Raw genomic sequence first — 57250 nt, forward strand, 5'->3', positions numbered from 1 at the left:
CGGCTGAACTGCGGGAGCCTGCTGTGCAGGTGCAGCTGTCTGAGCCTGTGTTCCTTCAGGAGCCTGAGGTGTCTGCTGTGATTGCGGAGCCTGCTGAGCAGGAGCAGCTGCCTGCTGCTGTACCTGCTGGTCATTATTATTGGCAGGAGCCTGCTGTGTATCGGCTGCCTGAGCGTTATTGTTGTCGGGAGCGTTTGTCGGGGGTGAGACAGACCAGTTTGCAGAGCGCGGAGTTGTACTTTCATAGGTTTCAAGAGTACAAGACGCTAAGGAACTGCATACCAATCCTGAAATAAGCACTGCGGTAAAAATGTGTTTTTTCATGGTGGATTCCCTCTTTTTTAACGGTAAGTATTTATAGTTTTCCTTTAAGTAATATTATGATACATATTTTTTGCGTTTTTTTCAAGAGTAAATTTCAACGAAGTTTCGGAAATGAGCAGCTTATTTTAGTATATATAGCTGTGAAAATGTGTGAAAAGCAAGGTTTTCGGCGTATTTTTATTGATATAAAGCAATGCTGCCACCTGTATCTGCCTGTTTTGTGAGTCTGAGCCTATGTGAAAAGGCGTATCCGAAAAACTGAAAATAGATACAACAAAAACTCGCCTGTGTCTGAAAACAGGCGAGTTTTATTATGAAATAGGAAGGGTCATGAAGATATCAGAGTTATTTGCTCACTTTTTAACATTGAATGCACCCATACCAGGATAGCAGGCAGAAGCACCAAGCTGTTCCTCAATGCGGAGGAGCTGATTGTACTTTGCAACACGCTCGGAACGTGAAGGAGCACCTGTCTTGATCTGGCAGGTATTGAGTGCAACTGCAAGGTCTGCGATAGTTGTATCGGCAGTTTCACCTGAACGGTGAGAAGAAATAGCAGTATATCCAGCCTTGTGAGCCATTTTTATTGCTTCGAGAGTCTCAGAGACAGAGCCTATCTGATTGAGCTTGATGAGTATAGAGTTGCCTGCGCCCAGTGAGATGCCCTTTGCAAGACGCTCTGTATTTGTAACGAAAAGGTCGTCGCCGACGAGCTGTACCTTGTGACCGATCTTAGCAGTCATCTTCTGCCAGCCTTCCCAGTCCTCCTCGTCGAGACCGTCCTCGATAGAGATTATTGGGTACTTGTCAACAAGAGCCTCCCAGTGAGCGATAAGCTCGTCGGAAGTGAATTCCTTGCCGCTCTTTGGCTGCTTATAGAAGCCCTTGCCCTTTTCGCTCTTCCATTCAGATGAAGCAGCGTCCATAGCTATCATAAAGTCCTTGCCGGGCTCAAATCCGGCAGCCTTTACAGCTTCGAGTATCTTCTCGATAGCCTCCTCGTCAGAAGTGAGCTTATTGGGAGCAAATCCGCCCTCGTCACCTACAGCGGTTACGTCGCCCATGTCCTTGATGAGCTTTTTCAGTGTATGGAAAACCTCAGCACACCAGCGGAGAGCCTCGCTGAATGAAGGAGCTCCAACAGGCATTATCATAAATTCCTGAGTATCAACTGCACTGTCGGCATGAGCTCCGCCGTTGAGAATATTCATCATAGGTACAGGGAGCTTAGTGCCCTGAATACCGCCGAGGAAGCGATAAAGCGGAATATCGAGTGAAGTTGCAGCAGCTCTTGCACAGGCAATAGAAACTGCAAGGATAGCGTTTGCGCCCAGATTGGATTTGTCCTTTGTGCCGTCAGCCTTTATCATAGCTGCGTCAACAGCGTAGATATCGGAAGCGTCCATACCTGTGATAGTTTCTGCAATGACAGTATTGATGTTATTTACAGCCTTTGTTACGCCCTTTCCAAGATAGCGTTCACCGCCGTCACGAAGCTCAAGTGCTTCAAATTCGCCTGTTGATGCGCCGCTTGGAGCTGTACCTCTTGCAACTGTGCCGTCTGCGAGAGTTATCTCAGCTTCAACTGTCGGGTTTCCGCGTGAGTCGAGTATCTCACGTCCTACAACTTTTTCAATTTCTAAATAGTCCATAGTTTTCTCCTGTTATAATATATTTAATGTGACAGTTCACATTATTGGCGTGAGCAGGCTCAAATATGCGGGGAATTCGCACATTTCCCCATAAATACGGAAGGAGCCTGCTATAATGATTTATCCATTGTTAGATTTATCTAACACTTTTGATTATATCACCGTTGCAATTGTATGTCAATTCACAAAAACAACATTTGTATATACTAACAAATATTTTGCTTTTAAAAATGTTAGATGTAGATAACTATACAGAAATCCCGCTTTTGTCTTGACACATATTCGCTAAAGTGATACTATTATTTTGTTATAAAATACTAACAAAGTATTGGCGGTGAGAGTGTGGCAGAATTCAGGATATTTCCCGATATAAGACTTATAGTCGGAAAAGCCGACAATATCGGCTTGGAAAACGGGATAGAGATAAGCTTTTGCAAAAGCGGCATCTGCGAATATGCTGTGGGAAACGAATACTACTATCTGACTGCTGAAAACTGCATTATTCTCAGACGCGGAGCAGACAGAGAAAGCCGTATTTCTTATTCGTCGGATTACTGCGGTATCAGTCTGCTGATAGACTCATGCTATAACGGCAAGGCGTTTGAAGAGCTTCTGGATATGTCCGATATACTGAGGAATATGCAGAGCTGTGAACAGTGCATATTCAGTGCGGACGATAATATAAAAAGGCTGTCCTCGGAGATATATGATACTTTCAGCACTTCCATGCTGAGAATAAAGGTGCTGGAGCTCCTTATGATAATGGGGGAGAAAAGGTGTACAGCAGGCGAAAAAAGCGAACGCATAAGAAAGATAGGCAGCTTTGTCTGCAAAAACCTGTGTGAGCATTACACTATCGCCAAGCTTTCGGAGATTTTTGCAATTGATCGGACTACGCTGAAGATACTTTTCAGACAGACCTTCGGCTGTCCTGTTTATACCTACGCGAAAAACAGGAAAATGTTTCGTGCAGCGGAGCTTCTCAGGGATACAGAGATGAAGATAATAGATATCGCCGAGGAAGTAGGCTACTGCAATGCAAGCAAGTTTTCCGGTGCGTTCCGTGATGTAATGGGGATAGCTCCGAAGACTTTCCAAATGGAGCGTAAAAATACAAGAAAATATAAAAACCGCACTATATCGGCGAAATTTGCTTATTAGTACGGTATACCAACTTTCAGCCTTTCGGAGCGGAAAGAGCTTGTTCTGTATGGTATTATTATTATAACGAAACCAAGTATTTCGACATTTTTACTGAGGTGATCTTATGAAATTCAATGATATCCCATGGAAAAAAGTAGGTCTGTTCGCAGGAGGAGTTCTTTTCGGCACAGCAGGTATCAGAGTACTTTCAAGCAAGGACGCTAAGAAGTGCTATACACACGCTACTGCTGCTGTTCTTCGTGCAAAGGAAAATGTCATGGAGACAGTAACTACAGTCCGTGAGAACTGCGATGATATCCTTTCCGACGCAAAGGAGATAAACGAGCAGAGAGCAGCCGAAGAAGAAGCTGCTGTTATCGCAGATCAGTGCGAGGAAATTGCAGACGCAAGTGAAGAATAAAACCGAAACAGACTGCTTTGAGGGTCTGTTAGCAGGGGGCGATGCCCACATCGCCCCACAGCTTTATGTTAAATTGACAGTCTATCAGGTCGCAGCGGCGACCTGTTTTTATAGGAGGACAAAATATGAAATGTAAGATAATGCATGAATCTAAAGGGCGTATGCGAGTACGCTTCTGCATAGACCGCATGACGCTGAAACAGGCTGATACTGCGGAGTATGCGCTGTCCGCAGTGGTCGGCGTGACGAGAGTGCAGGTATTTGACCGCACCTGCGATATCATTATTGCCTATACCTGTCCGAGAGAGAAAATAATCAGGAAGCTTTCTGCTTTTTCCTTTGATGACGAAAGAAACACAGCTCTTGTTCCCGAGCATACAGGCAGGGTGCTGAACAAGCAGTATGAGGAAAAGCTTGCGGCGGTAGTTATCAGGAGAGCCGTAAACAAGCTTATCCTGCCCATGCCTCTCCGCAGGATAATGGCTGTGGTAAAAGCCGCAAAGTACATATTTCGCGGGCTGAAATGCCTTTTGAAAGGCAGGCTCGAAGTATCTGTGCTTGATGCTACGGCAATAGGAGTATCGCTTCTCCGCAATGATTTCAAGACCGCCGGCTCTGTAATGTTCCTGCTGAATGTGGGTGATATACTCGATGAGTGGACTCATAGAAAGTCCATAGATGACCTTGCAAGGACTATGTCCCTCGGAGTTGAACAGGTATGGACGAAAACTGACGACGGACAGGAAGTCCTTATGCCTGTTAACGAGGTGCGCAGGGGCGATATGGTAGTTGTGAGAACGGGCTCGATGATACCTCTTGACGGCAAGGTGATTTCAGGCGATGCAATGGTCAATCAGGCTTCAATGACGGGCGAATCCGTGCCTGTACACAAGTCCGTGGGTGCGTATGTTTACGCAGGAACTGTTGTTGAGGACGGAGAGTGTACAATTAGTGTTGAAAATACCGCAGGCGGAGGCCGCTATGATCGTATCGTGAAGATGATAGAGGAGTCAGAGAAGATGAAATCTGCCGCAGAGGACAAGGCTTCTCACCTTGCGGATAAGCTTGTACCGTGGAGCTTGGGCGGAACACTCCTCACATGGCTGCTTATGAGAAACGTAACAAAGGCACTGTCTATACTTATGGTGGATTTCTCCTGTGCGCTGAAGCTTGCAATGCCGATATCGGTGCTGTCGGCGATGCGTGATTGCAGCCGTGCAGGCATCACCGTCAAGGGCGGACGCTTTATGGAAGCCATAGCCGAGGCTGACACCATAGTTTTTGACAAGACGGGAACACTGACACATTCTGCTCCGAAGGTTGCAAAGGTAATAACCTTTGACGGACGTGATGAGGACGAAATGCTGCGGCTTGCAGCCTGCCTTGAGGAGCATTATCCGCATTCGATAGCCAATGCGGTAGTTGCCGAGGCTGAAAAGCGCAGACTTGTTCACGAGGAATTCCATTCAAAGGTGGAATATGTTGTAGCACACGGTATTTCCAGTATGGTCGAAGGTGAGCGTGTACTTATCGGAAGTCATCATTTCATCATTGAAGACGAGCATTGCACCGAACCCGACGACGAGAGCTACAGAAAGCTCCCTGCGGAGTATTCTCACCTGTATCTTGCCATTGGCGGCGAGGTAGCGGCTGTTATATGCATTGAAGATCCTCTGCGTGAGGAGGCAGCCGACGTTATTGAAAAGCTGCACGAATACGGTATATCACGAGTAGTTATGATGACGGGTGACAACGAACGTACAGCACGGGCTGTTGCGGAAAAAGTTGGAGTTGACGAGTATCATGCCGAGGTACTCCCCGAGGATAAGGCAGCTTTCATACGCGCCGAGCATGAAGCAGGCAGAAAAGTGGTAATGATAGGCGACGGCGTCAACGATTCGCCTGCTCTCAGTGAAGCCGATGCAGGCATAGCTATCAGCACGGGAGCTGCTATTGCCCGAGAGATAGCGGATATTACCATATCTGCCGATGATCTGTATGTTCTTGTAGAGCTGAAACGTCTGAGCAACGCGCTTATGTCACGTATCGGCTGGAATTATCGCACTATCATTGGATTTAACGGCGGACTTATCGGCCTCGGAGTCCTTGGCGTATTACCGCTTGCTACCTCCGCGCTTATGCATAATGCTTCTACGCTGGCAATAGGTCTGAAGAGCATGACAGCTCTTTAAAAATATCGTATCATTCTTTATGACATAAAATGCCCTCCTCAGAGGATTCACACCTTTGCAGTGTGTTGCTCTAAGGGGGGCATTTATCATAAATTATCTTTCTGAGCCGTTATTCTTATCTTATGTTTTCTGTGCCGCCGTTTACGCTGAATGAGCTTGCCTTCCACAGTCCGCCGTCATTTACAGCCTTTACTGTAAGGTCGGAGATTCCGCCGTAATCGTCAAATTTTACTGTGATAGTGAATGAATTATCGGTAACATCTGTGACAACAGGCTCGCCGATGAATGAAAATCCTGCGCCTCTCGGTCTTCTGTTGAAATAGAGCACACCGTCAAATTCTTTGAAGAAAGGCTCCTGACCCTCATAAAGGTAGTTGTATCTGTTAAGAAGAGTACCGCAGATATTGTCTGTTACGTACTTCTTTACATCGTCTACCTTTGTGAAGCGGCTGTCGGTAACTTTCTCGTAAAATGTAGTGCCTTCTTCCTTTATATCGGTTGAGTCTGTTTCAAGGCTTCCGCCGCCTCCGCCGATAAGGTCGATATCGTTCAGAGCATTGAGGATAGCAGAAGCATCTGTGAGATGCTCGTTTGATGCGTCAGCATTGCTGCTTGCAGCTGTTGTTGCAGCAGCCTCTGTAGCATCAGCAGCGGCTTCTGTAGTAGTTGTTTCAGCTTCCTTAGCCTCGGTTGCAGTAGTAGTTTCTGTCTCGTCAGCAGCTGTTGTAGTTGCAGTTGTAACTGCTGTTGTAGTCTTTGACTCAGACTTGCTGTCAGATGGATCGCTCTTTCCGCATGAAGCAAATGTGCCGCATATCATTGCGGAAGCGATGATACACATAATGATCTTCTTTTTCATATTGTTTCCTCTTTCAATTTTATAAATCTTAATTGCTATATGTAATATGATATACATTTTTCGCGGATAATTCAAGGCTTAAAATCAACAAACTTTGGCTTATAATAAAAAGTTTTTAGTGTAATTAGCGAATAATTCGGCTTGCTATTGGTATATAAAATTAATATATATATATCAATTATATTCAGGAGCGTATTGATTTCAGGTCGGTGAAATGTTATGATAGAGGTGAGAGAAACGGAATGGGAGCGAAAAAAGTTTTTTCGCAAAAAGGGTGAGACAAATCCCGAAAAATTACGACTAAATAATAAGGAATGGAATTTTTCTGATGAAAAGGAGATGATCTTATGAAAAAGAGGATATTAGCGGCTGTAATTGCGGCTATGTGCATGACAAGCGTTGCCCCTGGGTATGCTTTTGCTGAAACTGCTCCTGCGGCAGATGTTGTATCGGCGGAAGAAAAGTACACATTTGAAATGGTGCAGAATATGACCGAGGACGAAATAAAGGCACTGTTTGCCGAGAAAGGCATGACAGAGAAAAAGGGCTATTCTGTATGGACTAAGAAAAAGGTCGCTGAGGTCGGCGATGAGCAGAAGATAGTTATTCTTCTGAAGCCCGATGCAAAATTCGTTACCGCTGACGGCAGGGAAATAGTCAACGAGTCCACAGAGATCATGGACATAGTAAAAAGTGACGATGATTTCCGTGAGCAGATGACTTATCTCACAGATGCTGTGGGACTGCCTAAGGATAAGGTGTATCTGGCAGGGGAATACGGCGAGATACACACCGAAGGAAATGATGAGGACGGTCGGGTGCGCAGAAGGTATTACAGGTTCCATATCAGCTATCTTTTTACTGAAAATGAAGAATTAGAGAATTCAGATATCAGAAACAAGATAACCGCAGACGCCTTGAATTATGTACAGCTCAGCTCATATTTTAACAGCATAGTTATCGAAAATCCTATATCATATAGTTCTGGTGACCCAACTGAGCTTAAAGGCACAAAGCAGATGACGCTTGCCGATGTAAAGGAGCTTGCCAAGAAGGGCGATGCACTTGACTGGTCAGACTTTGAGGAGTTCAAGGGCAGGGACGTTGGCTCGGGACTCTATATATGGCAGTTTGAACTGGAAAAAGGCTTTTTTATAAAAGTCGGCGGTGTGACTGATAAAAAGCCTGATTATATTGAGCTTTCACGTAAATACGGAAAGGGTATTGATATCCGCACAGAGGATATTGATGCATATTTAAAAGCACAAGAAGCTTATTATTTAACAGTCACGGTCTTAGGTGAAGTTAAACTTTTTACTACAGATTATACTTGTTGGTTAGTAAGAGATGATAACTCACTTTATCGTGAGTATAAGTTCTTGTCTCCGAATGATATCGGCAGTGATATTAATGTTGTTCCGGGAATGAAGCTTAAGGTTAATTATTCCGGAATTCTTGAAACTTTCCCCGGACAATTTGAAGACGTATATGAAGTTAATGTAGTTTCGGAAGATGCAGGATTGATAAAAGGCGATTCTAACTGCGATGGACAGGTGGATATGGCAGATGTTGTATTCATTATGCAGGCTCTTGCAAATCCCGACAGATACGGCGAAAAAGCAGAGGAATACACGGGTATCACTGAATTGGGCAAGCTTAACGGCGATATGAACGGCGACGGTCTGACTGTTGGTGATGCACTGGCGATACAGAAGAAGCTCCTCGGACTTGACGAAACTGAAACATTACTTGATATAACAAGAAAGAAGATATCGGATTTCATTGACGAAAGCAAGATAAATTTTACGGTAATTCCAAAGGAAAGAATACCTGAAAAATATGCCGATAAGTACGTATTCATAAACAAAAACTACTGCACTTCCAAAGAAAGGGATACATTTGATAAGTTCATACTGCAAAATGAGATAGACAAGGGGCTTATTAAATACATTACTTATGACCTTGATGACGACCATAAGGTCAATAAGATAGTGGAAAAGCTGTACTGGTACATTCTCGATAATGATATCAATGCATCTGTAAGCAGGTTTGCAGGCAGCAATGACCCGAAATTCGAGGATAAGGTGGTTATTTCGTACAATTGGCGCGAAGAAGATGTTAAGGAAAAGATAGATGCCTTCCTTGAAGAAAACAATGTTGACCCTGAGCTTGTAATAAGCGGTGGTCTTGAATAATTCTCAATAAAAAAGCTCCGCAAACGCGGAGCTTTTCCTTATGTAGGGGCTGATGCCCACATCAGCCTGTTAGTTTTATTGCGCTTGCGGGACGCCGAGGACGAGGCTGATGGCAAAAGGCTAACGGCTAAAAAAGGACTGCAAAAGCAGTCCTTTTTTATAATCAGCCCTCGATCTTAGGAAGATTTGCAATTGACTTTGCAATTTCCTCGTCAGTTGGGATATAGTCGCTCATTTTACCGTCATTGTATGCGCCGTAAGCGTACATATCAAAGTAGCCTGTACCTGTGAGACCAAAGAGGATAGTCTTTTCTTCGCCTGTCTCCTTGCACTTGAGTGCTTCGTCGATAGCAACGCGGATAGCGTGGCTGCTCTCAGGAGCAGGGAGGATACCCTCCACTCTTGCGAACATTTCAGCAGCCTCAAATACAGCTGTCTGCTCAACGGAAGTAGCCTCCATGAGACCCTGATCGTAGAGCTCTGAGAGTGTAGCGCTCATGCCGTGGTAACGGAGACCGCCTGCGTGGTTAGGTGAAGGCATGAAGCCGCTGCCGAGAGTATACATCTTCTGGAGTGGGCAAACCTTACCTGTGTCGCAGAAGTCGTAAGCGTAAGTACCTCTTGTAAGGCTCGGGCATGAAGCAGGCTCAACAGCGATGAAGCGGTAATCAGCTTCGCCGCGGAGCTTTTCGCCCATGAATGGTGAGATAAGTCCGCCGAGATTAGAACCGCCGCCTGCACAGCCGATGATGATATCAGGCTTGATGTTGTACTTGTCCATAGCAGCCTTAGCTTCGAGACCGATGATAGACTGGTGGAGGAGTACCTGTGCAAGAACGCTTCCGAGAACGTAGCGGTAGCCTTCCTTTGTTGTAGCAGCTTCAACAGCCTCAGAGATAGCACAGCCGAGGCTTCCGTTTGTGCCCGGGAATTCTTCGAGTATCTTCTTGCCAATCTCTGTGGTTGTGGAAGGCGAAGGAGTTACGTTTGCGCCGTATGTACGCATAACCTCGCGGCGGAAAGGCTTCTGCTCGTAGCTTACCTTTACCATGTATACGTTACAGTCAAGATCGAAGTATGCACAAGCCATAGAAAGAGCAGTACCCCACTGACCTGCACCTGTTTCTGTTGTAACGCCCTTGAGGCCCTGCTTCTTAGCGTAGTAAGCCTGAGCGATAGCGGAATTGAGCTTGTGGCTTCCGCTGGTGTTGTTACCTTCGAACTTGTAGTAGATCTTAGCAGGTGTCCCCAGCTTCTTTTCGAGGAAGTAAGCTCTTACGAGAGGAGATGGACGGAACATCTTGTAGAAGTCCTGTATCTCCTGCGGGATATCTACATAAGGTGTATTTTCGTCAAGCTCCTGCTTAGCGAGCTCTGTACAGAAAACGTGGCTGAGGTCCTCTAAAGTACATGGCTTGCCTGTTGCGGGATTGAGGAGGGGAGCAGGCTTCTTCTTCATATCAGCGCGTACATTGTACCACTGCTTTGGAAGCTCGTTTTCCTCCAGATAGATCTTATAAGGTATTTTTTCGTTTGACATAGCAATTCTCCTTTTCATTTTTTCAGATGTGACGTACTATGCCGAGACTTGAAATACAAAAAGCTCCTGTCCCAGCATTTGAATAATGCGGGGACAGAAGCGGTAATTCTTCTGCGGTGCCACCCTGCTTGACGCTAAGCGTCCACTCTGCACGTACATTGATACGTCGGTTTTGTTAACGCAGTCCCTCTGCGTCTTGCCTACACGGTACAGCAAAGCTGTACTTTCAGTTTGCCCTCGGAAGTCCATTCATACCGTATCCCCTGCCTGCTTTCACCTGCCGCAGACTCTCTGAAAGGTTCTCACGGAACTACTACTCTTCTTCATCGGTTTTATAACACAGTATGTTACTTATTAATCAAGATTATATCACAGCTTAAAGGCTTTGTCAAGTGGACTTGCAAAAATCCATTATAAAATTGCCATAATTACTGATAACATGACAAATATTGTCTGCTCATTGGCGTTTGTGCCTATATTGCGTGTAAAAAGCTGCCCGAAGGGAGAAGGTTCCGTCATAGGCGCAAATGCGCCCACAGGGTCTTAGCAGTCAGCTTATACGGGTTGACGCAGGCTAATTTTTGAAAAAGGTCTTTTCATTGCGGCAAAAAAATGGTATAATAAAATGTACGATCACTTTATATCGCTTCGGTACTTTGCACGGGTACGCGATATACTCTCCTCGCTTCGCTTGATGAGGTTGAGGAGCGATGACGAATACTGGGCATAATCCTTTTGCAGAGTTGCGGTGGTAACATAAAGGGTATCGAAATTGTCTACACAGTCGTTGCCGTCAAGGGCGATACCGCTGGACGCGGCTTTGATATTAGCTTCACTCATGGATACGATTGCATTTGCGCTGTCGTTTGCGATGACCTTGGGGATACGGAAAAGCTTCTGGTCGTTATGGGGGTTAGCGTTGTAAACGATACGGAAAAGCTTGTAGACAGAGAGCATAAGGTAGGAGGATACCTCCTTGATAAGGGTTATGCTGTTAGCCTTCTGAGCGAGGCTGAAGAGCAGACTGATAGAGTTGTTGATGATCCTTCTGTTGAAGTTGATGATCTCGGGTGAAGGCATCTTCATGCTGTTGTTTCCGTCATCATCGGGGATATCCTCGATAGTGATAGTTTTTCCCTCAGGCTCGGGAGTTCTTCCAAGAAGATAGTCACATGATACATTGTAATAATCAGCTATTTTTACAAGGAAATTGAGTCCGCATTCACGTATGCCCTTTTCATAGTGAGAGAGCAGTGCCTGTGATATACCGAGATCGGTAGCAGCCTGCTTCTGGCTTATATGTCTTTCCTTACGCTGTAAAGTGATTATTCTTGCAAAATCCGAATTCATTGAAATTCCTCCTAAATCTGATAAAAACGCTCTAAAAGCTGTTATTAATATTATAATACAAAATGTATAATTTGTAAATATGCAGAAGTATGAAAGAATTATAGAAAATTTATTGCTATTTTCGTGAATTTTACTAAGAGTTAAAAAAATGGGCAGTAAATTTGTGCATAATTATCCTATCTGTTATGCTTTCAAGCAGTACAGTTCAATATTAAATAAAGGAGACCACCATGAAAGGTTACAGGATAAGTATTATCCGTCACGGAATGACGGAGGCGAACGAAAAAGGTATTTATATCGGAAATACCGATATACCGCTCTCAGCCAAGGGAGCAGCCGACCTTGCAGCTAAAATGGACGAGTATGACTACCCTACAGTCCACAGGGTCTATTCCTCACCGCTGAAGCGCTGCACCGAGACTGCGGAGATATTGTTCCCCTATACTGAGCTCTGCACGGTAGACGACCTGAGAGAGCTTAATTTCGGCGAATTCGAGAACAAGACCATTGACGAGCTTGCAAAGCGTGAGGACTACAATAAATGGCTCCGCGGCGGCAAGGACAGCCGTCCGCCAAAGGGCGAAAGCCTTGAGGAACTGACAGCGCGTACCTATAAGGCTCTGCATTATATCATTATGGACATGATGGAGACAGGTCTTACTCACTGTGCTATGATAACTCACGGCGGCATCATCTCGAATATGCTCAGCTGCTTCGGCATACCTAAGTATGCGCCTTCGCAGATAACTGCCGAGGCAGGCGGCGGCTTTGATGTCATAGTAACGGCACAGATGTGGCTTAATTCGCAGGCGTTCGAGATACTGGGCTACTGCCCCTACGACAAGATACCCGACGACAGCGATTATTGAGCCGTTAGCCCTTAGCCCTTAGCCTGTAGGGGCGCACAGTGTGCGCCCGAGACAAGTATAAATGACATCTGTAGGGGCTGATGCCCACATCAGCCCGCCAACTGTGTAGGGGCTGGCATCCTCGACAGCCCGCCGAGAACATTGCAAGTATAAATGACACAATGTAGGGGCGGATATTATCCGCCCGAATGTTGAGAGTTAAGTGCCTGTAGTGAACACCGCTCGGCGTTTCGCAAATCATTAGCCTTTAGGGGCGCACATTGTGCGCCTGCCAGTCCTGAAAAAACGTGCAAATAACACATTATCCGCCCGCGAACTGAGACAGCCTGACAACGCGGAGCAAGGGTGCGCAATGAATAATCCGCGATATTCAGGCAATAATATCTGCAATACTATTTTCGGAGGCGCAGATATGAAGGTAAGGGAGCTTATCCGCTATTCAAAGGGGCTTCTTGCAGGCAGACGGGCAAGGACTATGATGATATGCATACTTCCGCTTGGGGCAGAGCTTTTCTTCCGCTCAGCGGAGGCAGCTGTGTACAGTCTTATGCTGTATTTCGGGGACTACGCTCCCATAAAGCTTTTCGGCGGTGACGAACCCTTGCAGCTGACCGTAGCTGCCGTAAGTACTTTGCTCAGGTGGGTGACTACAGCACCGCTGATGTATGCGGCGGCAATGCGGCTATACAGCATAACTGCGGAGAAGAACGAGCTGCGGCACAAGCCGTTTTCGCGGATATTACTGGGGAAATGCACGCTTAAACGCAGTATATCGGCAAAGCTCTGGACTAAGGTCATAGGGCTTTTGGCACTTGTCCCTGCGGTTGGCTTCGGCACAGGAGCTTATACTCTTCTCAGAGGCAGGCTTTACCCGAGAGAGGCGTTTCTCGCCATAAATGCGGTATTCCTGACGATAGTCTCACTGCTTATGTGGACAGCTTTAAAGCTTAGCTTTGCAGCCGTACCGTTCCTGCTGGTGAGATATCCGAAAATGACAGCCTTCCGCACAGTCGTGTACTCCATAGGCTTCATGCGTGGGAGAAAGAGGGTGCTGCTGCGGCTTTTGGCGGTATATCTGCCGCAGATGCTTACCATTGTGGGACTGCCCTACGGCGTTACAAAGCTGATGAACGCTTTTTCGCTGAGTATAGACATTTTTATCAAGGAGGACGAGTACCTTGAAGCACATAGAGCTGACAGTAGACATAGAAAAGCCAATGACTCTGGAAAACTTTCTGGTAGGGAAAAAAGGAGTGTCAAAGCGTCTGCTGACAAAGCTTAAACGTCAGGAGGGCGGTATTACGCGGAATGGCGTTACTATAAGGAGCATAGACATGGTATCGGCAGGGGACGTGATAGTTCTCAGCATGGAGGACGACAGCTTCCTCGAACCTAACGGCAGTCTTGAAGTGCCCATAGCCTTTGAGAATGATAGCCTTGTGGTGTTCAACAAGCTCAGCGGTATGCCTGTACACCCGTCCATACGGCATCAGGGGGATACTCTCGGCAATTACTTTGCCTACCGCTATCCCGAGCTGACTTTCCGCTCTGTGAACAGGCTCGACCGCGATACATCGGGGCTTTGCATAGTTGCAAAGGACGCTCTTGCGGCAAAGCTGTTGCAGGGGCACTGTAAAAAGGTGTATTATGCGGCAGTACACGGAGCTATTCCCGAAAACGGCACTATTGACGCGCCTATCGCAAGGGAGAGAGAGTCCATAATACTCCGCTGTGTCCGCGAGGACGGACAGCGAGCCGTTACCCATTATAAGCGGCTGAAAATGAATGAAAAGTATTCTCTTGCGGAGATAGATCTTGAAACAGGGCGCACTCACCAGATAAGGGTACATTTTGCTCATATCGGAGCTCCCCTTGCAGGCGACGATCTGTACGGCGGACTTCGTGATGATATATCAAGACAGGCTCTGCACTGCGGAAAGCTAAGCTTCTGCGATCCGCTTACAGGCGAGGCTGTGACAGTTTCCTCGGAGCTTCCCGAGGACATAAAAGCACTTTTTCACTAACTAAAAGGAGGAATATACATGGAAAAGATAGCAAGCTTTCAGGTAGACCACACAAAATTCAGCGTAGGAATGTACATATCAAGAATAGACGATGATATCGTTACATATGATGTCCGCATGGTCAAGCCAAACGGCGGAGTTTACCTCGAAACACCGTCGATGCACACTATCGAGCATCTTTTCGCCACATACGCAAGAAATTCTGAGTTTGGCAAGAACATCGTATACGTAGGACCTATGGGCTGCCGAACAGGCTTTTATCTGCTCACAAGAGGGCTTTCCCACCAAAATGCAATAAAGCTGGTTCGAGAGGCTTACACATTCATAAGGGACTATGAGGGCGAGATACCGGGCTGTACAGAGGTAGAGTGCGGAAACTACCGCGAGCATGATCTTGCATCTGCAAAGAATGACGTTGTGCCGCTTCTTGAAAAGCTTCAGGATTACACAGTAGAGATGCTTGATTATTCATGGCATTTTGATAAAAATTGAATGTAATTTTGTGCATAATAACAAAAAATCCCTCGGATACTTCTTTTCGGGGGATTTTTTTGTTGTATTATCGCATAAATTTGGTATAATAATATTTGTCGGACTTCAAATGGAAGTCTTATAAATAAGAAAGAAAGGAGATGCTGAAAGGAAATGGACGATAATAACGAGCTGTTCGGCGAAGAAAATACGGAACAGTTCAGCGATGAAGGCAGTGGTCTGTTCAACGAAGAAGTGACCGGGCAATTCGGTTACGAAGAAGCAGAGCCCTTCACCGAGGAGATATCCGCCGAAGAAAAAGCTGAAAAAGAGCGCAGATCAGCCATTCTTGCCGAAGCCTACAGGATAAATTCCCAGTACAGCAAAATGGACTTTTTCACAAGAGCAGGACATTTTACGGTAAAAGTCGGTGCGGCTGTTCTTATCGGCGTGATAGCAGGAATAAAATTCATAGCTTCCGAGCTTATCGACCTTGGCAAGGCAATACTGAAAGCACTCCTGTGGCTTTTAAGCGAGCTTATATCTCCGATGAAGAGCAGATTTGATCTGAACAAGAAGCTGCAAAAAAACGTCCGAAAAGCAAGAAAAGAGGACGAGACCGAGTACAAAAAGGCTCTTTTTAAATTCTGGGGCTCATATCTTTTTGGTGAGGACGGAGTTTTCTATACTGCCTTTAATTATATACTGCCCATACTTTCCATCGCGTTCCTTGTGGGAATAGTAAAATACGGCTCGGGACTTGAATACGGTCTCAGCGTTGAGTATAACGGCAGAGAGATAGGAATGATAACCGCAGAGGCGGATTTTGAAGAGGCTGAACGAGAGGTACAGCAGAGAATTGCCTACTCGGGAGCTGAGGAGAAGATCGACCTTTCGGCTAAGTATTCGTTAAGGATAATAAACGAGAATGATACCGTATATTCCGCAGCACAGCTCGCCAACGAGATGCTTACGGCTTCGGATCAGGCTTTGAAGGAAGCCTACGGCATATATATCGACGGAAAATTTATAGGAGCTGTTCAGAATAAGGACAAGGTGCAGGACGCTCTCAACGACAGGATACTTAATTTCCGCGTTGACGGTATAGTAAAGGATCTGGGATACAAAAACACTGTTGAGTATTCACACGGTATCTACCTTGCGAACAGCGTTATGACGGAAAAGGAAGCAATAGACCTGCTAACCTCTTCTAAGGACAAAAAAGCGGTATATATCGCACAGAGAGGAGATACGGCAGTATCTATCGCTCAGAAATACAACATGGAAACGGAAAAGCTTGAGGAGCTCAATCCTGGACTGTCAGGCAAGTGCCGCAAGGGAACTCTTGTAAACGTTATTGAAAAGGAAAGCTACCTGCCTATACAGTATGTCCGCGAGCTTGACCCTGTTACCTTCCTTGATTATGAATCCGTTGAGGTAGAAACAAGCTCCCTCAATGTGGGCGTAAGAGATGTTATAGTAAAGGGCAGACGAGGGGAAAAGGTCAGCCATGTTGAAGTAACATATGTAGACGGCAAGGAATATTCCCGAAAGACCATAAGCTCAAAGATAACCAAGGAGCCTGTGGTTGAAAAGATAGGAATAGGCGTATATGCTGCAAGACCGTCAAGTCCTGATACTATCCTCACGGGCTCGGGAGAATTCGGCTGGCCTGTTGACGGCGGATATATAAGCGACCATTTCGGCGGTGCAAGAAACCATAAGGGACTTGATATAGCGGCTGACGGCGGTACGGATATATATGCTGCTGCTGACGGCGAGGTAGTTTCCGCAGGCTGGAATACAGGCGGCTACGGATATTTCGTACAGCTTGGACATACGGACGAATATCAGACGGTATACGGTCATATGAGCATGGTGCTTGTAGACGAGGGACAGTATGTCTCACGCGGTCAGCTTATCGGCAAGGTAGGTACTACAGGCGATTCTACGGGAAACCACTGTCACTTTGAGGTGCGTCATCACGGAATATGTCTTAATCCTGAGCTGTTCCTGAATACTCTTAACAGTTTCAACGACGACAGGGACAAAAAGGATAAGGATAAAGAAAAGAAGAAAAACTGACAGAAAAAAGCCACAGCTTAAGCTGTGGCTTTTTTAGCCGTTAGTCGGATATGAAACAAAAACGAGACGATGAAAGCACCGTCTCGTTTTTCACACCTAAGGTGTATCTTTTTCAATAATCAATGGTTTCCCATTGAAAAAAGCCATTTTTTTGCCCCTTTATAGAAGGACTCGTGTATGATCGTCGGAACGCCGTCCGCCCCCAACTGTAGGGGACGGCGTCCTCGACGTCCCAAAAGTTTCGAAACACCTGCAAATCCCATAAATACTAACGGCTAAGGGCTAACGGCTAAAGGAACGCCTTACTTCTTATTCTTTCTGTAGATTATAGCAAGACCCTTGATGAGGAGGTTATTATCCAGGATTATCTTGCGCTTGCAAAGCGGTACAACGAGCTCGGAAAGACCGCCTGTAGCTACGGCTGTACACTTTTCGCCCAGTTCCTCCTCGATTCGGTCGATTATACCGTCGAGAGCGCTTGCATTTGAGTAAAGTATACCGCTTTTAAGGCAGTCGATAGTATTTGTACCTATAACGTGTGGCGGCACTTCAAAATTCACCTTAGGCAGCTGTGCAGTCCTTGCTGTAAGAGCGTCCGCAGCCACCTTCATGCCTGTGAGGATAAGTCCGCCGCGGTAATTCTTCTTGCTGTCAACAACTGAAAGAGTGGTAGCTGTACCCATATCAATTATGATAAGGGGAACAGGGTACTCATTTATAGCCGCAACAGCATCAACAGCCTGATCGCTGCCAAGCTGTGCAGGGTTGTCGATAAGGATATTAAGTCCTGTTTTCACTCCCGGACCTGCCAGCATCACATCAACGCCGAAAAGCTTGCGGATAGCCTCCTTTACGGTATTTGTGACCGAAGGAACGACTGACGACATAATAGCATCGTCAATATCCGAGACATTGAAGCTGTTCATTTCAAGGATAGTTCTGATAAGTACAGCGTATTCAGCGGCTGTAGCGTTATGGTTCGTGCTTATGCGCTCGAAAAGAACTACTTCGTCCTTTTCGTCAACACAGCCGAAAACAATATTTGTATTACCGATATCTACTGCTAAAAGCATAATGGTTCTCCTTTTTATATTTATTCCTGTTCTTCAAAGCGGTTAGTGCGGAATGGCGCGAGGGGGAGTCCGTTTACACCGAATAACGCAACATCTGCATAATTTGTCCACATAAAGCGGGCATTCTGCGGAGCGGGAACTTTATCGCTCCTCAGCTCTATATACGGGAGCTTTACCTTTGCCTCGGCAGGGTAATAAACTCCGTCAGCACCTGCGATCTCGAAGCCTCCGAGACAATTCTCGTTCTTTCCTCCCAGCCCCTTTTCGCAGTTCATAAGGTGTACGAGTATAGCATCGCCGATTATCTCGAAATTATCGTATAAAGGCGGCAGAGACATACTGTAGCCCATAAGCCCGTAGACCTCCGTCATAGCCTGCATATAAAGCCTGTGACCTACGGGAGCTTTATCCACAGGGTGGATATTGTTGAATTCTCCGCAGTCAAGACATACTGCAAGACCTGTATTCTTTACGGAAAGGTACACATTTTCCTGAGCCTCGCGTATATACGCCCAGCTCTTTGTATCGGGCACATCTTCATATCTGAACATAGGCAGCTGCACTATCATAAACGGGAGCTCCTTGTCCTTCCACGCATTGCGCCAGTTCTGTATGAGAGTTTTCAGCAGATACTCATAGGTATGCGGTCTGTGGTCATCGGACTCGCCCTGATACCAGAGTACGCCTGTGATAGTATATGGAGCTATCCTGCTTACCATAGTTTCGTAAAGTCCGCATGGGCGCATGGGATTTTTTATGCCCATAGGTCCGGGGTAGAGATTTTCGCCGCATTTTTCCACGACCTTATCCCATTTCATATCAGGGTCCTCGGCAAAGCAATCAGCCACTTTTTTATCCCATTCTGATTGTTTTATGAGGTATTCGTCATACTCGGCTATCATTTCCTCATCGGTCTTGCCGATGATGGCATTGTCGTAGTCGTCAAGATAAGGCTTGAAGCGGCTGTCATGTTCAAGGTATTCGCGCTGTATCCACGCAGAAGCGGATGTGCCGCCCCAGTTGCAGCCGATGATACCGACAGTAACTCCAAGACGGCTGCTGAGCTCTTTTGCGAAGTAATAGCCTACAGCCGACCACACAGAGGAATTTTCTGCGGAGGGCAGCTGCCAGCAGGACTCTTTTTCTGCCCGTTCAAGGTCATCGCCGACCATTGCGCATTTAGGCGTATAATAGTATCTCACGTTTTCGTTGCCGCACTGTGTAAGCTCCTTTATGCCGTTTTTATCGTTGTGGAGCTCATATTCCATATTTGACTGACCTCCTGCCAGCCAAACCTCGCCGATAGCTACGTTGCGGAATATCTTCTTTATAGCTCCGCAGCAAATTTCAAGAGTACAAGAGGTACATTCCTTGCGCGGCGGAAGAACAGCTTCCCACCTGCCGTTTTTAACGGTAGCCCTTGCATAGCATTCAAGCTCGGGGATAGATACTGTGATAACTTTTTCGTCAGTGTTGCAGGTGCCGAAAACGCGGATATTCCTGTTCCGCTGAAGCACCATGTTATCGCTGAAAACAGCGGCTGCTTTCATTAGTTTACTCCTGTTCGTTTTGTACTGCTCATAGAGACTATGGGCAGGCATATGGTTCATGTAGTAGATTTATGTCTCTATCGGGGTGAGATGTTATTATTTGAATACAAGTGCGCCTGAATTTTCGAGGGATTTAAGCAGAGTGAAGCGAGCCTCGTCACGACATTCGGGCTTTGCCATATAGTACATATAAGTTTCAAGCACATTTATAGGACTTGCAGTCCTTCCCTCAATTTTAAACTGCTCAAAGCCCATAGGCACGTATTTTTCCCAGATATCATCGGGAGAGATATGCGTACGCAGACCTCTTATCTCGAAAAGACCTCTCTGCGAGTAAGGGCAGTCACGGAAGTGATCGGGGTCATACTTTGAAGCGTCAAACGGTAAATTCGGGTACTTCTTTATATGCTCGTTGTAAGCTATCTGCTGAACGCCGATAGAGTGATAATGTGCTGAACGGCGCGGACAGTTCGGCTCACAGCAGGCATTTGAAAGGAACTCGATACGCGGTCTGTCCTCCATAGGTATCTGTTCGAGAAGCTCGAACCTGTTATTGAGGTCATAGTCCATAACGACTATGCTGTAATCCTTTTTCAGCTCGTCAAGAAGCCCTTCAATAGTGTTAAGGCGCTTGCAGGTAGAGCTTGTGAGCTTATAGTTCGGGAAGTTTCTGCGGATATAGTCCTCCAGTATAGGTGACATAACGATAGCTTCGTTGAGACCATTATTAGCCATATTCAGCACCATATTGCAGAACTGGTCGCTGAGATGCTTCTTTTCAAGAGCGGGATTTGTGAAGGTAAAGCGGAGAGGTATACCTCTGTCGTTGAAAGCCTTTATAACGGTCTTTACAAAGTTCTTGTCACAGACTCCGCCCTGAGTTCTGCCGCCGTTCCAAATTGAGGGCGGAAAAACGCCGTAGAATGAAGCTATTTCAACTCCCTCGCGGAAATATTCGGGATTGTGCTTCAGCATTTCCGCAAACATCAGGTTAAGCTTGAAATTGCCCGAAAAATCAGGCAGATGAAATCTTACTCGCATTATATTCTCCTTAAATCTTTATCAGTTGAGAGTTAGTATTATAGCCTTTAGCTCTTAGCCTTTAGCCTTTAGGGAAGCGGCGCTGCCGCTTTTTAGCGGGCGCACACTGTGCGCCCCTACATAGGGCTGATAGCTAACGGCTAACGGCTGAAATTAATGCAGTCTCCGCGCTCGGAAACAGTCTCATAGCCTGCGGAGCTTATACGTCTTTGCAGACAGCTCCTGCACTCTGCGGCTTCCTCGCCTGTGCATATCTTATTATCGTACAGGTCGTACTTCTTACGCACCTTTACAGGCGAAAGATTGGGCATTACTACGTTACAGCCCGTTTGCAGTCCCAGTTCTCTGCCGTTTGGAGCAATAGTTCCAAGTGCAGTAGTTGCAGGCAGGAGCACCTTCGGGAACATCAGTCTAAGTATGCCCAAAAGCCTCAGCGTCAGTTCAAGTGTGCCGCCTTTTTCTTCGGAAAACGGGGTATTATGATGAGGTATGAAAGGACCTATGCCTATCATCTGGGGCTGAAGCTCCTGTAAAAAGCGTAGGTCTGCTATTATATGCTCGGTAGTCTGGAATGGTGCGCCCACCATAAAGCCTGCGCCCACCTGATAGCCCAGCTCACGGAGCTCAAAGAGACATTCCTTGCGGTTCGCAAGGCTCATACCCTCGGGGTGGAGCTGCGAATACAGCTCCTCTGAGGCAGCCTCGTGGCGGAGCAGGTAGCGGTCTGCACCTGCCTCCTTCATGCGCTTGTAGCTCTCATAGGAGCGTTCTCCGAGAGAAAGAGTTACTGCGCAGTCGGGATATTTTGATTTTATTTCGGATATTACATCGCACATAAAGTCATCGGTAAATGTGCCGTCCTCGCCGCCCTGCATCACAAATGTGCGGAAGCCCAGTTCATAGCCGTTTTCGCAGCAGCTGAGTATATCCTCCCGTGAAAGGCGGTAGCGGTCCGCGTCCTTATTGCTGCGGCGGATACCGCAGTAAAGGCAGTCATTTCTGCAATAGCTGGACACCTCGATAAGTCCGCGTAGGAACACCTTTTTACCGTAGTGTTTCTGCCTTACTTCGTCAGCCCGCTGTTTGAGGAGCTTCGCAGCTTCCTCGTCATCTGTTTCGATAAGAGCTTTCAGCTCGCTGTCTGTAAGGTCGCCTGTGGTATAGAGTTTTTCAACAAGCTCTGTCATATCAGCCGCCCAGCCTTATCATTTCGTCTATACATTTTCTTGCCTTAGCGATAAGATCGTCGTCCATGAGTATCTCAAAAGCATCACCGTCACCGCCGCCGATACCGACAAGTGTATTATAAATATCGGGGAGAGTTGTGAGCTTCATGTTGTGACAGACAAGGTCACGGCTTACGGGATAGAATTTCTTGTCGGGGCAGTCATACTGCAAATGCTCCACGATAGAATTTTCCGTACCGATAATGAATTCCTTCTTGTCGGACTTCTTTGCAAAGTCCATGATACCTGTTGTAGAGCCTACATAATCGGCAAGCTCAACTACCTTAGGAGTACATTCGGGGTGTACGAGGAAAAGTGCGTCGGGGTGCTCTGCCTTTGCAGCGAGGACTTCCTTTGCAGTTATCCTTGCATGAGTCGGACAGCCGCCCTGAAGGAGCTTTATATCCTTTTCGGGGCACTGTTTCTTTATATAGTCTCCCAGATTGCAGTCGGGGATAAAGAGTATCTTATCTGTGTCAAGAGCCTTGACTATGCGGAGTGCGCTTGAAGATGTAACACATACGTCGCAGACTGTTTTCAGTGCGGCAGTAGTGTTGATATAGGCAACGACCATGCGGTCGGGCTCCTGTGCGCGTATCATGCTTATCATTTCAGCGTCCATCTGCTCAGCCATAGGGCAGCCTGCGTGCTTGTTTGAAAGGAATACTCGCTTCTGAGGAGAGAGCATTTTAGCGGTCTCAGCCATAAAGTGTACGCCGCAGAAAAGGATATTCTTGTTGCTTACACCCTTTGCGTCAACGCTGAGTTTGTAGCTGTCGCCGACGAAATCGGCTATTTCGCAGATCTCACGCGCCTGATAGCAGTGTGCGAGGATAGCGGTATCAGTCTCCTTTTTGAGTTTGAGTATTTTGTCCTGTAATTCACGAACATTCATAGTTTTACTTCCTTTCGTAAATCATAATTCAGTCTGCCGGATCATGATTTTAGCCGTTAGCTTTGCAGGGGCTGCCTTTGGCAGTCCGTCAATAAAAAATGTGATGAAAATATTTTGTTTGCGACAATGAACGCCGAGGCTCCTGCCTGAAGGCGTTCCCTGAATTCATCTTTCAACTTTATTTTATCAATTATACCACATATGATATAATATTTCAACCCTTGCAGTTATGGAGAATATCTATACAATTTCGGAGAATTGGCACAATGCAAAAAAATCCCTGCTCATAAGAGCAGGGAGAGAGATTATTCTTATTATAATTCGCTTTCTGCGATAACTTCAACTTCTACAAGAACTCCCTTTGGAAGAGTCTTTACAGCTACACAGCTTCTTGCAGGGAGAGATGTGAAGTATTTGCCATATATCTCGTTAAATGCGGCAAAATCGTTCATATCGGCAAGAAAGCAGGTAGTTTTTACAGCTCTTGCGAATGAAGAACCTGCTGTAGCGAGGACAGCTTCAAGATTTTTCATTACCTGTTCTGTCTGCTCCTCGATAGTTGTACCCTTAACGGTATTTGTAACAGGGTCGATAGCTATCTGACCGCTGGTATATACCATGCCGCTTGAAACTATTGCCTGTGAATACGGTCCTACTGCCGCAGGAGCCTTTTCTGTGTGTATCTTTATCATTGCTTATTCCTCCGTATCTTCGTCGCCGAATGTTATTTTGATATTGTCATCATCTTCATCGTCCCAGTCGAAGGACCAGTCGTCATCGTCATCGTCGCCCTTCAGGTCGAATGAGATGTATTCAGAGCACGTTTCATCTCCATTTGCTGTGAGATATATTTTGAAATCATTATAAGGAACGTCTTCATCATTGACAGTCATGTGCATTTCTTCATCAACGAAGTAAACAATGCCCTCATAGTCCTTATCTACGCATTTAGGTGTTGAAAATACGCCCTTTGCAGGCTTGCAGAAGCTCTTGAAGTCAAAGGTGCTGCCTTCAACGCTGTATATGTGTGAGCCTTCCTTTGTACCCTCGGGAATGAGCTTATAATCCTTGCCGCAGAAGTGTAGAATGCCGTCCTCGGAAATTGTCATGGGGTCATTTTTGAGAGTTTCCTCAAGCGCTTTCGGATCCAGCTCATCGGGATAATCTCCCCATAAGCCGTGACCGTTTTTCTTGTATTCGCCTGCGTATTCCTTGATATCAGGTGCGCTTGTATCTAATTTTATGTCATCATCTGACTTATCGGACTTTTTGCTGTCCTTCTTTTCGTCAGATGCTGTGGTCGTCTTTGCAGACTTGCTGTCCTTATCAGAGCCCTTGTCCTTGTCAGCTCCGCAGCCAACAAGTGTTAAAGCCATCATAAAAGCTGTAAATGTATATAATCCCTTTTTCATGTTTATCCTCCTTGAATTAAAAAGCTTTTGTTTGCTGTGGTATATGCATATGATAATATTTTTTTCGGGTTTTGTCAAGAGATAAAAGTTAAATCATTATCATAACCTATGCAATATATATGCTTTCACATATTCAGATATATTTACCTCTCAAATATCAGAGCTTTAACGCATAAACATGAGCTTTTAGCCTGATACAGGTGCCTTTTCAGTGCATCATACAGCTGTTTTCAGCTTCTGTCAGCCACAGTATATGTGCATTAAAAGGTACAGAGGAGGGGGGATAAAACATTAAAAACAGGAATGGAGCTATTCTGAAAAACTATGAATAAGTTCATATGAACTCATTTTATAATCATAGTGCTTCGAGTATTTTCTGTGTCATTTCCGAGCAGGTAAGAGGAGTGTCCGTACTGCTTCCGAGGATATCAGCTGTGCGGAAGCCGTCCTCAAGCACCTTATCCACAGCCGCTTCTATAGCAGCTGCTTCTTCTGTTAGACCTGCGGAATAGCGGAGCATCATAGCTCCCGAAAGAATAGCTGCGATAGGATTTGCCCTGTTCTGACCTGCGATATCAGGTGCAGAGCCGTGGATAGGCTCGTACATACCGCGCTTTGAAGCTCCCAGCGATGCCGAGGGCAGCATACCGATAGAGCCTGTTATCTGTGAGGACTCATCGGAAAGTATATCGCCGAACATATTCGATGTAACGATAACGTCGAATTGCTGGGGATTGCGTATAAGCTGCATTGCGGCATTATCCACGAACATATCCGAGTATTTGACATTGGGATATTTTGATGCAAGCTCATGCATGGTCTTGCGCCAAAGCCTTGATGATTCAAGGACATTTGCCTTGTCGATGCTGCAAAGGCGTTTTCTGCGCTTCATGGCAGCTTCAAAGGCGACTCTGCCTATACGCTCTATTTCGGGGACGCTGTATGCTTCGGTGTCATAGGCTTCTCTGCCGTATCTTCCTTCGCGGTAGCCTCTTTCGCCGAAGTATATACCGCCTGTGAGTTCACGGACTATCATTATATCAAAGCCGTTTCCGATTATCTCGTCCTTCAGCGGAGAAGCTGCGCGGAGAGCAGGATAGAGCTTTGCAGGGCGGAGATTGGTGAATAGCCCAAGCTCTTCGCGGATACCGAGGAGAGCTTTTTCGGGGCGGTTATCGCCCGGCTGGTCGTCCCATTTCGGACCGCCTACCGAGCCGAGAAGGACACTGTCTGACTCCAGACAGCCTTCAACGGTCTCCCGAGGGAGTGGTATTCCTGTTTCATCTATAGCACAGCCGCCCATGAGATACGGCGTGAAAACGAAATCATGTCCGAATTTGTCCGCGACTTTTTTCAGTACCGCAACAGCACTGTCAACTATTTCGGGACCTATACCGTCGCCCTTTAATAACGCGATCTTGAATTTCATAATACCACCCTTTCTGTTTAGCCGTTAGCCTTTAGCTTGTATAGGCGGAGATTATCCGCCCGTTATATATAAAATTGATTATATTTCATAGTCAGATGAAGTTCCCATTGCCTTGTAGCAGCGGTAAGCAGCATAGCCTATGACTGGTGTTATCAATAAGCTAAGCGCCATTGAGACCGGTCTTATCAGAGCTGCATTGGTGAAGTTGCCTAAAAAGTGCAGAAATATTGCCAAAGGAAGCATTATCCTTGATTTATCCATGCGTATGCCGTAGAATATCAGCACAGTCACGCCTATGCAGAATAGAGCACCTTCAACGAAGGAAAACACATTCACAGGAAAAATATCCGAAGCCGCTTTGTCAGTACCGATAAGGTTGATACAGGCAAATCCTGCACCTATATCCTCAAATGCGCAGTGTCCTATGCCGTAAGTAACAGCGTCTTTGCGGTCATCGTAGGAGGTGAGAAGATATCGCAGCACAAGGAATTTCGAGCATTCTTCAAATATACCGTAGAGCAGAGCCTGCTGTAAATAAAATGACATATAGTTACTGTGGTCAAAGCCTGAGCGTATAGCTCCTGCAACGATAAAAACAGGGAAGCATACCATAAGCGCAACAGGCGCAGGCAGTATCCTTGCTCCCGTTTTTTTGTGCCAGAATATGAGCAGAAGCAGCGGACCGAGAAGTCTTGTCAGTCCTGCAAGAAGGCAGTTTAAGTCTGTCATAATTATCTCCGTTTTATGTTGATTTAGCAGTATTGCGGACGACCAATGGCCGTCCCTAACGGCTAAAGGCTAAGGGCTAACGGCTCAAATGAGCGATAGCCTGCATCAAGCCGCCGCTTTCGATTATTTTCTGTACGAACTCGGGGAATGGAGCTGTTTTGTACTCCTTACCCGTAGTTAAATTGCGGATAATACCGTTGTCAAGGTCTGCCTCGACTTTATCGCCCTCGGAAATCTCCTCGGCTGCCGCAGGACATTCCACGATAGCCAGTCCGATATTTATAGCGTTTCGGTAGAAGATACGTGCAAAGCTCTTTGCGATAACAAGAGATACTCCGCTTGCCTTTATGGCTATAGGAGCGTGTTCACGGGAAGAGCCGCAGCCGAAATTCTGACCTGCAACTATCATATCGCCCTTCTGCACACGGCTTACGAATGTCTTGTCAAGGTCCTCCATGCAGTGACTTGCAAGCTCTGCGTGGTCGCTGGTATTGAGGTAACGTGCAGGGATAATAACGTCTGTGTCGACATTGTTGCCGTATTTTATAACGTTTCCTGTATATTTCATTTTCCAATTACCTCCCACGGACTTGTTATCCTGCCTGTCAGCGCACTTGCGGCGGCAGTTGCAGGGCTTGCAAGGTATACCTCTGAGTCTGGGTGTCCCATACGTCCTACGAAATTGCGGTTAGTTGTGGTCACAGCTCTTTCACCTGCGGCAAGTATGCCCATATATCCGCCTAAGCACGGTCCGCAGGTAGGAGTTGAAACAACTGCGCCACATTCGATGAAGGTGCGGAGGAGACCCATTTCCATTGCGTCAAGGTATATCTGCTGAGTTGCGGGGATAATGATAACGCGGACGTTCTTTGCGGCCTTATGTCCCTTCATTATCTCAGCAGCAGCAATGAGGTCCTCAAGTCTGCCGTTTGTGCATGAGCCGATAACTACCTGATCTATTTTTACTTCGCCTATGTTGTCGAAAGTCCTTGTGTTTTCGGGAAGATGTGGGAAAGCAACGGTAGGCTCTATCTGTGAGAGGTCTATGTTTATGACCTCATCGTATTCCGCATCGGGGTCAGCACTGTAAATAACAGGCTCTGCGCCGCCATGTTCACGGATATAATCGAGAGTAATATCGTCCACCTCGAAAATGCCGTTTTTTGCGCCTGCTTCAATAGCCATATTTGCTATGCACAGGCGGTCAGCCATTGAAAGTGAGGAAAGTCCCTCGCCTGTGAACTCCATAGAGCGGTAAAGTGCGCCATCAACGCCTATTTTGCCGATAATGTGGAGTATAACGTCCTTGCCCGAAACATATCTGCGGAGACTGCCTGTAAGTTTGAATTTTATAGCAGAGGGCACCTTGAACCATGCCTTGCCTGTTGCCATGCCGCAAGCCATATCCGTAGAGCCTACGCCTGTTGAAAATGCTCCGAGAGCGCCATAGGTACAGGTATGGGAGTCAGCGCCGATGACAACATTTCCTGCGGTGACGAGACCTTTTTCGGGGAGCAGGGCGTGTTCTATGCCCATTTCTCCCACGTCATAAAAATGGGTTATGTCCTTTTCCGCGCAGAAATCACGGCACATCTTGCACTGCTCCGCAGCCTTTATGTCCTTATTGGGTGCGAAGTGATCCATGACCATTGTGATCTTGTTTTTGTCAAACACGCTGTCCTTGCCGAGCTTTGCGAACTCCTTTATAGCTACGGGAGAGGTGATATCGTTGCCGAGAACGAGATCAAGGTCAGCGAGGATAAGCTCTCCTGTACTGACGGACTCCTTGCCCGAATGAGCCGCAAGTATCTTCTGCGTCATTGTCATTGCCATTTTTATCATTCCTTTGCAGGTAATTTTTATCAGATCATGTCTCTTCCACAGGAGTATAGAAAAACGGGTCGCCTGCTTTTTTCATCAGCAGTATGCCGAGTATGAGGAAGGGCAGTCCGTACAGTAAGCTTCGCTTTTCTTTTTCGCGGTTTACGACTACTACACCGAGTTCGGTCACATTTTCCGCAGGGATAACGCTTTCTTCATCGTAATAGTTGCCCATTTTTGAAATAAAGTCCATAAGCTCGTCGGTGTATTCATATGAGAAGTACCCTGTGACCTTTTCGCCTGCGAGAAGCTTTCGGTATTCCTTTGAATTCTTTTCCACCGCAATAAACTGGTTTCGTCTGTGTACAGAGCCGATGAATATAACCATATTTTTATTAATGCCCTTTTGTACCTCTGCGGCAACGATAGTATGTGCGTTTTCAGCACCTTTAAGCTTTCCTGTGTGGGGGATAGCCGAAAAGAGAACACCGCGGTTTTCGCGCACACCGTCATCTTCAAAAATGAAGCCTGCTTGATTGAGTCTTGCTGAGACTCTTCCCGACCTTACAAGTCCGCTGTGAAAAAGCAGGAGTGCTATGACAAGCAGCAAGGCTGCTATGATATGCATTTTATTTGGTCTGAGCTTTCTTTTGTACAGGTCAGCCATATTACTTTACAGTTTTGAGACAGTTCTCGCCGCGCTCGATAGCAACTATACCCGTGCGGCACATCTCCATGATGCCGAAGGGCTTGAGAAGCTCGATAAATGCGTCTATCTTCGAGGTCTCACCTGTGAGCTCGCAGGTAAGGGAGGTAGGGGAGTAGTCCACTATCTTTGAGCGGAATATCTCAACGGCAGTCATGATATCCTGTCGTATATCAGCCTTGTTTCTCACCTTTATGAGCAGGAGCTCGCGTATTACGGTATCGTTTTTGTCCATTACCTCTACTTCTCTTACGTCGTAGAGCTTCTGGAGCTGCTGGAGTATACGCTCCTTTATGTCCTCATCGCCGTGAAAGGCGATAGTTATACGGGAAAATCCGCTGGATTCGGTCTCGCCAACGGTAAGGCTGTCGATATTGAAGCCGCGGCGTGTGAACATTCCCGAAACTCTTGAAAGCACACCTGATACGTTGGCAACTATAACGCCGATTACATACTGATCCATAACTGTCACCTCACTTTATCCCTGTAATAATATCGTCTACCGAGCCGCTTGGAGGAAGCATCGGAAGTACGAATTCATCGCTGTCTACTGCACAGTCGATGACGAAAGGACCGCTGCACGAGAAGGCTTTTTCAGCCAGCTTTTTCAGCTGTTTATTGTCGGAAGCCCGTCCGCCCTCTGCGCCGAAGGCTTCCGCAAGCTTTACGAAATCAGTTCTGCGGTCGAGGGTAGTGTTGGAATAACGCTTATCGAGGAAAATGGTCTGCCACTGTCTTACCATGCCGAGAACGCCGTTATTCACGATAACTACGGTTATAGGCAGTTTCTGAGATACTGCGGTAGCAAGCTCATTCAGGTTCATACCGAAGCTGCCGTCGCCTGTAAAGAGTACGGCTCTTTTGCCCGTAGCCATTGCAGCTCCGATAGCAGCTCCGAGACCATAGCCCATAGTGCCCAGACCGCCGCTTGAAAGGAAGGTGCGGGGCTTTTTCAGGGGATATCTCTGAGCAGTCCACATCTGATGCTGACCTACGTCCGTTACAACTATAGCGTCATCGGGAGCATAGGAGCTTATGGTGTCGATAATATCGTAAGGAGCAAGCCTGCCCTTTATCTTCTTATGAGCAGCCTTTGTAAGGCGTTTTTCTTCTTCTCTCAGCTGAGCGATACGATCCGACCATTCAGGGTGCTTTTTCTCCTCTATCATGGCGGTAAGGCGCTCGGCAGCATCAAGGATATCGCCGCGTATGGAAAGGTCGGCAGGGATATTCTTGTTGAGCTCCGCGCCGTCTATGTCGATATGGATTATGCTGAATTTTCGTGAAGCCTTGCTGTTTTCCCAAGTGGAGCGGTCACTGAATCTTGCTCCGAGGGTTATGATAAGGTCAGCCTCGTCCTCGGCAACAGTTGAGGCATAGTGTCCGTGTCTGCCCTGCATACCGAGGAAACGTGGATAGTCCGAGGGGACTGCGGAAAGTCCCATAAGTGAGCAGCCCATAGGTGCGTCTATTTTTTCGGCAAGAGCCATTATCTGTGCGGAAGCCTTTCCGTTGATGATACCGCCGCCGAAGTAGATATACGGTCTTTCGGACTCGTTGATAAGCTGTGCAGCCTTTTGCAGCTTCTGCTCGGAGGAGAATATAAGTGGATAGGGGATAACAGGCTGAGCATTTGCCTCGAACTCATACTCTGCAAGCTGTATATCCTTTGGTATATCCACAAGTACAGGACCGGGTCTGCCTGATTTTGCTATTTTAAAGGCAGTGCGGAGAGTATCCGCAAGGTCCTTTATATCCTTGACTATGAAATTATGCTTGGTGATAGGCATGGTAATGCCTACTATATCCACTTCCTGAAAGCTGTCGCGTCCGATGAAGTCGCAGGAAACATTTCCTGTTATAGCTACCATAGGTACAGAGTCCAGATAAGCTGTAGCTATGCCCGTTACAAGGTTTGTAGCTCCCGGACCCGATGTAGCGATGACAACGCCCACCTTGCCCGTAGACCTTGCATAGCCGTCAGCGGCATGGGCTGCACCCTGCTCGTGAGCGGTAAGAATGTGTTTTATGCGTTCCTTTGCGGTGTAAAGCTGGTCAAAAAGATCTATTACCTGACCGCCGGGGTAGCCGAATATGGTATCGCAGCCCTGCTCGATCAGTACTTCAACAACTATTTTTGCACCTGAAATCTTCATATGATCCGATCCTTTTCTGTATTGTTGGCGATAAACTATGTAAACAAAAACCCTCCGACATTCTGTCGGAGGGTAAAACTGCTTTGCAAAACATCAGGCAAGAGCGATCTTCGGACAGAACGAAAAGAATTTACAGCCATATACGTTATTGACTGCGTCTGAAATAATGACATGACCTGTGACCTTGAAAACAGTTCTCATTATTCTCGCTCCTTACTGATTAATATATTTTTATTATAACACTTGGGGGCGATAAAATCAATGATCCGCAGTATATTTCTGAATTTTTTGACTGGCTGATACATTTTAGATACGTTGCTTTGTGCATTATGTCAGATTTTTTGTCAGCATATTATTTACCGCGCTGACAAGAGCCTTAACGGAAGATGTGATGATATCGTTATCTATGCCTGTTCCCCAGAAGCTCCTGCCGTTTCCTGCAACTATCTCGACGTAGGATACAGCCTTTGAAGCAGAACCGACCTCAAGAGCGTGTTCGGAGTAGGTGTTCAGGCTGTAGTCCATGCCTGTATACGAACGTATAGCGTTGCTGACAGCGTCAAGACGACCGTTACCTGTATTGGTAGCAGTGACCTTTCTGCCGTTGAATTTGAAGCTTACAGAAGCCTCGATGCCGTCACGCTGTTTGAAGTGAGTTTCTGTGATCTCGATAGGGGTGATGATATCCACGTAATTTTTCTTGAATATGCTGTATACCTCGTCGGGGAGGAGTTCCCTGTGGTCGCGGTCGGAAATGCCCTTGACCAGATAGCCCACATTTTCGCGCATCTTCTTTGGAAGGTCGTAGCCGAAGCGTGTTTCGAGGATATAACCGATACCGCCCTTGCCCGACTGGCTGTTGATGCGGATAACATCGGATTCGTACTCTCTGCCGATATCGGTAGGGTCGATAGGGAGATAGGGCACGTTCCAGACAGTTTCGCCTTTTTCCTCACGCCATTTCATGCCCTTTGCGATAGCGTCCTGATGAGAACCGCTGAAGGCTGCAAATACCAGCTTGCCCGAATAGGGCTGACGTTCGTTGATATTCATATTTGTGAGCTTTGAATAGGTCTCGGCTATTGACGGTATATCGCCAAGCTCCAGCTTCGGGTCTACGCCCTGAGAGTACATATTCATAGCGAGGGTTATTATATCAACGTTTCCTGTGCGCTCGCCGTTTCCGAAGAGAGTTCCCTCGACTCTGTCAGCACCTGCAAGGAGTCCCATTTCCGTATCAGCAACGGCACAGCCGCGGTCGTTGTGGGGGTGGAGGGACACTATGACATTCTCGCGGTATCTGAGGTTTTCGCACATATACTCTATCTGATTTGCATAGATATGGGGCATCGAGAGCTGTACCGTTACGGGGAGATTGATTATCACCTTGTCATCGGCAGTTGGCTGCCATACGTTCAGTACGGCGTTACAGACCTCCAGTGCGAATTCGGGCTCTGTGCCTGTGAAGCTTTCGGGGGAGTACTCGAACCTGAAATTGCCCTCGTATTTTTCGCGGTATTCCTTGCAGAGCTCAGCTCCCGAAACTGCGATATCTATTATTTCCTCCTTGCTCTTGCGGAAGACCTGTTCGCGCTGGGCGACAGATGTGGAGTTATAGAGGTGGACTATGGCATTCTTACAGCCTTTAAGAGCCTCGAAGGTCTTTTCGATTATGTGTTCACGGGACTGGGTAAGCACCTGTATCGCCACATCATCGGGTATCAAGTCCTGCTCGATGAGTGTGCGGCAGAAGTCGTATTCGGTATCAGAAGCGGCAGGAAAGCCTATCTCTATCTCCTTGAAGCCGATATCCACCAGCATCTGGAAGAATTCCAGCTTTTCGCCGAGGCTCATGGGTACGATAAGAGCCTGATTGCCGTCACGGAGATCAACGCTGCACCATACAGGAGCTTTGTCAACATAGGATCTCTGTGTCCATTTCATTTCGGTTTTGGGTGCTTCAAAGAATTGCCTTGTGTACTTGCTAACGTTATTCATATAAAAACCTCCATTCCGATCCGTTTTTGCCTTCCGCACCGAGGGTAATAAAAAAGTCTCCTCCATGCATCGGCATGGAAGAGACGAAGCTGCGATCATACTCCGTGGTACCACTCTTCTTGATGTAAGAATTACACCCACTCGTCTGCGTCGGATCAACGCATATCTCTGTAACGGGAGAGCCCGTCCGTGCCTACTTGAAGCGGTGCTTCTTTGGGGCGGCTGCTCGGGGAGGAGTTATGACTTGTATTTGTCTGCCGACTTTCACCTGCCGTCGGTTCTCTGTGAAAACTTACACAAGCTTTTATTCCCTTCATAGCATTTTTAGTATATTAACTGTATTATACAATGAAATACAACTTTTGTCAAGCCCTGCCTTTTTAGCCCTTAGCCTTTAGCCTGTAGGGGCGAACAGTGTTCGCCCGTCAGTCGCCACCCCGTAGGGGCGGATATTAAGCAGTGCCCCAGATCTTTGATTTGGCTGGCAATGCTATATGCAAAGCGGGTCGTCCCTACAATCTTAGTTCTTAGCTCTTAGTTCTTAGTTCTACTTACTACTCACTTGTAAGGGACTTGATGCAGGTATCAGCCTCTATAAGCTAACGGCTTTACTGCCGCAGTCTGGACAGAAATTGGTATCACATTCCCTGCCGCAGGAGCATTTCCACGGTTTTACAGGAGCTTTTGCACCGCAGTCGGGACAAAAGTTGGTATCGTTTTCCTTTCCGCATATGCAGAGCCATTTGTTACCGTTCCATTTGCCCGCAGTCTTTTGCTGTGCAGCCATACGGAAAAGCTCAGTGCCGTTGGTCATATACTGTAACCCCATAACGGGAATACCATAAATAAACATATAATTCACCTCATACTGAAAGAAAAAGTGATGTACAGGCGGAAAAACTGTCCTTATTGCTGTGACTTTATATAGTCAGCTATCCTGTACACTGCGTAAAATACCCATATTATCCATGATATCGCCCACAGACCTGTAAATACGCTGAAAAGCAGGTATACTGCTGCTACAGCTATTGCGATGAGCCAGTTTTTCATTATCTCTTCATGCCCATTGAAAGGATACGTCCTGCAAAGTCGTTGAAGTTCTGAGTCTGGAGGATTATCTTTCCGGGACCTGTAAGGCGTGTGAGGAAGAGTCCCTCGCCGCCGAGGAATATATTTCCGAGACCCTTTACAGTCTCGATTTCGTAATTTATCGTAGGTTCAAAGGCGACCACGTTACCTGTATCGACTTTAAGAGTTTCGCCGGGATTGAGGTAACGCTCGACCATATCGCCGTCTACTTCGAGGAATGCCATGCCCTGACCGAAAAGGTGCTGAAGGATAAAGCCTTCGCCGCCGAAAAGACCCGACATGAATTTCTTTGTGAATACAGCCTTCAGGTCTACGGTCTGCTCAGCGCAGAGGAACGCGCCCTTCTGGCAGATAAGTCCGCCCTGAGAAATATTAACAGGGACTACCGAGCCCGGAACTGTTGAGCCGAAAGCTACCTTAGCTCCCGAGACCTCTGCTGTGTAGTTTGCCATGAAAATAGACTCACCTGTGAAAATTCTGCCAAGACTTCTGCCGAGCCCCCCTCGTGCATTTGTTGACATCTTGATACCCTGAGTCTGCCATATCATGCCGCCTGACTGGGTAAACATTGATTCTCCCTGATTGAGTTCACATTCGACTGCCGGAACAGTCTGACCAATAATTGTATATCTCATGCCGATATACCTCCCTATATTATTGTTTTATATTTACGGCTAAATGCCGTAATAAACCTGATTATCAGCTATCCTGCAAAGGTTTGCTTCTCCCGAGTTAAGATGCTTTTCCTTGCCCGAGGGCAGTCTGACTATAAGATTTGCGTTTTCATCAACGCCGATAGCCTCGCCGATTATCTTTTCATTGCCTATATTTGCGGTAACTACGTGTCCTGTAAGGTATTCGCGCCGCCTGTATTCGTGAAGGAAGCTCCTGTCAACTATCTTTCCGAGATATACTTCGAGATTGTTGAGGACTTCTGCACAAAGCCTGTTCCTGTTGACGATAACGCCTGTTTCGTCCTGTATGGATGAGGCGGTCTTGTTAAGCTCCTCGCCGAAGAATTCCTTTGTACTTCTTACGTTTATGCCTATGCCGATAACGGCACAGTCAAGAGTACGCATTTCAAGTCCGAAAGATGCTTCCGTGAGGATACCGCATATTTTCTTGTCGTTCATATACAGGTCGTTTACCCATTTTATCTTTACGGGAGCACCGCACAGCTTTTCCACAGCTTCGGCAGCTGCACAGGCGGCTGCGGCAGTTATCATAGGTGCGTATTCGAGGCTGAATTCAGGTCTTACGAGGGTACTCATATAGAGCCCTGTGCCGGCAGGCGAAACAAATGACCTGCCTATTCTTCCTCTGCCTGCTGTCTGTTTGTCGGCAATGATAGTAGTACCGTTGGGAGCTGACTCTGAATCGAGTTCCTTTGTGGTATTATTTGTGGATTCAAGCTCGTCATATACAGTCATGTTCCGTCCCAGAAGCTTTGTATTGAGAAAAGGTGCAATGAGATCTACTGAAATACGGTTATTATCTTCGTTGAGTCTGTAGCCCTTGGAAGTCACCGAGCTGATGGAATAGCCCTCTCCCTCCAGAGATTTTACGGCTTTCCAAACAGCATTTCGGCTTACGCCGAGCTCGTCTGCAAGAGCGGCTCCTGATATGAATTCTCCGCCTGCTTTTGCGAGAGTTGCAAGCAATTCGGATTTGACGTTCATGATAATGTTCCTTTCAGAGATTGTTTGTATACTGTAAATTGAAAAAGGGGAAACTTTGTAATACAGCCATTAGCCATGAGCACTTAGCCTAAAGAGTTCGCTTACTCTCACATTATTTAAATTATTCGCCGAAGGCGGCATATTGGCTGATAGCAAAAGGCTGAGATAATACTTCTCTAATTCAATCGTTATTAATGATATCATTGTAGCATAAAAAAATGAACAATTCAAGACAAAAAGGTGTTGTAAGTGAAAAATTGCAATATATTGCCGATAAAAAGATTGATGAAAAACAAAAAGGGACGTTTTTCGCGTCCCTTTAGTGATAAAATCTTATGTATACGCCGGTCAGTCTTCGATTATGGGCGGAGCAGGAGCGTTTTCCCTTGCTTCCTTTTCAGCTCTGCGCTTGCGGCGGTACTGTATCATATCATATGAAAAAAGCTGTATAAGTGCCACAGCTATTGCCATAGCTGCGGGGATAATGCAGGGAAGTATCCTTGCCTTGTACATACTGCTTATAGGCTGTAGAGTGTATTTGTCCGTCCAGCCGCACCTGTCGGCGTGGGATACGAGCTTATACAGCATTACCATGCATAATATAAAGCCGCCTGCCGAAAATACGATAGACAGGATATCCGCGGCGTTTTTCCTGAAAATACACAGTATCGCACCTACTGTCATAAGAGCTGCCGAAAAAATAAGAAAAAAGCCTGTTACAGCCATTCCGCTGCCATAGCTTGCACGGTTATAAATAAGTCCTGCGCCCGATAATACGGTCATTGCACAGGAGAAATAAAGAGTTAGCAGCAGCATTATGACCTTTGCGGCTTTCATAAGTGCGGAACTCCTTGAAGGTGTTTTTTTCAAATTTTTTTTGCTCATATTGACTCCGTAAGCAGATTTCAACAGTGTGGAATTCTCATTAATAAAAAAGCTCTGCCGAAATATAATAAATATGTTCCCGAAGGAACATGAAAGGAAAAACAAATGTTATTTAAAAGAAAGATAATAAAAACAGCTGCGGCATTATTATCTGCGGCTTTTATCGGATTATTCGGAACGGCGGGATATTATTCCGCTCAGCTTCCCGATGTTATCACAGCTGATGCAGATTCAGAGATAAAAATAGCGGGATTTCCCGAACTGAGCTGCGTAAGCTGCACTGACGATGTTATCCCGGCAGCAGGAAGCTGCGCAGGTACAGAACAGGTAACTTTTTCGCTTTTCGGTGTTATTCCCGTTAAAAATGTTGAAGTTAACAAGGCAGAAGCCCCAGTTTTTGCCGCAGGAGGCAGACCCTTCGGCATAAAGCTCCTTATGGAGGGTGTTATGGTCACGGGGCTCGGCGATGTTGAAGATGAGAAAGGTACGCTTATATGTCCTGCCGGGGAAGCAGGTATCAGCAAGGGCGATATCATAAGGAGTGCGGACGGCAATGCGCTTACGTCCAACGATCAGCTTCAAGAGATCATAGCATCATCTGAGGGTAAAGATATCGAGCTCTCTGTAGATCGTGACGGAAGTATTTTTTCTGTATCCCTACAGCCTGTAAGGTCCCGCAGGAGCGGAACGTGGAAGGGCGGTATGTGGGTACGCGACAGCATTGCAGGTATCGGCACCATGACGTTCTTTGACAAGAATTCGGGCAGCTTTGTCGGACTTGGGCACCCCATATGCGATTCCGACACAGGCGGCATAGTTCCCGTTCACAGCGGCGAGGCAGTACCGGTGGATATTACCGAGGTACGCCGCGGCGCAAGAGGTATACCGGGGGAGCTGAGAGGGAAATTCCTTGCAGAGAGCAGTTTCGGCGTACTTGACCGCAATAGAACGAGCGGCATATACGGCAGATTATCCGAAAATGCTCTTGCCGAGTTTTCCGAGGGCTCGGAAGAATTCAAAATGGCATACCGACAGGAAGTGACCGTTGGACCTGCTGAAATATACACGACCATAGCAGGCGAGACTCCCGAAAAATATTCAGCTGAGATAGTCAGCGTAGACTATGGCAGCGTTGGAACATCTAAAAACATGGTGATACGCATAACCGATGAGAGGCTTATAAAAGCCGTGGGCGGCATAGTGCAGGGCATGAGCGGAAGCCCCATAATACAGAACGGTAAGCTTGTAGGAGCTCTTACTCATGTTTTTGTAGCCGACCCTGCTCAGGGCTATGGCATATTTGCCGAGACCATGGCACAGGACCTTGGATAAGGCAAAAAGATAACAAAAGTGGGCGTTACAACTGTAACGCCCTGAGTTTTGGCTTGATTATCTGTTTTCTTCGCTGAAACCACTGTCAACGAGCTCGATGAGAGCATCAACAGCAGCTTTTTCGTCTGCACCGTCTGCGATAACCTTTACGTTTGTACCGCCTACGATACCGAGTGAAAGAATACCGAGTAAGCTCTTAGCATTTACTCTGCGCTCTTCTTTCTCGATCCAGATTGATGACTTGAACTCATTAGCCTTCTGAATAAAGAAGGTTGCAGGTCTTGCGTGAAGTCCAACCTGATTCTTTACCATTACTTCTCTGACAAACATATACAACTCTCCTATTCTCTGTAGTTACAGCCCCTCTCATTAACAGGACTGTGTTGCTGTTTGCAAATATGTTTCACTTGCTGATATCATTATACAATCATTTTTTTTTAGTGTCAACGGATTTTTCAGTTAAAAAAACAAGATTTCATTAAATTCTACATTTAGATTAAATGTGAATAAAAAATTATCAACCTGCTTGTTGATTATCACTACAAAAAAATGTTGACATTAATTGTTGAAGTTGCATATGATTTGGCACCAGAATATGGTTATTTCTTCTAAACGGAAAAAGCATTTTTGTCTATACAGCCAGTTGATGTGTGGAACAACAGCTTTTTCATAACTTAAAAGCTGACAGCAAAAACCGGTCAGTCATTTTGAGCGTTGTATTTAGCTAAAAGATCGGGTCTGCGTTCAGCTGTGATCCTCAGGCTCTGTTCATGTCTCCATGTCTCGATATTCTTGTGATGACCTGTGAGAAGCACAGGTGGCACAGACTCGCCTTCCCAGACTTCTGGGCGGGTATACTGGGGATATTCCAGCAATCCGCTGTATATGCTCTCGTCGGTGAAGCAGACCTCATCGGAGAGAACTCCCTCGCACATACGCGCAACAGCGTCTGCAACCACCATTGCAGGTATCTCGCCGCCTGTGAGTACATAATCGCCAATGGATATCTCCTCGTCCACTATTTTGTCCAGTACACGCTGATCTACGCCCTCATAGTGACCGCAGAGGATAAGGATATTGTCCATTTTGGAGAGTTCTATGGCTTTTTTCTGGTCAAAAACAGTGCCCTTGGGGGACATATATATAGTATGGGGCTTTTCGCCGAGATCCTCGCAGATCGCCTTGTAGCAGTTGTATATGGGCTCGCACTGCATTACCATTCCCATGCCGCCGCCGTAGGGAGTATCATCGACTCTGCGGTGCTTATCCTGAGTATATTCACGTATCTGGCGGCAGTGTAGACTGAGCTTGCCTGCTTTTCTGGCCCTGCCTACGATGCTCTCACCCAGAACGGCTTCACACATTTCGGGGAATAATGTAGCTATTTCGATATGCATTGTTTTTCTCCTTTTATGATTTGAGACCGCAGAAAACAGCGGTCTCGGGATAATTATGTAAGCTTTATGCTATTGGCTATTGCCAGTACCTCATTCCAGTCGGTGACTGATATGTCTATGATATAGCGTGTTTTCTTATCCTTTTCGGGATAAATATTGATGACCGCAAATTTTGCATAACCGTGATCGCCGTCAGGCTCAACACTTGACAGGAGATATCCGCGGTAGCCAACTCCGTCAACAGGATAGAATTTTACGGGAAATTCCTTGCCGAAGTAGAAATCATCGCTTTTTAACTTCATTATTCTGTAAAAGGTCTTGGAATTCTTGTAGTTATGTATGTCAAAATCGTCCATTGTCAGCGATGCCATGAGCTTTACGAACTCGTATTTGCTTTCTGGAGTGGTTTTCTCTGCGTCCTTGCAGTAAGCATCGAGGTCATCATGGGTTATTCCCGTCATATCGAGAAAATCAGAGCTTTCGTTTATGCGCTCCTGAGAAATGTTTATCATGTGAGATTTGTCTTCATTTGCCCATGTTACGGCATTATCATCGGCGGCACGCTGTGCCTCCATATCGTTCCATGCGGTTATGCGGACTCCCATAGTGGAGAAATCAGCATAGCCCTCGGAAAGCTTGGGCAGGTCTTTTGGAAGCTCCTCCCATATGCTGTCCCTTATTTCCAATTCGTGAGTACACTTGTAGTAATAGGGGATTCCCGGGAAGAAGTACGCGCAGACGCCTGCTGCGACAATGATGAGCAGAAATAGTATGCCTAAGATCTTTTTCATAAAAAGTGCCTCCTTTTGGCGTTTTTACGCCGTTTTTTTCTTTTGTTCCTTTTTTTATCTCTTTTTTATGTTTTTTCAAGCTCTTTACAGTGCATAAGGTGTATACCTATATGTCCGATGCCGAGTATTATTGCCGCCGCAATAAGAAAGACATTGCAGGCGTATACTCCCATTATAAATACTGCAAATACGGGCAGGAAAGCTCCTGCCAGCGGAAATCCGCAGTAATCCGAGTACATATCCGCAAGAGTGCGGCTGCTTCGGAAATATCCCAGCCAGTAGAGCTCATACATTATCATAAGTATGAGCGCGGTAATAATGAAGCCAAGTCTCGGTGAAAGACTGAATTTATCGAGTCTGCGGTCTGTGAGCACCAATGCGGAGACCAGTCCTTCTCCTGCTCGTTCAAGTGCAAGGAGAGTTTTGTTTTCATGCTTTGCGGACTCCTCATAGCCTTCGGGCTGTTTTTTGCTCCATATTATATTGGGAATGAACAGCATCAGCAGAAAAACTATCCCAACTACAGATACTCCCCATTTCGGGAGCTGTTTGTAGCTTTGGAGTATGCTTTTGCTGCTTGTAAGTGACCATGCCGCAATGGCAGCAAGGACTGCCGCAAGAGCCGTGAGAGCAGCGATATTGCTCTTTTTCATTTCAGTCGAAAAGACCGTCCAGCGGGCGGATAGTCATAACTCCGCCGTCTACATCTGTAGACACGATAACATCGGCAATTGCAGGCACAAGGTACTCTCTGTCTTCGCCCTTGATGACGTAGACATCGTTTGCACCTGTCTGCATAACGTCGATTATCTTGCCGTATACTGTGTCGCTGTCAGCATCGCGGACTTCAAGTCCGATAAGGTCCTGTATGAAGTAGGTGTCATCGTCAAGCTCCAAGTCGTCGCGGTGCATATAAAGCACCTTGTTGCGGAGCTTTTCCGCAGCCTCGGGAGTGTCTATGCCCTCTATCTTAGCGATAACTGTATTCTTGAACACGCGGGAGCGTTCTATTGTCACTTCCTCGTGGTTCTTTCCTATGAAAAGCCTGTCGAACTCCGCAAGGAGCTCGGGACTGTCGGTATATGGCATTATCTTCACTTCACCGCGTATGCCGTGGGTGGTGACTATCTTGCCTGCTTCGAGATATTCCTTTTTCATATTTTATCCTTTATTATTCAAGCTCTATTGAGCTTATTATCTGCTTTGCTATCGTTTCGTCGGGACATTTCATCATTATTGAGTATTTGTTGACTTCATCGCCGACAGGGAAAAAAGTAAATGTCCACATATTTCCTGTATAGCCATACGCAAAAAACTGACCGACATATCCTGTGTAGCTGTCGTTTTTGATTTTCCACATTTTTTCTTCCTGATAAGCGGCTTCCTTTGATTCTGCAAGCTCTGCAAACACTTTTCTGTCTTTGCTGCGAAGCTTTAAACAATCTTTGGCTGTAAAGCTGTCCCTGATATACCAGAGAATATTATCTGAAAGATCATATGGATTGGTTTTTATTCCAAGAGTGTTGAAAAAGTGCTTGTAATCGTCTTCTGTATAATTATAGCTTGTCCACGGGTCATACCCAAGCTCGCTGTCGTAAGATGCATAATAATCTTCGTAGTTTAAGGCTTCAAGAAACAGAGATGCGTTCAGCGATGAAGAGGCTATTCCGTTTCCGCTTTCTTTTAGTTCCCAGTCACCAGGTGCTTTCAGCTTTACGCCTTTTATTGTATATTCCTTAAAATCAGCTCCTGCTGATACAGCTTCAAATACAGGGACTTTCTCGTCTATATGTTTGTATTTGTGCTTTACCTTTATATATGTGGGAAGTCCCGGGAAGAATATGAATATGACCAGTGCCGAGATGAGCAGGAAGCCGAGAACAGCTCCGCCGATAGTAAGTGCTTTTTTCATTTTATTATTTACCTGTTTGATGTTTCATTGTAGGGGCGCAAAGTGTGCGCCCGTGCATTATGAATAATCAAACGTGAATATTGTAGGGGCGATGCCTACATCGCCCCGTAAATCATCGGGGAATATATTGGGCTGATGTAGGCATCAGCCTCTACAAAAGAATTGAGCTTCGCTTAGTTTTTCATTTCAAAGCTTTCGCCGAGAATGTCCTTGTTTGCTTCGAGTATAGGCTTTATGCACTCTGCAAGGAACTCATCAACCTGCTGAGAGCTTCTGCCTGTGTAGTTCTCAGGCTTGAGAACAGCGTCAAGTTCCTCCTTTGTTACCATGAACATCGGGTCAGCTTCGATAAGCTCGCAGAGATTGTTGTCCAGACCGCGAACCTTAACGTTTGCGCCTGCTTCCATAGAGTAATCCATGATACGGTCGTGGAGCTCCTGACGGTTTCCGCCCTTCTTGACAGCATCCATCATGATGTTCTCGCTTGCCATGAACGGGAGCTCAGCCATAACGCGGCGGCGTATCATTTCGGGATATACAACGATACCGTTTGTAACGTTCATCATTATATTGAGGATAGCGTCAACGCCGAGGAATGCCTCTGCTACGCTGATACGCTTGTTTGCTGAGTCGTCGAGAGTTCTCTCGAACCACTGTGTGCCTGCTGTGAATGCAGGGTTGAGGCTGTCTATCATTACGTAACGGGCAAGGGAGGTTATTCTCTCACAGCGCATAGGATTACGCTTGTAAGCCATTGCAGAAGAGCCTATCTGCTTCTTCTCTCTTGGCTCCTCCATTTCCTTGAAGGACTGGAGTATACGCATATCGTTTGAGAACTTGCTTGCGGACTGAGCAATATCGCTGAGGAGCTCAAGTACCTTAGAGTCTACCTTACGTGAGTAGGTCTGACCTGATACGGGAACTACTGCATCGAAGCCCATTTCCTCAGCTATCATCTGCTCCAGCTTCTTTATCTTGTCGGTATCGCCCTCGAAAAGCTCCATGAATGAAGCCTGTGTACCTGTTGTGCCCTTAGAGCCGAGAAGCTTTAATGTGGACATACGGTATTCAAGGTCGTTGAAGTCCATGAGGAGCTCATTGAGCCAGAGTGTAGCTCTCTTGCCCACAGTTGTGAGCTGAGCAGGCTGAAGATGTGTATAAGCGAGGCAGGGGAGGTTTTTGTACTCGTCTGCGAACTTCGCAAGGTTGTTCATAACGTTTATGAGCTTTCTGCGGACTATTTTAAGAGCGTCGCGCATGATGATAACATCGGTATTATCGCCTACATAGCATGATGTAGCGCCGAGGTGAATGATGCCTGCGGCATCGGGACAAGCCTGTCCGTATGTGAAAACGTGAGCCATAACATCGTGGCGTGTTATCTTTTCGCGCTCTGCTGCCATTTCATAGTCAACATCGTTGATATGCTCTTCAAGCTGCTTTACCTGTGCCTCTGTAACAGGGAGACCAAGCTTCATTTCGGCTCTTGCGAGAGCTACCCAGAGCTTTCTCCATGTAGTGAATTTCTTATCTGCCGAGAAAATATACTGCATTTCCTCACTTGCATAACGTGTACAGAATGGGCTTTCATAGCTGTTGATATTACCGCTCATTTATAATGTTCTCCTTTTAATTCAATTAGCGTACTGCGACAGTACATCAAATTAATTATAGCATCATACTGCTGTTATGTCAATAAAAAAGGCGGCTCAAAGCCGCCTTAGTTTTGCAGAAAAAACCTTGCATTTTCTGTGAAAATTTGACATGATATGTCATATTTCGTCCATAGTTCCGCTGCTGTCCGACAAGCCGCAAGGACTTTCAGGGAGAGATATATCCGACATTTCATCTGCTGCTGATCTTTTTAAGCTGTCTATCTTCTGCTGGTATGGATCCTTTATATCTCTCTGATGCCTGTCCATTTCCTGATCGAAGAAACGCTCGTTGAAGTGCGGAAAGCCGTCGCAGGCTTCAAGCTTATGGTAGGTCATATTTATTTTCAGGTTTATGAAGGCTGCTGTGCCCACTATTATAAATAGTACAAGGTGGAACCAGAAGCACTTTGTCAGCACCTTGAAATCGTGGAAAAGCTTGTTTTCATATGGACTTATTACCCACAGGAGAAGCTGATTTGCCGTAAGTATGGCTATTACCAGTATCGCCATTATATCTCTGTATCTGTAGCACGCCTGCCATGCGCAGTATCCGACAATAGGCACGATAAAGACCGCATCTACAGAGGCAGCTGTGACGTTGGTTATAAATCCCATGAATATAGCCACAGGAAGGTATACTATCAGAGGTGCAAAGTAGAATATGACCAGAAGCGAACGTATTTTGTTCACGCGGTTGAGAAGAGTAAGATTATGGGCGAATTCACGCGTTTTCTGACTGCGGTTGAGCGCAAATTCAGATGTTGAGGTCATTGTATCATCTCCTGTTGCTGCTATGATATTATTCTTTCGTTTGTGTGGACTATAACGGTATTTTCGATAAGCTTAAAGCCTTCAACGGCTGCTGCTTCCATTACGCCGTCGGAAAGCTTTTCGTTGATATCATGGGGAGGGGTAGTCCTCTCGCGTATCTTTCGTTCTTTTTTGGATATCATAGTCCACATGATGATGTTTATTATCACAAATACCGCAGCAGATGCTGCGATAACAAGTATCTCGCCTGTTGTCATAGAGTCTGCTCCTTTTTCAAAGCTCGGCGCGGAAGAGAGCGACGGTTATGTTATCGCTTTCCGCTCTGTTTTTCACGGTCTCGATAAGCTGGCGCATCTTCGACTGCATATTCTTCTTTGTGGAAGTATTCTTCGCGGAAAGCTCATCGAATATCTCCTTTTCCGTAAGCACATGGCGGAAACCGTCGGAGCATACCATATATGTTACGTCGTTTTCGAGATTTCCAAGTCTTATTTCGGGAGCTACCTCGCCTGTAACGCCTATGCACTGCACAAGGGCGTTTCTTCGCGGGTCTGAAAGAGCCTCCTCGGGAGTCATTTTTCCCATTTTCACGGCGCGGTTCACGTAGGTATGGTCGTCGGTTATCTGGCTGAGTTTATCCGATATCTTGTATATTCTGCTGTCGCCCACATGGAAGGTCATATATTCCGAGTTTACGGCTATTATGCCTGTTGCGGTAGTACCGAGCTGCAAATTGTTGTGTGAGCCGTAATGTACCAGCATAGCGTTAAGTCGGCGGAGTCTGCTTATTACGTTATGTGCGGCTGTCTGCCAGTCCCAGTCGGGAAGCTCAAACGGAAATTCGGTATCGAACCATTCCGCAAAGCTTCTTACAACCTCTGCGCTTGCAAGCTCGCCCCGTGAGAGACCGCCCATGCCGTCGCATACCATTACAAGTGCAGCCATACCTGTACTTGTTTTTGCTGTTTTGACGCATACGCTGTCCTGATTTATTTTTTTTGTGATGCCGATATCGGTATCACAGGCTGCGATATATTTCATAATTCCCCCTTACGGCGGACATTACCCGTCTATAAAATCGAATTCTTCGTTGGAAAGCTTAAGAACATCACCGTTTTTTATTTTTATTTCCGTATCGGCAGGTACGGGAGTACCGTTGATGTATGTTCTGTTTGTTGAATTGTTATCCTCTACGTAGCATGAACCGTTTCGAGTATATATAGTTGCGTGGAGGCGGCTTATAGTCCTGTTTTCCGTGATGCAGAAGTCAACTCTGTCGCGCTCCTTGCCTATCCTGAAAACAGGCTTGTCGATCTTCATTGTAACGCCTGTAGCGCGTCTTGTCAGCTGTGGATAATTCTTCGGGGCGGGCTTGATATGCTCTGATTTTACGAGCTCGGGAAGTCCGCTGCGTTTATTGCTTTCAAGCGAAGGTATTATCTTGGGCTCGGGAATTTCGGGAGCGGCAGTGTGCTTGAACTCCTGAGAGCCTTTGTTTATATCATTGATTATGGTCTGTGCCATATTTACCCGTGTTGCAGGTTCAGGGATATGAGCAGAAGGTCTGCTGAACTGAGTGTGCGCAGGCTCGGGAGTACGTGAAGCAGGTCTGCTGAACTGTGTATGCTCAGGCTTTGAAGGCTGAGCGGCAAAGAGCTCCGGCACTTCTCTGCGGATATACTCCTTTGCTTCTGATATAGTGAAGCCGCTTTCACGGCAGACGAAGTTCATAAAGCCGTCAACTGCCAGATAATCGCTCTGAGACTTGTACTTTGCATAGGTGGATATCTTGCGCAGGCAGTTTACGATGCCGTCGTTGCAGCTCTCATTGTACCACAGAGGCAGATAAAAGAGCCATATATCGAAGTTGTCAGTATCAATGGTGATAAAATCGGGGGCGAGGACTATATTTGTCATGTTGAAGCCGCAGGTCTCTGCGACTTTGATAATGTCGAGAAGGTTCTTGACTATAAGGAAATACTCCTGCTTGTCGATGCCGCTTCTTATTTTATTGATAAGCGGGATACCCTTGGCACCAGTGAATTCAAGTCTGTCTGCGCCATCTGAAAACGGAACGAGCCAGCCTTTTATGCGGTTGTCGATGAAGTATCTGTACTCGGGTTCATTGAGCATTTCGTTTCCTGTAAATCTGCATTTTATACATACTTCGCCGTTTATTTCAGTAAATTTGAGCTTTGCCACATTACCGCTCCTTCCGTTGGATTTTTCTGCTTCTTATTATACAATATTATGCTCTTAAAGTCAATATGATTAGCCCTTAGCCTTTAGCCCTTAGCCGTTAGGAAGCGGTTATGCTCGAATGACCAGCTGTAGGGGACGCCTCCCTCGGCGTCCCGTGGGGCACGAAGAAATTTGTCTCAGTATCGCACCATACAGGCTAATGGCTAAGAGCTAAGGGCTCGTTTAGTCAATAGCTCCGAAATTATACAGTTTTAATTGTGCATATTCTTGAAATGGAAAGTTTTTCAGGCAATACACTTGACTTTTTGATAAAAATATAGTACAATAATTGTAATTGTCAATGAGACAGGAAATAAAAGTCCGATGCCGTTTCTGTGGGCACGCAGAACGACGTGAAAGGGCTTATTTTTAGGAGGCATGACTGTGAAAAAGACAGGCAAATCAACTTTCTTCATTGTCGTTGCTTTTATCGCTTTGTTTGCTGTTACGTCGGTATTTGGTATAGACAAATTATTCGGCGATAACAGAACGACCTACATCAAGGGCGTTGACGATATCCGTCTTGGTATTGATATCAAGGGCGGTGTTGACGTTACCTTCGGTCCGGCAGACGATTATGACGCTGACAAGAGCCAGCTCGCTGCTGCCAACTCGGTCATCAATACCAGACTTGCTTCACTCGGTATCACCGATAATGAAGTTTACAGCGATGAAAAAAGCGACAGAATCATCGTACGTTTCCCATGGAAGGTCGGCGAAACAAACTTCGACCCTGAATCAGCCGTTAAGGAGCTCGGTGAAATGGCTGAGCTTACTTTCCGTAAGGGTACAGACACTACCAAAGACGAGGACGGTAACGAGGTCCCGTCAGGTGAGATCGTTCTCAATGGTGACGATATCGCTTCTGCAAAGGGCGTATACGACAGCCAGGACGGCGGAAAAACCGCTGAGTGGATGGTAAGCCTTAAGCTTAAAGAATCAGGCGAGAAAAAATTTGAAGACGCTACAAGAGAGCTTGCAGGTTCTTCCACACCGATCTCTATCTGGATGGATAATACACTTATTTCAGCTCCTACTGTAAACAGTGTTATTACAGGCGGCAGTGCGGTCATCACAGGTAATTTCGATGATGAATCAGCATCAAAACTTGCAAACCAGATAAACTCAGGTGCTCTTCCTTTCAAAATGGAGACAAAGAGCTTCAGAACTATCTCTCCTACAATGGGTGAGGGTTCACTTGGTGCTATCCTGCTTGCAGCTCTTATCGCATTCATCGGAATTGCTGTATACATGATATTCCTTTACAGACTTCCGGGCTTTGTAGCTGTTATCGCTCTCTGCGGACAGGTTGCAGGTTCTATCGCAGCTATCACAGGCTGGTTCGGTTTCTCGAGCGGCTCTACACTTACTATCCCTGGTATCGCAGGTATCATACTTGCAGTAGGTATGGGTGTTGACGCTAATATTATCACAGGCGAGCGTATCAAGGAAGAGCTCAGAACAGGAAAATCTCTCGATGCTGCTATAAAGATAGCTTACAAGAGAGCATTCTCCGCTATCCTCGACGGTAACATCACAAACGTTATCATCGCAGTTATCCTTATGGGAGCTTTCGGCGTTCCTGACAGTTTCTTCTCGAATATCCTCAACAAGACTATATTCTTCGCATTCGGAGCTACTGCTGAGGGTGTTGTTTACTCATTCGGATTTACACTTCTTGCAGGTGTTATCTGCAACTTTATTTTCGGTGTATTCGCATCAAGACTCATGGTAACTTCACTCTCCAAGTTCAAGTGCTTCAGAAACAGAAAGCTTTACGGAGGTGACGAGAAATGAGCAAGAAAAATACTCAGCAGGAGACCGTAACCACACCTTCAAAGGTATATAATTTCTGTTCCAAGAAAAAGCTTATCCTCGGCGTTGTTGTCGCAGTTCTCGTTGTATTCATCGCAGGTGCGATAATCAGAGGAATACATCTTGCTATCGAATTCAAGGGCGGTACTCTTATCACCTACACATATCAGGGTGATATCAATACCAACGATGTAGGAAGTACCGTAAAGGATATCGTTGGTTCATCAGTTAATGTAAGAACAGGTGAGAATCTTGACTCGGGCGGAAAGCAGCTCACTATCTCATTTACTTCCGATCAGGGTCTTACTGCTGACAGACAGACTGAATTGACAAATGCTCTTAAAGAAAAATTTGCTGTTAATTCTCTTGAGATATACGATTCAAACGACGTAAGCCCTTCATCGGGACGTGAGTTCCTGCTCAAGTGCTTCATAGCTGTGCTTTTTGCAGCTTTCATCGTTATCATCTATATCGCTATCCGTTTCAAGAATATCGGCGGCTGGTCAGCAGGTGTGTGCTCAATATTTGCTCTCTGCCTCGATGTTCTCGTAGCTTTCACAACTACTATAGTATGCGGCTTCAGCGTCGACTCAAACATCGTTGCCGTTATACTCACTATCCTCGGATATTCGATAAACAACACTATCGTTATCTACGACAGAATAAGAGAAAACCGTCATCTTATGCCTAAGGCTTCTCTTAACGAGCTTATCAATGTAAGCTGCACACAGTCGCTTACACGTTCTATCAGAACATCTGTTACAACTATCGGTACTATGGCAATAATCACTATAGTAGTTCTTGTAACAGGCTATGATTCGCTCCTCAGCTTCTCTGTTCCGCTTATGATGGGTCTTATCTCAGGTACATTCTCATCACTCTTTGTTGCTCCTGTAACATGGTCATGGTGGAAGAGTAAGCAGGATAAGAAAGCTAAAAGCAGCAAGTAATTGAATTTTAAGGACCGTCCTTCGGGGCGGTCTTTTTGTTTAAGTTGAGAGTTAGGTATTTTTAGCTGTTTCGTGGCTTGCGGGATGCCGAGGACGGCGTCCCCTACATAATATAGGTAGATATCGGCAAAGCTGACAGAGGGACGCAGTTCCCGTTAGGAGGCGTTTCATATATAATCCCCTTCTATAAAGGGGCAGAAAAATTGGGTTATTCAATGGAAAAACATTGATTATTGAAAAAATAATTTTTGAGTTCTATGTTTTGCATAAAAAATCAAGTGGCGTTTTGTGTATATTGCGGGAGAGGCTTGTGGGACGTCGAGGATGCCGTCCCCTACAAATGTCATTTATACTTGCAATGTTCTCGGTGGGCTGTCGAGGACTCCCAACAAGAGCCGCGACCCTCTGTCCTTCGGACATCTCCCTGTACTACAGGGAGTCACCGTCCCCTACAATATAGGGCGCGTTTCATATGAAAAAAAGCACTCCCGAGGGAGTGCTTTTTTATTCTTTCTGAGCAGCGTAAAGCTGTTATTTAAAGTGCTTCTGAGATATTTTCAGACGGTTCATAGCGCGGTTGAGAGCTGCCTGAGTCTCGTAATATTCCTTTATGCTCTGCTTCTGTCTGAGGAGCTCCTCAGCACGTTCCTTTGCTTCCTGAGCACGTTTGATGTCAATTTCCTCGGGGAGCTCACAGGTGTCAGCGAGAATTATTGAAGAATCAGGCATTACCTGTATAAATCCCTCTGATATGGCAGCGTATTTCCATTCGCCGTTGATCAGATATTTCAGCTCTCCTGTGGGGAGACAGGTTACAAGGGGCTCATGTCCTGCCATGATACCGAGAAGTCCGTCTATAGCAGTTATAACCAGATGCTCTACCTCTCCGCTGAAGAAGACCCTGTCAGTAGCTATTATTTCAAGGTGAAAGGTTTTAGCCATATAAAGCCGCCTCCTTTATTCCTCGTCCATCTGACGGGCTTTCATTATAACATCGTCTATCGTTCCTGCCATAAGGAATGCAGCCTCAGGGTACTTGTCCATATCGCCGTCAATGATAGCCTTGAAGCCTTCGATAGTGTCTTTAAGAGGTACATATTTGCCCTTGAGACCTGTGAAGTTTTCAGCTACGTTAAATGGCTGTGAAAGGAACTTCTGTATCTTTCTTGCGCGGTATACGGCAAGCTTGTCGTCCTCGTCAAGCTCCTCCATACCGAGGATAGCGATGATATCCTGCAATTCCTTGTACTTCTGGAGAAGCTCCTGTGTGCGTCTTGCGACCAGATAATGCTCCTCGCCGACTATTTCGGGTTCGAGGATACGTGAATTTGACTCCAGTGGGTCAACAGCAGGATAAATACCCTGCTCAACTATCTTACGCGAAAGTACGGTAGTAGCGTCAAGGTGCGCGAAGGTAACGGCAGGTGCAGGGTCAGTAAGGTCGTCCGCAGGGACGTAAACTGCCTGTACCGAGGTGATAGAGCCGTTTTTCGTGGAGGTGATACGCTCTTGCAATTCGCCGACTTCTGTTGCAAGTGTAGGCTGATAGCCAACGGCAGAGGGCATACGTCCCAACAGAGCCGAGACCTCAGAACCAGCCTGTACGTAACGGAAGATATTGTCGATAAAGAGAAGAACGTCCTTGTGCTCGCGGTCACGGAAATACTCAGCCATAGTAAGACCTGTCTGAGCCACACGCATACGTGATCCGGGGGGTTCGTTCATCTGACCGAATACAAGGGCGGTCTTGGAGATAACTCCAGACTCCTGCATTTCGTTCCAGAGGTCGTTGCCCTCACGGGAACGCTCTCCGACACCTGTGAATATAGAGTAGCCGCCGTGCTCGGTGGCGATATTTCTGATAAGCTCCTGTATAAGAACGGTCTTGCCAACGCCTGCACCGCCGAAAAGACCTATCTTACCGCCCTTTGCGTAAGGTGCGATAAGGTCTATGACCTTGATGCCTGTTTCAAGTACCTCAACAACAGGGCTCTGATCCTGGAATGTGGGAGCCTTGCGGTGTATCTCCCATTTTTCCTCGGTCTCAACGTCGCCCTTCTTGTCGATAGGTTCACCGAGTACGTTGAACATACGTCCGAGAGTATTCTCGCCTACAGGCACTTTGATACACGAGCCTGTGGGAGTTACTTCCATGTTTTTGCTGAGTCCTTCACTGGACGCAAGCATTATACAGCGGACTATGTGGTTGCCCATATGCTGAGCAACTTCCATAACGCGCTTTTTTCCGTCGACCTCGACTGTGAGAGCGTCCCTTATCATAGGGAGCTTTCCAGCGCCGAATTCAACATCTATAACAGGTCCGATGACCTGTGTTATTCTGCCTTTTTCCATTGCTTTCTCCTTTGTTTAAGAGAATTTGGGGTATAACATTTTTGTAGGGGAGGGCGCCCTCGCCCTCCCGGAACATACATAACATTGTACTGTACAACGGGAGCCCGAGGGCGGGCTCCCCTACATATTTTTACATGAATTATGCGGAACGCCGAGGGCGGCGTTCCCTACATTGAACCAATGGTCTTGTATGCGGACGCATATCAGGCGTCTCTGCGGTCATTCGACGAGAGACTGTGCGCCGCCGCAGACCTCGGTTATCTCCTGAGTGATAGCCGCCTGTCTTGCGCGGTTGTAGAGCAGTGAAAGGTCCTTTATCATGTCCTTTGCACTTGTAGTTGCAGCGTCCATAGCGGTCATGCGCGACTGCTGCTCGCAGCAGAAGGCTTCGACCATAGCACCGTATATGATGCCCTTTGCATACTGAGGTATGAGGTAGTTCATAACTTCTTCAGGTGAAGGCATGAAAGAAGCTTTCGGCAGCTTTTTCATCGTACCGTCTGCCGCCTTGCCGAAATGCTTTCGCTCAAAGGGGAGCAGTCTGAGAGTTCTTGGCTCCTGAACGTTTGAGTTTATCATATCGGTATAGATAAGGTAGACCTCGTCAAGCTCGCGCTTTTCAAATTTGTCCAGCACCAGCTCGGCTACCTCCTGCGCTCTGTAAAGAGTCGGATTTTGCGTGGTATAGAGGAATTCACCGTCTACAAAAGCCTTTTTGTCACTGCCTATACGACGCTGGAAGTGCATTCTGCCTACCTGTCCCATTACAAAGAGGTAGCAGTTGTCGATATCAGCGGCTTCCTTCAGCTTCTGCTCGGTGTATTTGAGTATGTTATGGTTATAGCTTCCGCAGAGTCCCTTATCGCCTGTGATGACGATATATCCCTTTTTACGCTTATCCTCGGGGATATCCGAACGTCTGTCGAAGTACAGCTGACGGGTGTGGGGAGTATGCTCCAGAACGCTTTCGATAGTTGACTGGAGCTTATAGAAGTAAGGCTCTGTACACTCAAGCGACTTCCTTGCCTTTTTCAGCTTTGATGACGACATGAGGTACATAGCATTGGTGATCTTCAATATCTGCTGTATACTGGCGATCCTTTCGCGGATCTCTCTCATATTAGGCATATTACGTCACCGCCTTATTCTTCAAAAGCTGTGAGTATTCTTTCGATACGCTCTGCAAGGTCGTCTGTGAGTACCTTATTCTCTTCTATCTCTGTGATTATATCCTGACCGTAGCTTCTGATGTAGTTCATAAGGTCTGTGCGGTACTCTCTCAGCTCCTTCAGGGGGATACCCTTGAAAAATCCGTGCTGTGCCGCATAGAGGAGTATTACCTGCTCATAGTGGGGCAGTGGATTGTAAAGAGGCTGTTTGAGGAGCTCCGTAAGCATATGACCGTGGTCGAGAAGCTCTGTTGTGGACTGGTCAAGCTCTGATGAGAACTGTGTGAATATCTCCATTTCCTTGAACTGAGCAAGGTCGATACGGAGATTTCCCGAAGCCTTCTTCATGGCCTTTGTCTGAGCTGCGCCGCCGACACGGGATACGGAAAGTCCGTAGTTTACCGCAGGACGGAGACCTGAGTTGAAAAGCTCGCTTTCGAGGAATATCTGACCGTCTGTGATAGAGATGACATTTGTAGGGATATAAGCCGAGATATCGCCTGCGAGAGTCTCGATTATAGGAAGTGCGGTAAGTGAACCGCCGCCGTGCTCGTCATCAAGACGGCTTGAACGTTCGAGAAGTCTCGAATGGAGATAGAATACATCACCCGGATATGCTTCACGTCCCGGTGGACGGTGGAGCAGAAGTGACATGGCTCTGTAGGCAACGGCGTGCTTTGAAAGGTCATCGTATACGATGAGTACGTCCTTGCCCTTTGACATGAAGTATTCAGCGATAGCAGTACCCGAATACGGAGCTATATACTGGAAAGGAGCAGGGTCGCTGGCTGATGCCGACATAACGACAGTATAGCTCATAGCATCGTACTTTTTAAGGGTATTTACTATCTGTGCAACAGTCGAGGACTTCTGACCTATGGCAACATAGATACAGATAACGTCCTGACTCTTCTGGTTTATTATAGTATCAACAGCAATGGAGGTCTTACCTGTCTGGCGGTCGCCGATGATAAGCTCACGCTGTCCGCGTCCGATAGGGAACATTGAGTCGATAGCAAGTATACCTGTCTGGAGAGGTACATTTACAGGCTTACGCTCGATAACACCGGGAGCTTCGCGCTCGATAGGGAAGTAATCGTCAGCCTTTATCTGTCCGAGACCGTCTATAGGTGCGCCGAGGGCGTCGACTACTCGTCCGAGAAGCTCGTCGCTTACGCCGATACCTGCTCTTTTGCCTGTTCTGATAACGGAAGAGCCCTCTGTGAGACCGTGGTCGTCACCGAGGAGAACTACTCCCACAGTTTTTTCTTCAAGGTTCTGTACGATACCTCTTATGCCTGTTTCAAATTCAACAAGCTCGCCGTACATAACGGAATTCATGCCGTAAACTCTTGCGATACCGTCACCTAAACGGGTTATGAAGCCTGTTTCGGTAGCTCCTGACTTTACGTCAAAGTCGCGCACCTCTGTCTTGAGGACGGAGATGATATCGCTCTTGGAGTCGGTCTTTACGCCTGTATTGCCTTCTACATACTCTGTAGCCTTAGTCTGGAGGGTATCCTTCATAAGTCTGAGGCTTGTACGGTAGCTCTTGTCGTATTCAAGGTCGCCTGCATTTAGTATGAAGCCGCCGATGATGTCGGGGTCGTGCTTATACTCTATATCAACGTCCTCTTTTACGAATTTGTCCATGATGAACTTGCGGAGGTCTGCCTGCTGAGCCTCGGTAAGGGGCGTAACATAGCGGACTACAGCCTTTATGCTGCCCTGCTTGTCAAGGAGCAGCTCGTCATATTCATCAAGTATCTCGCCGATGCGCTCTATAGCTCCGCCGTGTATGACGTTAAGCATGAATTTATGCATAGATTCGGGGAAGAGCTTGTTTACTATGCCGCGCTTTTCGTCGTATGTGACCAGTGGATTTGAGAGCGTATCCGCAACATCGGGACAGGTCTCCAATACCTTTCTTACAGCAGAGCAGTCAGTCTGAGAAACATCAAGACGGACAAGCTCTTTCAGGAACTCTCTGTCTGTGTCTTTCATTCTTTGCCCTCCTCTTCGGAAAGGAACTTATCTACAAGACGGCGGTTCTTTTCGTCGTCAACATTTTCTCCGATGATCTTTGAAGCAGCTTCTATGGCAAGATCGGCGATCTCGGACTGTGCCTGACGGAGAACGCGCTTTCTCTCGTTCTCGATAGCCTTGTCTGCGTCAGCAACGATCTTGTCTGCTTCTTCCTGAGATTTCTTTATTATAGCCGAGCGTTCGGCTTCAGCGTTCTCGTGCGCCTTCATGATTATCTGGTTAGCCTGTTCCTTGGCATCACTGATAGAGTCCTCATACTGTTTGCGGAGCTCCTCAGCTTCTTCCTTAGCCTTCTGAGCGGAGTCCAGATTATCCTGTATGGTGCGTGTGCGCTCAGCCTTCATTTTGTTTATAGGTTTGAAAAGGAATATCCTGAGCAGAACGAACAGCAGCACTGTATTGAAAACAGCCCAGAAGATGCTCCAGAATTCAAATTTAAGCATTATTTGCCCTCCTTATGTGATTTTTCTTAGGCTTATTTGCTGCCAAGTGAAAGGATTATAAGGAGTGCGATAACGAAGCCGTAGATAGCGGTAGCCTCTGCGAGAGCACAGCCCAGCAGGAGAGCTGTTCTGATATCGCCCTTAGCTTCGGGCTGACGAGCGATAGACTCTGTAGCTTTAGCGGTTGCCAATCCTATACCAATACCCGCACCTGCGCCTGTAAGAACGGCAACAGCTGCACCTAATGCGATTATTCCCATTTTAATATACCTCCAATAATTAACTGCTTACTTGCTTCCAAGTGAAAGGATTATAAGAAGTGCGATAACGAAGCCGTAGATAGCGGTAGCTTCTGCGAGAGCACAGCCCAGCAGGAGAGCTGTTCTGATATCGCCCTTAGCCTCGGGCTGACGAGCGATAGACTCTGTAGCTTTAGCAGTCGCCAGACCTATTCCGATACCTGCGCCTGCACCTGTAAGAACGGCAACAGCTGCGCCTAATGCGATTATTCCCATATTTATTTACCTCCGTGAAGTTGTTATCATTTTTCTTCTTCCTCTAATGCCTCAGCCATGTAAAGCGAGGTAAGGAATGCAAATACGTATGCCTGAAGCAGTCCGTCGAAAAGGTCAAAATAGCCGCTTGCGATAACAGGCACACCGCCGGGTACACAATGCTTTATGAGCTCCATAACTACGAATGCACCGAGGACGTTACCGAAAAGTCGCATACAAAGCGAAAGCGGTCTTGTCACAAGGTCAAGCAGGTTAATGGGGTTAAGGAAGCTTTTCAGCCATTTCAGCGGTCCCTTTTCTATGATGAAGGAAGCCTGTACCAGTATGATAGCCATTCCCGCAAGGGCAGCCGTCACGTTTATGTCCTTTGTAGGCGGTACGAAGCCGAATACACCGATTATATTCGAGAAGCCTATGTAGATTATGAATGTCTCAAGTATGGGGACATATTTTTTTCCCTTTTCTCCGAGAATATTCGTAAAGAAGTTGTCGAGAAAGTCCATGAAGGCTTCTACCAAACACTGTGAGCCTGTAGGCACCTTTTTCAGCTTCCTTGTGAATATTATAGACAGCAGAACCAGTACTGCTATGATTATCCAAGTTACCACACATGAATCGGGAACGGGGATACCGCCGAAAATTGGTATGGTAAACGCGGTATGGTTATCCAGCTGTTCCATTAGCTCTTCTGCCATGATAACACCTTCTTTCCGTATGTTGATAAAATAATAAAACGGAGACTGCAATTACACAAATCTCCGTTGATTGAGTCTTGATGGGTAAAGATATACGTCCTGCGGACTTTTTCAAGCTGAGGGGCACATCCTGTCCACACTATTATATAATATAACAAAACCGATATATTGTCAAGAGTTTGACGAAAAATTTTGCATAATCATTGGGAATGATAATATATAAAAAACAGCAGTTTACTTTCCGTCGCCCTCAGCAAGTTTTACGGCTCTGTCAAGGCGTTCTATAGCACCCGAGTTGAGCTTTTCGGTGAGCCTTACGCGGTCGAGCTCCTTCTTGAAGGCAGCAAGCTCG

57 protein-coding genes, 1 pseudogene and 2 other annotated features (2 of these 60 running past the window's edge) are annotated in these 57250 nt (G+C 46.4%); of the genes and pseudogenes, 12 read left to right on the plus strand and 46 right to left on the minus strand.

Annotated elements, in window-relative coordinates:
• Positions 1–324 carry the 5' portion of a hypothetical protein gene (locus BUB28_RS01335; RefSeq protein ID WP_072947954.1) on the minus strand. It extends 525 nt beyond the left edge of the window, so the window shows 324 of its 849 coding nt (coding positions 1–324); the start codon lies at positions 322–324; its stop codon lies off the left edge, out of view.
• Positions 325–677: 353 nt separating this feature from the next.
• Positions 678–1976 carry a phosphopyruvate hydratase gene (gene eno, locus BUB28_RS01340; protein WP_072947956.1) on the minus strand — a complete coding sequence of 433 codons (1299 nt, stop codon included), beginning with the start codon at positions 1974–1976 and terminating at the stop codon, positions 678–680.
• Positions 1977–2318: 342 nt separating this feature from the next.
• On the opposite strand from eno, the gene BUB28_RS01345 reads away from it, so the two are divergent.
• The 3 genes from BUB28_RS01345 (at position 2319) to BUB28_RS01355 (ending at position 5732) form a co-directional block, all read left to right on the plus strand.
• On the plus strand, positions 2319–3137 hold the full coding sequence (locus tag BUB28_RS01345) for a helix-turn-helix domain-containing protein (protein WP_072947958.1): 819 nt from the start codon (positions 2319–2321) through the stop codon (positions 3135–3137).
• 106 nt (positions 3138–3243) lie between these two features.
• Complete coding sequence (locus BUB28_RS01350; RefSeq protein WP_072947959.1) at positions 3244–3540, plus strand: DUF6110 family protein; 297 nt, start codon at positions 3244–3246, stop codon at positions 3538–3540.
• A gap of 125 nt (positions 3541–3665) precedes the next feature.
• The gene (locus BUB28_RS01355; RefSeq protein WP_072947961.1) at positions 3666–5732 is read left to right on the plus strand and encodes a heavy metal translocating P-type ATPase; all 2067 of its coding nucleotides are present in this window, start codon (positions 3666–3668) and stop codon (positions 5730–5732) included.
• Between the two features lie 115 nt (positions 5733–5847).
• Here the strand turns inward: BUB28_RS01355 and BUB28_RS01360 are convergent, their stop codons facing one another.
• Positions 5848–6591 (minus strand): hypothetical protein, encoded by a 744-nt coding sequence (locus BUB28_RS01360; RefSeq protein WP_072947962.1) that lies wholly within the window; start codon positions 6589–6591, stop codon positions 5848–5850.
• Between the two features lie 347 nt (positions 6592–6938).
• On the opposite strand from BUB28_RS01360, the gene BUB28_RS01365 reads away from it, so the two are divergent.
• On the plus strand, positions 6939–8786 hold the full coding sequence (locus BUB28_RS01365) for a dockerin type I repeat-containing protein (protein ID WP_072947964.1): 1848 nt from the start codon (positions 6939–6941) through the stop codon (positions 8784–8786).
• Between the two features lie 163 nt (positions 8787–8949).
• On the opposite strand, the gene BUB28_RS01370 is transcribed toward BUB28_RS01365, so the two are convergent.
• Together BUB28_RS01370 and BUB28_RS01380 are read right to left on the minus strand one after the other, a co-directional pair.
• Positions 8950–10326: a TrpB-like pyridoxal phosphate-dependent enzyme gene (locus BUB28_RS01370; protein ID WP_072947965.1), complete on the minus strand. Its 1377-nt coding sequence runs from the start codon at positions 10324–10326 to the stop codon at positions 8950–8952.
• 86 nt (positions 10327–10412) lie between these two features.
• Positions 10413–10662: a binding site (T-box leader), on the minus strand.
• A 297-nt stretch (positions 10663–10959) separates the two neighbouring features.
• Positions 10960–11676 carry a helix-turn-helix domain-containing protein gene (locus tag BUB28_RS01380; RefSeq protein ID WP_024861164.1) on the minus strand — a complete coding sequence of 239 codons (717 nt, stop codon included), beginning with the start codon at positions 11674–11676 and terminating at the stop codon, positions 10960–10962.
• A gap of 230 nt (positions 11677–11906) precedes the next feature.
• On the opposite strand from BUB28_RS01380, the gene BUB28_RS01385 reads away from it, so the two are divergent.
• The 5 genes from BUB28_RS01385 to BUB28_RS01405 all read left to right on the plus strand — a co-directional run bounded on the left by BUB28_RS01385 (position 11907) and on the right by BUB28_RS01405 (position 17125).
• A complete protein-coding gene (locus BUB28_RS01385; RefSeq protein ID WP_072947969.1) occupies positions 11907–12545 on the plus strand; it encodes a histidine phosphatase family protein in 639 nt (212 codons plus the stop codon).
• A 262-nt stretch (positions 12546–12807) separates the two neighbouring features.
• Positions 12808–13827: a hypothetical protein gene (locus BUB28_RS01390; RefSeq protein ID WP_139277488.1), complete on the plus strand. Its 1020-nt coding sequence runs from the start codon at positions 12808–12810 to the stop codon at positions 13825–13827.
• Entirely contained in the window at positions 13799–14569 is a 771-nt protein-coding gene (locus BUB28_RS01395; RefSeq protein ID WP_175547780.1) for an RluA family pseudouridine synthase, read from the plus strand. The genes BUB28_RS01390 and BUB28_RS01395 overlap by 29 nt, the downstream gene beginning before the upstream one ends.
• 18 nt (positions 14570–14587) lie before the next feature.
• Positions 14588–15061: an S-ribosylhomocysteine lyase gene (locus BUB28_RS01400; RefSeq protein WP_072947972.1), complete on the plus strand. Its 474-nt coding sequence runs from the start codon at positions 14588–14590 to the stop codon at positions 15059–15061.
• A 153-nt stretch (positions 15062–15214) separates the two neighbouring features.
• On the plus strand, positions 15215–17125 hold the full coding sequence (locus tag BUB28_RS01405) for a peptidoglycan DD-metalloendopeptidase family protein (protein ID WP_242939899.1): 1911 nt from the start codon (positions 15215–15217) through the stop codon (positions 17123–17125).
• Positions 17126–17427: 302 nt separating this feature from the next.
• On the opposite strand, the gene BUB28_RS01410 is transcribed toward BUB28_RS01405, so the two are convergent.
• From BUB28_RS01410 to BUB28_RS01500, 20 genes are all read right to left on the minus strand, one after another.
• A complete protein-coding gene (locus BUB28_RS01410) occupies positions 17428–18198 on the minus strand; it encodes a type III pantothenate kinase (RefSeq protein ID WP_072947974.1) in 771 nt (256 codons plus the stop codon).
• A 20-nt stretch (positions 18199–18218) separates the two neighbouring features.
• Complete coding sequence (locus BUB28_RS01415; RefSeq protein WP_072947976.1) at positions 18219–19748, minus strand: sialate O-acetylesterase; 1530 nt, start codon at positions 19746–19748, stop codon at positions 18219–18221.
• A 96-nt stretch (positions 19749–19844) separates the two neighbouring features.
• Entirely contained in the window at positions 19845–20789 is a 945-nt protein-coding gene (locus BUB28_RS01420; RefSeq protein ID WP_072947977.1) for a hypothetical protein, read from the minus strand.
• 140 nt (positions 20790–20929) lie between these two features.
• The gene (hydE, locus tag BUB28_RS01425) at positions 20930–21976 is read right to left on the minus strand and encodes a [FeFe] hydrogenase H-cluster radical SAM maturase HydE (protein WP_072947979.1); all 1047 of its coding nucleotides are present in this window, start codon (positions 21974–21976) and stop codon (positions 20930–20932) included.
• Position 21977: 1 nt separating this feature from the next.
• Positions 21978–22910 (minus strand): quinolinate synthase NadA, encoded by a 933-nt coding sequence (gene nadA / locus BUB28_RS01430; RefSeq protein ID WP_072947980.1) that lies wholly within the window; start codon positions 22908–22910, stop codon positions 21978–21980.
• Positions 22911–23224: 314 nt separating this feature from the next.
• Positions 23225–23602, minus strand: coding sequence for a RidA family protein (locus BUB28_RS01435; RefSeq protein WP_072947982.1), 378 nt, complete (start codon positions 23600–23602; stop codon positions 23225–23227).
• A 3-nt stretch (positions 23603–23605) separates the two neighbouring features.
• Entirely contained in the window at positions 23606–24322 is a 717-nt protein-coding gene (locus tag BUB28_RS01440; RefSeq protein ID WP_072947983.1) for a hypothetical protein, read from the minus strand.
• Between the two features lie 355 nt (positions 24323–24677).
• Complete coding sequence (gene leuB, locus BUB28_RS01445) at positions 24678–25751, minus strand: 3-isopropylmalate dehydrogenase (RefSeq protein WP_072947985.1); 1074 nt, start codon at positions 25749–25751, stop codon at positions 24678–24680.
• Positions 25752–25829: 78 nt separating this feature from the next.
• Complete coding sequence (locus BUB28_RS01450) at positions 25830–26480, minus strand: YhfC family glutamic-type intramembrane protease (protein ID WP_072947987.1); 651 nt, start codon at positions 26478–26480, stop codon at positions 25830–25832.
• Positions 26481–26556: 76 nt separating this feature from the next.
• Positions 26557–27048 (minus strand): 3-isopropylmalate dehydratase small subunit, encoded by a 492-nt coding sequence (leuD, locus tag BUB28_RS01455; protein ID WP_072947988.1) that lies wholly within the window; start codon positions 27046–27048, stop codon positions 26557–26559.
• The gene (gene leuC, locus BUB28_RS01460) at positions 27045–28313 is read right to left on the minus strand and encodes a 3-isopropylmalate dehydratase large subunit (RefSeq protein WP_072947990.1); all 1269 of its coding nucleotides are present in this window, start codon (positions 28311–28313) and stop codon (positions 27045–27047) included. The genes leuD and leuC overlap by 4 nt, the downstream gene beginning before the upstream one ends.
• Before the next feature lie 34 nt (positions 28314–28347).
• Complete coding sequence (locus BUB28_RS01465; protein ID WP_072947992.1) at positions 28348–28968, minus strand: hypothetical protein; 621 nt, start codon at positions 28966–28968, stop codon at positions 28348–28350.
• A gap of 1 nt (position 28969) precedes the next feature.
• Complete coding sequence (ilvN, locus tag BUB28_RS01470) at positions 28970–29470, minus strand: acetolactate synthase small subunit (protein WP_072947994.1); 501 nt, start codon at positions 29468–29470, stop codon at positions 28970–28972.
• A 10-nt stretch (positions 29471–29480) separates the two neighbouring features.
• Positions 29481–31163, minus strand: a complete 1683-nt coding sequence (gene ilvB, locus BUB28_RS01475; RefSeq protein ID WP_072947996.1) for a biosynthetic-type acetolactate synthase large subunit — start codon at positions 31161–31163, stop codon at positions 29481–29483.
• A gap of 327 nt (positions 31164–31490) precedes the next feature.
• A complete protein-coding gene (locus BUB28_RS01480) occupies positions 31491–33161 on the minus strand; it encodes a 2-isopropylmalate synthase (protein ID WP_072947998.1) in 1671 nt (556 codons plus the stop codon).
• Positions 33162–33237: 76 nt separating this feature from the next.
• Positions 33238–33487: a binding site (T-box leader), on the minus strand.
• 266 nt (positions 33488–33753) lie between these two features.
• The gene (locus tag BUB28_RS01485) at positions 33754–34014 is read right to left on the minus strand and encodes a hypothetical protein (protein ID WP_139277489.1); all 261 of its coding nucleotides are present in this window, start codon (positions 34012–34014) and stop codon (positions 33754–33756) included.
• A 53-nt stretch (positions 34015–34067) separates the two neighbouring features.
• Positions 34068–34211 carry a WxxxWxxW domain-containing protein gene (locus BUB28_RS16895; RefSeq protein ID WP_175547781.1) on the minus strand — a complete coding sequence of 48 codons (144 nt, stop codon included), beginning with the start codon at positions 34209–34211 and terminating at the stop codon, positions 34068–34070.
• A complete protein-coding gene (locus BUB28_RS01490) occupies positions 34211–34885 on the minus strand; it encodes a TIGR00266 family protein (RefSeq protein WP_072948001.1) in 675 nt (224 codons plus the stop codon). Before BUB28_RS01490 ends, BUB28_RS16895 begins: the two co-directional genes overlap by 1 nt.
• 39 nt (positions 34886–34924) lie before the next feature.
• On the minus strand, positions 34925–35929 hold the full coding sequence (locus tag BUB28_RS01495) for a biotin--[acetyl-CoA-carboxylase] ligase (protein WP_072948003.1): 1005 nt from the start codon (positions 35927–35929) through the stop codon (positions 34925–34927).
• 348 nt (positions 35930–36277) lie between these two features.
• A complete protein-coding gene (locus tag BUB28_RS01500) occupies positions 36278–36814 on the minus strand; it encodes a hypothetical protein (protein WP_139277490.1) in 537 nt (178 codons plus the stop codon).
• 105 nt (positions 36815–36919) lie between these two features.
• Between BUB28_RS01500 and spoIVB the strand changes: the two genes are divergently transcribed.
• Positions 36920–38146 (plus strand): SpoIVB peptidase, encoded by a 1227-nt coding sequence (gene spoIVB / locus BUB28_RS01505; RefSeq protein ID WP_072948006.1) that lies wholly within the window; start codon positions 36920–36922, stop codon positions 38144–38146.
• A 57-nt stretch (positions 38147–38203) separates the two neighbouring features.
• On the opposite strand, the gene BUB28_RS01510 is transcribed toward spoIVB, so the two are convergent.
• From BUB28_RS01510 to BUB28_RS01560, 11 genes are all read right to left on the minus strand, one after another.
• On the minus strand, positions 38204–38476 hold the full coding sequence (locus BUB28_RS01510) for an HPr family phosphocarrier protein (RefSeq protein WP_019679940.1): 273 nt from the start codon (positions 38474–38476) through the stop codon (positions 38204–38206).
• A gap of 368 nt (positions 38477–38844) precedes the next feature.
• Positions 38845–39543 carry a tRNA (guanosine(37)-N1)-methyltransferase TrmD gene (gene trmD, locus BUB28_RS01515; protein WP_072948008.1) on the minus strand — a complete coding sequence of 233 codons (699 nt, stop codon included), beginning with the start codon at positions 39541–39543 and terminating at the stop codon, positions 38845–38847.
• A gap of 53 nt (positions 39544–39596) precedes the next feature.
• Positions 39597–40334, minus strand: coding sequence for a hypothetical protein (locus BUB28_RS01520; RefSeq protein ID WP_072948010.1), 738 nt, complete (start codon positions 40332–40334; stop codon positions 39597–39599).
• Between the two features lie 65 nt (positions 40335–40399).
• The gene (locus BUB28_RS01525; RefSeq protein WP_242939900.1) at positions 40400–40987 is read right to left on the minus strand and encodes a hypothetical protein; all 588 of its coding nucleotides are present in this window, start codon (positions 40985–40987) and stop codon (positions 40400–40402) included.
• A gap of 1 nt (position 40988) precedes the next feature.
• Positions 40989–41492 carry a ribosome maturation factor RimM gene (gene rimM / locus BUB28_RS01530; protein WP_072948012.1) on the minus strand — a complete coding sequence of 168 codons (504 nt, stop codon included), beginning with the start codon at positions 41490–41492 and terminating at the stop codon, positions 40989–40991.
• 13 nt (positions 41493–41505) lie between these two features.
• Entirely contained in the window at positions 41506–42246 is a 741-nt protein-coding gene (locus BUB28_RS01535; protein WP_072948013.1) for a hypothetical protein, read from the minus strand.
• A 173-nt stretch (positions 42247–42419) separates the two neighbouring features.
• Entirely contained in the window at positions 42420–43859 is a 1440-nt protein-coding gene (gene purB / locus BUB28_RS01540) for an adenylosuccinate lyase (protein WP_072948015.1), read from the minus strand.
• Between the two features lie 159 nt (positions 43860–44018).
• Positions 44019–44672 carry a hypothetical protein gene (locus BUB28_RS01545; protein ID WP_072948016.1) on the minus strand — a complete coding sequence of 218 codons (654 nt, stop codon included), beginning with the start codon at positions 44670–44672 and terminating at the stop codon, positions 44019–44021.
• A 20-nt stretch (positions 44673–44692) separates the two neighbouring features.
• Entirely contained in the window at positions 44693–44929 is a 237-nt protein-coding gene (locus tag BUB28_RS01550; protein WP_072948018.1) for a hypothetical protein, read from the minus strand.
• A gap of 16 nt (positions 44930–44945) precedes the next feature.
• Positions 44946–45713 (minus strand): PP2C family protein-serine/threonine phosphatase, encoded by a 768-nt coding sequence (locus BUB28_RS01555; RefSeq protein ID WP_072948019.1) that lies wholly within the window; start codon positions 45711–45713, stop codon positions 44946–44948.
• Between the two features lie 21 nt (positions 45714–45734).
• Positions 45735–46874, minus strand: a complete 1140-nt coding sequence (locus BUB28_RS01560; protein ID WP_072948021.1) for an FHA domain-containing protein — start codon at positions 46872–46874, stop codon at positions 45735–45737.
• 423 nt (positions 46875–47297) lie between these two features.
• On the opposite strand from BUB28_RS01560, the gene secD reads away from it, so the two are divergent.
• Together secD and secF are read left to right on the plus strand one after the other, a co-directional pair.
• Positions 47298–48710, plus strand: a complete 1413-nt coding sequence (gene secD, locus BUB28_RS01565) for a protein translocase subunit SecD (RefSeq protein WP_072948023.1) — start codon at positions 47298–47300, stop codon at positions 48708–48710.
• Positions 48707–49678 (plus strand): protein translocase subunit SecF, encoded by a 972-nt coding sequence (gene secF, locus BUB28_RS01570; RefSeq protein WP_072948025.1) that lies wholly within the window; start codon positions 48707–48709, stop codon positions 49676–49678. The genes secD and secF overlap by 4 nt, the downstream gene beginning before the upstream one ends.
• Positions 49679–50209: 531 nt before the next feature.
• Here secF and atpC read toward each other — a convergent pair.
• From atpC to BUB28_RS01615, 10 genes and pseudogenes are all read right to left on the minus strand, one after another.
• The gene (gene atpC, locus BUB28_RS01575) at positions 50210–50620 is read right to left on the minus strand and encodes an ATP synthase F1 subunit epsilon (RefSeq protein ID WP_072948027.1); all 411 of its coding nucleotides are present in this window, start codon (positions 50618–50620) and stop codon (positions 50210–50212) included.
• Positions 50621–50635: 15 nt separating this feature from the next.
• Positions 50636–52030: a F0F1 ATP synthase subunit beta gene (atpD, locus tag BUB28_RS01580; RefSeq protein WP_072948029.1), complete on the minus strand. Its 1395-nt coding sequence runs from the start codon at positions 52028–52030 to the stop codon at positions 50636–50638.
• 219 nt (positions 52031–52249) lie between these two features.
• A complete protein-coding gene (atpG, locus tag BUB28_RS01585) occupies positions 52250–53158 on the minus strand; it encodes an ATP synthase F1 subunit gamma (protein WP_072948031.1) in 909 nt (302 codons plus the stop codon).
• Between the two features lie 14 nt (positions 53159–53172).
• Positions 53173–54726, minus strand: coding sequence for a F0F1 ATP synthase subunit alpha (gene atpA / locus BUB28_RS01590; protein ID WP_431767965.1), 1554 nt, complete (start codon positions 54724–54726; stop codon positions 53173–53175).
• Positions 54724–55203, minus strand: a pseudogene (gene atpH, locus BUB28_RS17605) (ATP synthase F1 subunit delta); the annotation flags it as partial. The pseudogene atpH and the gene atpA, both read right to left, overlap by 3 nt.
• Positions 55200–55688 carry a F0F1 ATP synthase subunit B gene (gene atpF, locus BUB28_RS01595; protein ID WP_072948034.1) on the minus strand — a complete coding sequence of 163 codons (489 nt, stop codon included), beginning with the start codon at positions 55686–55688 and terminating at the stop codon, positions 55200–55202. The pseudogene atpH and the gene atpF, both read right to left, overlap by 4 nt.
• Before the next feature lie 32 nt (positions 55689–55720).
• Positions 55721–55948 carry an ATP synthase F0 subunit C gene (atpE, locus tag BUB28_RS01600; protein WP_072948036.1) on the minus strand — a complete coding sequence of 76 codons (228 nt, stop codon included), beginning with the start codon at positions 55946–55948 and terminating at the stop codon, positions 55721–55723.
• Positions 55949–55975: 27 nt separating this feature from the next.
• Positions 55976–56203: an ATP synthase F0 subunit C gene (gene atpE / locus BUB28_RS01605; protein WP_072948036.1), complete on the minus strand. Its 228-nt coding sequence runs from the start codon at positions 56201–56203 to the stop codon at positions 55976–55978.
• A 26-nt stretch (positions 56204–56229) separates the two neighbouring features.
• A complete protein-coding gene (locus BUB28_RS01610) occupies positions 56230–56898 on the minus strand; it encodes a F0F1 ATP synthase subunit A (protein ID WP_072948038.1) in 669 nt (222 codons plus the stop codon).
• A 234-nt stretch (positions 56899–57132) separates the two neighbouring features.
• Positions 57133–57250, minus strand: the final stretch of a protein-coding gene (locus BUB28_RS01615; RefSeq protein ID WP_242939907.1) for a hypothetical protein. 209 nt of this gene lie beyond the right edge of the window; 118 of the gene's 327 nt are visible here — the last part of the coding sequence; its start codon lies beyond the right edge, outside the window; its stop codon occupies positions 57133–57135.

The organism is Ruminococcus flavefaciens (assembly GCF_900143025.1).
Taxonomy (GTDB): domain Bacteria; phylum Bacillota; class Clostridia; order Oscillospirales; family Ruminococcaceae; genus Ruminococcus; species Ruminococcus flavefaciens_I.

Bases quoted from the DNA above. Each gene is read 5' to 3' on its own strand.
- eno (WP_072947956.1), bottom strand. From the start codon at position 1,976: ATGGACTATTTAGAAATTGAAAAAGTTGTAGGACGTGAGATACTCGAC.
- BUB28_RS01350 (WP_072947959.1), top strand. From the start codon at position 3,244: ATGAAATTCAATGATATCCCATGGAAAAAAGTAGGTCTGTTCGCAGGA.
- BUB28_RS01355 (WP_072947961.1), top strand. From the start codon at position 3,666: ATGAAATGTAAGATAATGCATGAATCTAAAGGGCGTATGCGAGTACGC.
- BUB28_RS01360 (WP_072947962.1), bottom strand. From the start codon at position 6,591: ATGAAAAAGAAGATCATTATGTGTATCATCGCTTCCGCAATGATATGC.
- BUB28_RS01365 (WP_072947964.1), top strand. From the start codon at position 6,939: ATGAAAAAGAGGATATTAGCGGCTGTAATTGCGGCTATGTGCATGACA.
- BUB28_RS01370 (WP_072947965.1), bottom strand. From the start codon at position 10,326: ATGTCAAACGAAAAAATACCTTATAAGATCTATCTGGAGGAAAACGAG.
- BUB28_RS01380 (WP_024861164.1), bottom strand. From the start codon at position 11,676: ATGAATTCGGATTTTGCAAGAATAATCACTTTACAGCGTAAGGAAAGA.
- BUB28_RS01385 (WP_072947969.1), top strand. From the start codon at position 11,907: ATGAAAGGTTACAGGATAAGTATTATCCGTCACGGAATGACGGAGGCG.
- BUB28_RS01400 (WP_072947972.1), top strand. From the start codon at position 14,588: ATGGAAAAGATAGCAAGCTTTCAGGTAGACCACACAAAATTCAGCGTA.
- BUB28_RS01405 (WP_242939899.1), top strand. From the start codon at position 15,215: ATGGACGATAATAACGAGCTGTTCGGCGAAGAAAATACGGAACAGTTC.
- BUB28_RS01410 (WP_072947974.1), bottom strand. From the start codon at position 18,198: ATGCTTTTAGCAGTAGATATCGGTAATACAAATATTGTTTTCGGCTGT.
- BUB28_RS01415 (WP_072947976.1), bottom strand. From the start codon at position 19,748: ATGAAAGCAGCCGCTGTTTTCAGCGATAACATGGTGCTTCAGCGGAAC.
- BUB28_RS01420 (WP_072947977.1), bottom strand. From the start codon at position 20,789: ATGCGAGTAAGATTTCATCTGCCTGATTTTTCGGGCAATTTCAAGCTT.
- hydE (WP_072947979.1), bottom strand. From the start codon at position 21,976: ATGACAGAGCTTGTTGAAAAACTCTATACCACAGGCGACCTTACAGAC.
- nadA (WP_072947980.1), bottom strand. From the start codon at position 22,910: ATGAATGTTCGTGAATTACAGGACAAAATACTCAAACTCAAAAAGGAG.
- BUB28_RS01435 (WP_072947982.1), bottom strand. From the start codon at position 23,602: ATGATAAAGATACACACAGAAAAGGCTCCTGCGGCAGTAGGACCGTAT.
- BUB28_RS01440 (WP_072947983.1), bottom strand. From the start codon at position 24,322: ATGAAAAAGGGATTATATACATTTACAGCTTTTATGATGGCTTTAACA.
- leuB (WP_072947985.1), bottom strand. From the start codon at position 25,751: ATGAAATTCAAGATCGCGTTATTAAAGGGCGACGGTATAGGTCCCGAA.
- BUB28_RS01450 (WP_072947987.1), bottom strand. From the start codon at position 26,480: ATGACAGACTTAAACTGCCTTCTTGCAGGACTGACAAGACTTCTCGGT.
- leuD (WP_072947988.1), bottom strand. From the start codon at position 27,048: ATGAAATATACAGGAAACGTTATAAAATACGGCAACAATGTCGACACA.
- leuC (WP_072947990.1), bottom strand. From the start codon at position 28,313: ATGGCAATGACAATGACGCAGAAGATACTTGCGGCTCATTCGGGCAAG.
- BUB28_RS01465 (WP_072947992.1), bottom strand. From the start codon at position 28,968: ATGGCTGACCTGTACAAAAGAAAGCTCAGACCAAATAAAATGCATATC.
- ilvN (WP_072947994.1), bottom strand. From the start codon at position 29,470: ATGGATCAGTATGTAATCGGCGTTATAGTTGCCAACGTATCAGGTGTG.
- ilvB (WP_072947996.1), bottom strand. From the start codon at position 31,163: ATGAAGATTTCAGGTGCAAAAATAGTTGTTGAAGTACTGATCGAGCAG.
- BUB28_RS01480 (WP_072947998.1), bottom strand. From the start codon at position 33,161: ATGAATAACGTTAGCAAGTACACAAGGCAATTCTTTGAAGCACCCAAA.
- BUB28_RS01485 (WP_139277489.1), bottom strand. From the start codon at position 34,014: ATGTTTATTTATGGTATTCCCGTTATGGGGTTACAGTATATGACCAAC.
- BUB28_RS16895 (WP_175547781.1), bottom strand. From the start codon at position 34,211: ATGAAAAACTGGCTCATCGCAATAGCTGTAGCAGCAGTATACCTGCTT.
- BUB28_RS01490 (WP_072948001.1), bottom strand. From the start codon at position 34,885: ATGAGATATACAATTATTGGTCAGACTGTTCCGGCAGTCGAATGTGAA.
- BUB28_RS01495 (WP_072948003.1), bottom strand. From the start codon at position 35,929: ATGAACGTCAAATCCGAATTGCTTGCAACTCTCGCAAAAGCAGGCGGA.
- BUB28_RS01500 (WP_139277490.1), bottom strand. From the start codon at position 36,814: ATGAGCAAAAAAAATTTGAAAAAAACACCTTCAAGGAGTTCCGCACTT.
- spoIVB (WP_072948006.1), top strand. From the start codon at position 36,920: ATGTTATTTAAAAGAAAGATAATAAAAACAGCTGCGGCATTATTATCT.
- BUB28_RS01510 (WP_019679940.1), bottom strand. From the start codon at position 38,476: ATGTTTGTCAGAGAAGTAATGGTAAAGAATCAGGTTGGACTTCACGCA.
- trmD (WP_072948008.1), bottom strand. From the start codon at position 39,543: ATGCATATCGAAATAGCTACATTATTCCCCGAAATGTGTGAAGCCGTT.
- BUB28_RS01520 (WP_072948010.1), bottom strand. From the start codon at position 40,334: ATGAAAAAGATCTTAGGCATACTATTTCTGCTCATCATTGTCGCAGCA.
- BUB28_RS01525 (WP_242939900.1), bottom strand. From the start codon at position 40,987: ATGAAAAAGAGCAATATCGCTGCTCTCACGGCTCTTGCGGCAGTCCTT.
- rimM (WP_072948012.1), bottom strand. From the start codon at position 41,492: ATGAAAAAGGAATATCTCGAAGCAGGCAAGATAGTCACCACCCACGGC.
- BUB28_RS01535 (WP_072948013.1), bottom strand. From the start codon at position 42,246: ATGAAAAAAGCACTTACTATCGGCGGAGCTGTTCTCGGCTTCCTGCTC.
- purB (WP_072948015.1), bottom strand. From the start codon at position 43,859: ATGAGCGGTAATATCAACAGCTATGAAAGCCCATTCTGTACACGTTAT.
- BUB28_RS01545 (WP_072948016.1), bottom strand. From the start codon at position 44,672: ATGACCTCAACATCTGAATTTGCGCTCAACCGCAGTCAGAAAACGCGT.
- BUB28_RS01550 (WP_072948018.1), bottom strand. From the start codon at position 44,929: ATGACAACAGGCGAGATACTTGTTATCGCAGCATCTGCTGCGGTATTT.
- BUB28_RS01555 (WP_072948019.1), bottom strand. From the start codon at position 45,713: ATGAAATATATCGCAGCCTGTGATACCGATATCGGCATCACAAAAAAA.
- secF (WP_072948025.1), top strand. From the start codon at position 48,707: ATGAGCAAGAAAAATACTCAGCAGGAGACCGTAACCACACCTTCAAAG.
- atpC (WP_072948027.1), bottom strand. From the start codon at position 50,620: ATGGCTAAAACCTTTCACCTTGAAATAATAGCTACTGACAGGGTCTTC.
- atpD (WP_072948029.1), bottom strand. From the start codon at position 52,030: ATGGAAAAAGGCAGAATAACACAGGTCATCGGACCTGTTATAGATGTT.
- atpG (WP_072948031.1), bottom strand. From the start codon at position 53,158: ATGCCTAATATGAGAGAGATCCGCGAAAGGATCGCCAGTATACAGCAG.
- atpA (WP_431767965.1), bottom strand. From the start codon at position 54,726: ATGAAGGATACCCTCCAGACTAAGGCTACAGAGTATGTAGAAGGCAAT.
- atpF (WP_072948034.1), bottom strand. From the start codon at position 55,688: ATGCTTAAATTTGAATTCTGGAGCATCTTCTGGGCTGTTTTCAATACA.
- atpE (WP_072948036.1), bottom strand. From the start codon at position 55,948: ATGGGAATAATCGCATTAGGTGCAGCTGTTGCCGTTCTTACAGGCGCA.
- atpE (WP_072948036.1), bottom strand. From the start codon at position 56,203: ATGGGAATAATCGCATTAGGCGCAGCTGTTGCCGTTCTTACAGGTGCA.
- BUB28_RS01610 (WP_072948038.1), bottom strand. From the start codon at position 56,898: ATGGCAGAAGAGCTAATGGAACAGCTGGATAACCATACCGCGTTTACC.